This window comes from Actinophytocola sp. (assembly GCF_035634895.1).
GTDB lineage: Bacteria > Actinomycetota > Actinomycetes > Mycobacteriales > Pseudonocardiaceae > Actinophytocola.
This window is the reverse complement of the sequence record NZ_DASQCC010000188.1, coordinates 1-47,036: the sequence shown is the minus strand read 5'-3', so window position 1 is coordinate 47,036 and position 47,036 is coordinate 1. Positions and strand designations below refer to the sequence as shown.

The 47,036-nt window shown below is 70.8% G+C and carries 44 protein-coding genes and 1 pseudogene; 17 read left to right on the top strand and 28 right to left on the bottom strand.

The annotated features are described in order from the left end of the window. Together VET29_RS44155 and VET29_RS27580 are read right to left on the bottom strand one after the other, a co-directional pair. Positions 1 to 141: biotin carboxylase N-terminal domain-containing protein (locus tag VET29_RS44155; RefSeq protein ID WP_414636623.1), on the bottom strand; the 141-nt coding region annotated here is incomplete at its 3' end. A gap of 93 nt (positions 142 to 234) precedes the next feature. Then, positions 235 to 1,302 carry a hypothetical protein gene (locus tag VET29_RS27580; protein WP_324925641.1) on the bottom strand — a complete coding sequence of 356 codons (1,068 nt, stop codon included), beginning with the start codon at positions 1,300 to 1,302 and terminating at the stop codon, positions 235 to 237. 93 nt (positions 1,303 to 1,395) lie between these two features. Between VET29_RS27580 and VET29_RS27575 the strand changes: the two genes are divergently transcribed. After that, positions 1,396 to 2,958, top strand: a complete 1,563-nt coding sequence (locus VET29_RS27575; RefSeq protein WP_324925639.1) for a serine/threonine-protein kinase — start codon at positions 1,396 to 1,398, stop codon at positions 2,956 to 2,958. Here VET29_RS27575 and VET29_RS27570 read toward each other — a convergent pair. Beyond that, positions 2,955 to 4,058: a S8 family peptidase gene (locus VET29_RS27570; RefSeq protein WP_324925637.1), complete on the bottom strand. Its 1,104-nt coding sequence runs from the start codon at positions 4,056 to 4,058 to the stop codon at positions 2,955 to 2,957. The genes VET29_RS27575 and VET29_RS27570 overlap by 4 nt on opposite strands. A gap of 171 nt (positions 4,059 to 4,229) precedes the next feature. On the opposite strand from VET29_RS27570, the gene VET29_RS27565 reads away from it, so the two are divergent. Then, complete coding sequence (locus VET29_RS27565) at positions 4,230 to 6,434, top strand: MMPL family transporter (RefSeq protein ID WP_324925635.1); 2,205 nt, start codon at positions 4,230 to 4,232, stop codon at positions 6,432 to 6,434. A gap of 190 nt (positions 6,435 to 6,624) precedes the next feature. Then, positions 6,625 to 8,226, top strand: a complete 1,602-nt coding sequence (locus tag VET29_RS27560; RefSeq protein ID WP_324925633.1) for a hypothetical protein — start codon at positions 6,625 to 6,627, stop codon at positions 8,224 to 8,226. Positions 8,227 to 8,279: 53 nt separating this feature from the next. Here VET29_RS27560 and recG read toward each other — a convergent pair whose 3' ends face one another. From recG to VET29_RS27540, 4 genes are all read right to left on the bottom strand, one after another. Next, positions 8,280 to 10,451 carry an ATP-dependent DNA helicase RecG gene (recG, locus tag VET29_RS27555; RefSeq protein ID WP_324925631.1) on the bottom strand — a complete coding sequence of 724 codons (2,172 nt, stop codon included), beginning with the start codon at positions 10,449 to 10,451 and terminating at the stop codon, positions 8,280 to 8,282. A gap of 39 nt (positions 10,452 to 10,490) precedes the next feature. After that, positions 10,491 to 10,808: a thioredoxin gene (gene trxA, locus VET29_RS27550; RefSeq protein WP_324925629.1), complete on the bottom strand. Its 318-nt coding sequence runs from the start codon at positions 10,806 to 10,808 to the stop codon at positions 10,491 to 10,493. A 2-nt stretch (positions 10,809 to 10,810) separates the two neighbouring features. Then, positions 10,811 to 11,182 carry a MerR family transcriptional regulator gene (locus VET29_RS27545; protein WP_324925627.1) on the bottom strand — a complete coding sequence of 124 codons (372 nt, stop codon included), beginning with the start codon at positions 11,180 to 11,182 and terminating at the stop codon, positions 10,811 to 10,813. Between the two features lie 82 nt (positions 11,183 to 11,264). Then, on the bottom strand, positions 11,265 to 13,139 hold the full coding sequence (locus VET29_RS27540) for a DAK2 domain-containing protein (RefSeq protein ID WP_324925625.1): 1,875 nt from the start codon (positions 13,137 to 13,139) through the stop codon (positions 11,265 to 11,267). Positions 13,140 to 13,329: 190 nt separating this feature from the next. On the opposite strand from VET29_RS27540, the gene rpmB reads away from it, so the two are divergent. After that, on the top strand, positions 13,330 to 13,521 hold the full coding sequence (rpmB, locus tag VET29_RS27535) for a 50S ribosomal protein L28 (protein ID WP_324925623.1): 192 nt from the start codon (positions 13,330 to 13,332) through the stop codon (positions 13,519 to 13,521). Between the two features lie 475 nt (positions 13,522 to 13,996). Here the strand turns inward: rpmB and VET29_RS27530 are convergent, their stop codons facing one another. From VET29_RS27530 to VET29_RS27515, 4 genes are read right to left on the bottom strand one after another with little or no spacing between them, the layout of a single operon-like run. Further along, the gene (locus tag VET29_RS27530; RefSeq protein ID WP_324925621.1) at positions 13,997 to 14,674 is read right to left on the bottom strand and encodes a uracil-DNA glycosylase; all 678 of its coding nucleotides are present in this window, start codon (positions 14,672 to 14,674) and stop codon (positions 13,997 to 13,999) included. A 24-nt stretch (positions 14,675 to 14,698) separates the two neighbouring features. Beyond that, positions 14,699 to 15,220, bottom strand: a complete 522-nt coding sequence (locus tag VET29_RS27525; protein ID WP_324925619.1) for a gamma carbonic anhydrase family protein — start codon at positions 15,218 to 15,220, stop codon at positions 14,699 to 14,701. Then, the gene (locus VET29_RS27520; protein WP_324925647.1) at positions 15,202 to 15,666 is read right to left on the bottom strand and encodes a GNAT family N-acetyltransferase; all 465 of its coding nucleotides are present in this window, start codon (positions 15,664 to 15,666) and stop codon (positions 15,202 to 15,204) included. The genes VET29_RS27525 and VET29_RS27520 overlap by 19 nt, the downstream gene beginning before the upstream one ends. A gap of 28 nt (positions 15,667 to 15,694) precedes the next feature. After that, on the bottom strand, positions 15,695 to 16,672 hold the full coding sequence (locus tag VET29_RS27515; protein ID WP_324925617.1) for a thiamine-phosphate kinase: 978 nt from the start codon (positions 16,670 to 16,672) through the stop codon (positions 15,695 to 15,697). 102 nt (positions 16,673 to 16,774) lie between these two features. Here VET29_RS27515 and VET29_RS27510 point away from each other — a divergent pair, with 102 nt between their 5' ends. Next, a complete protein-coding gene (locus tag VET29_RS27510; RefSeq protein ID WP_324925615.1) occupies positions 16,775 to 17,020 on the top strand; it encodes an Lrp/AsnC ligand binding domain-containing protein in 246 nt (81 codons plus the stop codon). A gap of 7 nt (positions 17,021 to 17,027) precedes the next feature. Beyond that, a complete protein-coding gene (locus VET29_RS27505; RefSeq protein WP_324925613.1) occupies positions 17,028 to 17,579 on the top strand; it encodes a DUF3515 domain-containing protein in 552 nt (183 codons plus the stop codon). 175 nt (positions 17,580 to 17,754) lie between these two features. On the opposite strand, the gene VET29_RS27500 is transcribed toward VET29_RS27505, so the two are convergent. Together VET29_RS27500 and VET29_RS27495 are read right to left on the bottom strand one after the other, a co-directional pair. Beyond that, the gene (locus tag VET29_RS27500) at positions 17,755 to 18,852 is read right to left on the bottom strand and encodes a D-alanine--D-alanine ligase family protein (protein WP_324925611.1); all 1,098 of its coding nucleotides are present in this window, start codon (positions 18,850 to 18,852) and stop codon (positions 17,755 to 17,757) included. 11 nt (positions 18,853 to 18,863) lie between these two features. Continuing rightward, positions 18,864 to 20,222, bottom strand: coding sequence for a PLP-dependent aminotransferase family protein (locus VET29_RS27495; protein ID WP_324925609.1), 1,359 nt, complete (start codon positions 20,220 to 20,222; stop codon positions 18,864 to 18,866). A gap of 142 nt (positions 20,223 to 20,364) precedes the next feature. Between VET29_RS27495 and VET29_RS27490 the strand changes: the two genes are divergently transcribed. Continuing rightward, the gene (locus VET29_RS27490) at positions 20,365 to 20,985 is read left to right on the top strand and encodes a pyridoxamine 5'-phosphate oxidase family protein (protein WP_324925607.1); all 621 of its coding nucleotides are present in this window, start codon (positions 20,365 to 20,367) and stop codon (positions 20,983 to 20,985) included. Here VET29_RS27490 and VET29_RS27485 read toward each other — a convergent pair. Then, positions 20,951 to 21,424: a cysteine dioxygenase family protein gene (locus VET29_RS27485; protein WP_324925605.1), complete on the bottom strand. Its 474-nt coding sequence runs from the start codon at positions 21,422 to 21,424 to the stop codon at positions 20,951 to 20,953. The genes VET29_RS27490 and VET29_RS27485 overlap by 35 nt on opposite strands. 257 nt (positions 21,425 to 21,681) lie before the next feature. Between VET29_RS27485 and sigK the strand changes: the two genes are divergently transcribed. Next, positions 21,682 to 22,269, top strand: coding sequence for an ECF RNA polymerase sigma factor SigK (gene sigK / locus VET29_RS27480; protein ID WP_324925603.1), 588 nt, complete (start codon positions 21,682 to 21,684; stop codon positions 22,267 to 22,269). A gap of 1 nt (position 22,270) precedes the next feature. Next, positions 22,271 to 23,002 (top strand): anti-sigma factor, encoded by a 732-nt coding sequence (locus VET29_RS27475; protein WP_324925601.1) that lies wholly within the window; start codon positions 22,271 to 22,273, stop codon positions 23,000 to 23,002. 85 nt (positions 23,003 to 23,087) lie between these two features. Here VET29_RS27475 and VET29_RS27470 read toward each other — a convergent pair whose 3' ends face one another. Beyond that, positions 23,088 to 24,095, bottom strand: coding sequence for an NAD(P)H-dependent glycerol-3-phosphate dehydrogenase (locus VET29_RS27470; RefSeq protein ID WP_324925599.1), 1,008 nt, complete (start codon positions 24,093 to 24,095; stop codon positions 23,088 to 23,090). Continuing rightward, on the bottom strand, positions 24,088 to 24,780 hold the full coding sequence (locus tag VET29_RS27465; protein ID WP_324925645.1) for a lysophospholipid acyltransferase family protein: 693 nt from the start codon (positions 24,778 to 24,780) through the stop codon (positions 24,088 to 24,090). The genes VET29_RS27470 and VET29_RS27465 overlap by 8 nt, the downstream gene beginning before the upstream one ends. 208 nt (positions 24,781 to 24,988) lie before the next feature. On the opposite strand from VET29_RS27465, the gene cofC reads away from it, so the two are divergent. Genes cofC through VET29_RS27450 form a run of 3 tightly spaced genes read left to right on the top strand, consistent with a single transcriptional unit; the run spans position 24,989 to position 28,671 of the window. After that, complete coding sequence (cofC, locus tag VET29_RS27460) at positions 24,989 to 25,600, top strand: 2-phospho-L-lactate guanylyltransferase (protein ID WP_414636620.1); 612 nt, start codon at positions 24,989 to 24,991, stop codon at positions 25,598 to 25,600. A gap of 7 nt (positions 25,601 to 25,607) precedes the next feature. Continuing rightward, the gene (locus VET29_RS27455; RefSeq protein ID WP_324925595.1) at positions 25,608 to 27,797 is read left to right on the top strand and encodes an RNA degradosome polyphosphate kinase; all 2,190 of its coding nucleotides are present in this window, start codon (positions 25,608 to 25,610) and stop codon (positions 27,795 to 27,797) included. Next, positions 27,790 to 28,671: an NUDIX hydrolase gene (locus tag VET29_RS27450; RefSeq protein WP_324925593.1), complete on the top strand. Its 882-nt coding sequence runs from the start codon at positions 27,790 to 27,792 to the stop codon at positions 28,669 to 28,671. Before VET29_RS27455 ends, VET29_RS27450 begins: the two co-directional genes overlap by 8 nt. 682 nt (positions 28,672 to 29,353) lie before the next feature. On the opposite strand, the gene VET29_RS27445 is transcribed toward VET29_RS27450, so the two are convergent. From VET29_RS27445 to leuC, 3 genes are all read right to left on the bottom strand, one after another. After that, the gene (locus VET29_RS27445) at positions 29,354 to 30,004 is read right to left on the bottom strand and encodes an HU family DNA-binding protein (RefSeq protein ID WP_324925592.1); all 651 of its coding nucleotides are present in this window, start codon (positions 30,002 to 30,004) and stop codon (positions 29,354 to 29,356) included. Between the two features lie 188 nt (positions 30,005 to 30,192). After that, complete coding sequence (gene leuD / locus VET29_RS27440; RefSeq protein WP_324925591.1) at positions 30,193 to 30,792, bottom strand: 3-isopropylmalate dehydratase small subunit; 600 nt, start codon at positions 30,790 to 30,792, stop codon at positions 30,193 to 30,195. Between the two features lie 14 nt (positions 30,793 to 30,806). Then, positions 30,807 to 32,243, bottom strand: a complete 1,437-nt coding sequence (gene leuC, locus VET29_RS27435; RefSeq protein WP_414636619.1) for a 3-isopropylmalate dehydratase large subunit — start codon at positions 32,241 to 32,243, stop codon at positions 30,807 to 30,809. An 85-nt stretch (positions 32,244 to 32,328) separates the two neighbouring features. Here leuC and VET29_RS27430 point away from each other — a divergent pair, with 85 nt between their 5' ends. Both VET29_RS27430 and VET29_RS27425 read left to right on the top strand, forming a co-directional pair. After that, positions 32,329 to 33,030, top strand: coding sequence for an IclR family transcriptional regulator (locus tag VET29_RS27430; RefSeq protein ID WP_324925587.1), 702 nt, complete (start codon positions 32,329 to 32,331; stop codon positions 33,028 to 33,030). A 58-nt stretch (positions 33,031 to 33,088) separates the two neighbouring features. Continuing rightward, on the top strand, positions 33,089 to 34,342 hold the full coding sequence (locus tag VET29_RS27425) for a hypothetical protein (protein WP_324925585.1): 1,254 nt from the start codon (positions 33,089 to 33,091) through the stop codon (positions 34,340 to 34,342). 1 nt (position 34,343) lies between these two features. Here the strand turns inward: VET29_RS27425 and VET29_RS27420 are convergent, their stop codons facing one another. The 3 genes from VET29_RS27420 to VET29_RS27410 all read right to left on the bottom strand — a co-directional run bounded on the left by VET29_RS27420 (position 34,344) and on the right by VET29_RS27410 (position 38,949). Then, a complete protein-coding gene (locus tag VET29_RS27420) occupies positions 34,344 to 35,867 on the bottom strand; it encodes a hypothetical protein (RefSeq protein WP_324925583.1) in 1,524 nt (507 codons plus the stop codon). Next, positions 35,860 to 37,929, bottom strand: coding sequence for a hypothetical protein (locus tag VET29_RS27415; RefSeq protein WP_324925582.1), 2,070 nt, complete (start codon positions 37,927 to 37,929; stop codon positions 35,860 to 35,862). The genes VET29_RS27420 and VET29_RS27415 overlap by 8 nt, the downstream gene beginning before the upstream one ends. Positions 37,930 to 37,998: 69 nt before the next feature. Beyond that, positions 37,999 to 38,949, bottom strand: a complete 951-nt coding sequence (locus VET29_RS27410; RefSeq protein WP_324925643.1) for a sporulation protein — start codon at positions 38,947 to 38,949, stop codon at positions 37,999 to 38,001. Between the two features lie 116 nt (positions 38,950 to 39,065). Here VET29_RS27410 and VET29_RS27405 point away from each other — a divergent pair, with 116 nt between their 5' ends. After that, a complete protein-coding gene (locus VET29_RS27405; RefSeq protein ID WP_324925580.1) occupies positions 39,066 to 39,755 on the top strand; it encodes a rhomboid family intramembrane serine protease in 690 nt (229 codons plus the stop codon). On the opposite strand, the gene VET29_RS44150 is transcribed toward VET29_RS27405, so the two are convergent. The 4 genes and pseudogenes from VET29_RS44150 to VET29_RS27390 all read right to left on the bottom strand — a co-directional run bounded on the left by VET29_RS44150 (position 39,752) and on the right by VET29_RS27390 (position 43,545). Continuing rightward, on the bottom strand, positions 39,752 to 40,441 hold the full coding sequence (locus VET29_RS44150) for a GH12 family glycosyl hydrolase domain-containing protein (protein WP_414636622.1): 690 nt from the start codon (positions 40,439 to 40,441) through the stop codon (positions 39,752 to 39,754). The genes VET29_RS27405 and VET29_RS44150 overlap by 4 nt on opposite strands. 51 nt (positions 40,442 to 40,492) lie before the next feature. After that, positions 40,493 to 40,981: pseudogene (locus tag VET29_RS44145) on the bottom strand (SGNH/GDSL hydrolase family protein); the annotation flags it as partial. A gap of 371 nt (positions 40,982 to 41,352) precedes the next feature. After that, the gene (locus VET29_RS27395) at positions 41,353 to 42,291 is read right to left on the bottom strand and encodes an MBL fold metallo-hydrolase (RefSeq protein WP_324925576.1); all 939 of its coding nucleotides are present in this window, start codon (positions 42,289 to 42,291) and stop codon (positions 41,353 to 41,355) included. A gap of 66 nt (positions 42,292 to 42,357) precedes the next feature. Next, positions 42,358 to 43,545 carry a sensor histidine kinase gene (locus VET29_RS27390; protein WP_324925574.1) on the bottom strand — a complete coding sequence of 396 codons (1,188 nt, stop codon included), beginning with the start codon at positions 43,543 to 43,545 and terminating at the stop codon, positions 42,358 to 42,360. A 296-nt stretch (positions 43,546 to 43,841) separates the two neighbouring features. On the opposite strand from VET29_RS27390, the gene VET29_RS27385 reads away from it, so the two are divergent. Continuing rightward, positions 43,842 to 45,437, top strand: coding sequence for an alpha/beta hydrolase (locus tag VET29_RS27385; protein ID WP_324925572.1), 1,596 nt, complete (start codon positions 43,842 to 43,844; stop codon positions 45,435 to 45,437). Positions 45,438 to 45,495: 58 nt separating this feature from the next. Here the strand turns inward: VET29_RS27385 and VET29_RS27380 are convergent, their stop codons facing one another. Then, on the bottom strand, positions 45,496 to 46,032 hold the full coding sequence (locus tag VET29_RS27380; RefSeq protein WP_324925570.1) for a M15 family metallopeptidase: 537 nt from the start codon (positions 46,030 to 46,032) through the stop codon (positions 45,496 to 45,498). Positions 46,033 to 46,034: 2 nt separating this feature from the next. On the opposite strand from VET29_RS27380, the gene VET29_RS27375 reads away from it, so the two are divergent. Continuing rightward, positions 46,035 to 46,298, top strand: coding sequence for a hypothetical protein (locus VET29_RS27375; RefSeq protein WP_324925568.1), 264 nt, complete (start codon positions 46,035 to 46,037; stop codon positions 46,296 to 46,298). A 175-nt stretch (positions 46,299 to 46,473) separates the two neighbouring features. Here the strand turns inward: VET29_RS27375 and VET29_RS27370 are convergent. Continuing rightward, positions 46,474 to 47,036: DUF7507 domain-containing protein (locus VET29_RS27370; protein WP_422652966.1), on the bottom strand; the 563-nt coding region annotated here is incomplete at its 5' end.

Here is a 47,036-nt window from a genome sequence, read left to right as displayed (position 1 = left end):
CTCGTCGGCCTTCATGCGGTGCGCGGAGTTGCGGTCCTCATGGGGGAAGACGGCCACCGTGCCCGCGCCCAGCTCGTATCCGGCGCGAAACGCCCGGATGGCGATCTCGCCGCGGTTCGCGACGAGCACCTTGTGGAACATGCCGTACCTCCGAGTCAGGGGGTTCGGGGACTGCCGGAAACGTTACCCGGTGGTTCCCGCCTGTCGGGAGCGCCGTTCCGAGTGGTGGGCCTCTCAGTCCTGGGGGAGGGTCATGTCGACGGCCGCCTCGCCCACGGCCGTGAACGGCACCTCGTCGCCGGCGTTCGCGCAGTTGAAGCCGGGTGTCTTCATGATCAGCCTGGCCTTGGTCAGGTCCGCGGGGACCTCGAAGGCCAGTCGCTGCACGGAGGAGAACTCCTCCACCTTGGACTGCTTGTCGACCGCGGGATAGTCGTGCGTGCCGTCGTTGACGACGAACGCGTTGAACGGGGGCACGCAGCCGATGGCCGACGGGCTGTACTCCAGCGACCCCTCCCCGATGGGCTCGTAGTCGATGACCAACCATGCCTTGTCCGTGTCGGACGGCAGATCACCCAGTTGGGGGGCGAAGTAGGTCAGCTCGGCGCGGGTGACGCTGACGACGTAGGCGCCGGGCTCGCCCTCCGCGTTGGTCACGTCGAGCTTGGCCGGGGTGAGGTTCTCGACGTAGACGAAGGGGGCGTCGTCGGAGCGGTAGAGCAGGTCCGGCTGCTCACCGGTGCGCCTGCCTTCGAGCAGGTCGAAGGTCTGGGCGAGATCGGCGTACTTGAGCTCCAGCTCGACCGAGCGGCGGTCGGTGGGCACGGCGACGACGTACTGGAGGGTCGAGTCCGCCCCCGCACTGCCGATCGAGTACTCGAACTCGGGCAGGCTGCGTTGCCGCCCGTCGACGGAGACGGTGGCCTTGACCTTGTCACCGAGATCCGCGGCGAAGGCGGTGACCCGAAGCCGGAAGGCGATCAGCGTGGAGTCCTCGCGCGCGCCGTACTCCTGGTCCTGGCCCGTGTCGACGACGTCCGAGGACCCGAAGTCGACCACCTCGACGGCCACGCCGTTGCTGCGCAGGCGCCCGTCCTTGGGCGACTCGAGGCGGATGCCGTCGAGCTCCTCGACCTTGACCACCTGGCCGTCGCTGAGGCGCTCGCCGTGGAACGGGGCGTGGCTGGTGCTGGTCTTGGTGGTCCTGCCCTGCCTGGCCGGCGTGGGCGTGCCCTCGGTGCCGCTGCCGCAGGCCGAGGTGAGGAGTCCGGCCGCCGCCAGTAGTACGAGTGCCCTGCGCATGCTTCCCCCGTGTCCGATGATCCGTTCTTCCCCTCCGACGCATCCGGTCGCCGCGCGGTTGCGACATCGTGCCGGTTAGTAGCCTGTCGTGCCGTGGACGATCTGGACCGGTGGACACGGGTGCTGCCGCTTGGCGCCGGCGCCTTCGGCGAGGTGCACCTGGCGTGGGACCACGTGGACAGTCGCTGGGTGGCGTGCAAGCGTTTCACCGGTCAGGACGAGCTCGGGCTGTTGCGGATGGTGATCGAGTCACGCATCCGGGTGTCCCATCCACATCTGGTCCGCACGCTGGCGTTCCGGCTGGTGGACGACAGGGCGTGGCTGGTGACGGAACTGGCCCGAGGGGGCTCGCTGCGGGCGCTGATGACCCGAACGGGTGCGCTGCCGTGGGGTTGGGTGGCGGAGGCCGTGGACCAGGTGCTGGCGGCGCTGACGGCGTTGCATGCGAGCGGGGTGGTCCACCGTGATCTGAAACCGGCGAACCTGCTGCTGCGGTCGGTCGGCTCGGCGGCGCCCCACCTGCTGGTGGGCGACTTCGGCATAGCGACGTGGCGCACCGTGTCGATGACGGGCATCGGCGCGGCGATCGGCACGCCCGGGTACCTGGCTCCCGAGTACCTGGACGGCCACGCGCCCTCGCCCGCGACGGACCTGTTCGCGGTGGGGGTGCTCGCCGCGGAGATGCTGACGGGCCGGCGGCAGGTCCACTACAGCAACGCGTCGCCGTCGATGCCGTCGTCGTGGGGGGATGTGCTGCCGCTGCCGGCCGAGGTGCCGGCGGGGATGGCCGCCATGCTGCGGCGCATGGCCGCCCCGGACCCGAGCCGGCGGTACCAGGACTGCGCCCAGGCGCGGGAGGCGCTGTTGTCGGCCGTGCCGCCGTCGGCCCGCGGCGACCTGCGGACGGTGGAGGTGCCGGACCTGCTGGCGGCGGTGCCGCCGGGGTGGACGGCGGACGGCCCGGACGAGGCGACGAAGGCCGACGTCGGCCCCTCGGTCCCCGAAGCGACGGGCAGCGCGCCGAACCTGGTGGCACTCCCGATCGACGGCGGCCCCACGGCCCTGGTTCCCGAGAACGACGCCACCGTCGACCCGCCGGTCCCGCTCGCGACGGGAACGGGCCGATCCACCCAACCGGCCGCGCCACCGACCACCCCGCCGGGTGGCTCAGCCGTCCCACCCCCGGGTCCGGCTGCCCCGGCTCGTGCTCGACAAATGACCGCCCGGCGCCAGCGCATCAGGCGGAAGGTCAAGCAGGGCACCCTGCTCCTGACCTTGGTCGCTCTCCTCACGGGTGGCGGCACCCTCTGGTGGGCCGCCACCCATCGCGGCGTGACCGGACAGCCCTCGTCCGTCGGCCGTAGCGCAGGCGACTCCGACTCCGACTCCGACTGGGTGCCGGCCATCGTCGAGCCCTGTGCCGCCGTCGAACTGGACAGTCCACGCACCGGCAGGGACGGCGCCGAACGCTGCCAGCGCACCCCGGACCGCGACCCGCCCCAGTCCTGGGTCCGGGAGCCACCCGGCGGGTTCCCCAAGTCCAACGCCGCGGGCCCGTTCCCCGGCGAACAGTGCACCGTGGACGGGGACCGCGACTACTCCCCCGTCGGCGACCACGTCCAGTGCGACGGCAGGACCTGGCAGCTCATCGCCTAATCCACGTACAGCAGGCGGTTCGCCGTTCCCGGTGGCACGTTGCAGAGGCGGTCCTTCGTGGACGCCGCCACCAGCGCGCCGGACACCTCCGCCGCCGTCGCACCCGGGTGGTCCTCCAGGTAGATCCCTGCCGCGCCGGCCACGTGCGGGGCCGAGAACGACGAGCCGGACAACGTCACGAACGCGCTGTCGCCGGTCGTCCACGGGCCGACGATGTTCACTCCCGGCGCGAACATGTCCACCACCGCCCCCCGGTTCGTGCTCGACGACAGGCAGTCCCGCATGTCCGACGCCCCGATCGTCAGCGCCTCGGTCACCCGCGCGGGAGAGTAGTTCCCCGCGTCCGCCGCCGAACCACCCGCCGCCACCGTGTAGCTCACGCCCGACGCGATCGAGTTGCGGACCGCCGTGTCCAGTGCGGCGTTCGCCGAGCCGCCCAGGCTCATGTTCGCCACCGCAGGGCCCACCGCGTTCGCCGTCACCCAGTCGATGCCGGCTATCACGTCCGCGATCGTGCCGGAGCCGTTGTCGTCCAACACCTTCACCGGCACGATCTTGATCTGCTTCGCGACCCCGAACCGAACGCCGCCGATGATGCCCGCCACGAAGGTGCCGTGGCCGTTGCCATCCGTCGCGTCGGTGTCGTCGGACACGAAGTCGTAACCGGGCCGGACCCGCCCCCCGAAGTCCGCGTGCGTGGCCCGTACGCCGGTGTCGATCACGTACGCGGTCACGTCCGGCGCCTCGTTCGGGTACCGGTACACCCCGTCCAGCGGCAGGTCGCGCTGGTCGATCCTGTCCAGGCCCCACGACGGTGGGTTCAGCTGCTCCCCCAACGCGTGCACGGGGGTGTCGGGCACGACCATGTCCACACCGGAATCGGCGGCCAGCGACGCCGCCTCCTTCGCGGTCAGGCGTGCCGAGAAACCGTGCAGCACCGTCGAGTAGACGTGTTCCACCGACGCGAACCGGTGTGTGTAGGCGCGTGCATCGCCGGACAGCACCACGATGTACGCACGTTCGGACGCCGCCTCCGCCGGCACCGCCCAGGCCGCCGTGAGCAGGCACGCGACCACGACCCTCGCCACGAGTTGCTTCATACCCATTGTCGTTACGCGACTACGCAGAGGTGAGCAAGCTTCACCAGTTGCCACCTATGGCTAGCCCCACCCCCGATCCGGGGGCGCACACCCGTGTGCCGGGACACGAGTCCCGAGACCATAAAACCGTTGTACCACAGGGCTTTCATGGCTGGGGAAAGGACAGGAAACGTGCGCAGGCAACCAGTAACGGTGCGTGTCGCCAGGTGGAGTGCGACGCACCCGTGGCGCGCGATCGGCTTGTGGGTCGTGTTCGTCGCGGTGTGTTTCGCGGCGGGTGGGTGGGTCGGCACCAGGGACGCGACCGACAAGGACCTGGCCATCGGGGAGGCCGGTCGTGCCACGACCATCGTCGAGGACGGACACTTCGCCGAACACGCCAAGGAGAACGTGCTCATCACCGCCCGGAGCGGCCGGCTCGACCAGGCCGAGGCCCAGGCGGCCGCGAAGGACGCGGCACAGCGGATGCGCGGGCTCAAGGAGGTCAAGGAGGTCGGCGACCCGGTCCCGTCGCGGGACGGGAACGCCCTGCTTCTGCCGGTCACCATGGCGGGTGACGAGGAGACGGCGTCCGACAACGTCGGCAAGCTGCTCGACCAGACCGCCGCGGTCCAGCAGCAACACCCGGACGTCCGCGTCGAGGAGGTCGGCGGCCGCTCGATCAGCAAGGGCATCAACGACCAGGTCGCGGGCGACCTGACCAAGGCCGAGTTCATCAGCCTCCCGGTCACCCTCATCATCATGCTCGTCGCGTTCGGCGCGATCATCGCGGCCGGCGTGCCGGTGCTGCTCGCCATGTCGGCCGTCGGCGCCGCGTTCGGACTGTCCGCGCTCGCGTCGCACGTCGTCCCGTCGGTCGAGTCGATCGGCAGCGTGATCCTGTTGATGGGCATGGCGGTCGGCGTCGACTACTCCCTCTTCTACCTGAAGCGGGAACGTGAGGAACGCCAGAACGGCGCCTCGCACACCCGCGCGGTCGAGATCGCGGCCGCCACGTCCGGACACTCGGTCGTCGTCTCGGGTGTCGCGGTCATCGTCTCCATGGCGGGGCTGTACCTCGCCAACGACGGGGTGTTCGCCTCGCTCGCCACCGGCTCGATCATCGTCGTCGCGGTCGCCGTGCTCGGTTCGCTGACCGTGCTGCCGGCGCTGCTCGCGAAGCTCGGCAGGCGCGTCGACCGGCCGCGTGTCCCACTGCTGTGGCGGCTCACCCACCGCACCGGCCCGCCGCGGGTGTGGCCAAAGCTGCTGCGCCCCGCGCTCCGGTACCCGCTCGTCACCTTCCTGCTGTCGGTGATCGCGCTCGGCGCGCTCGCACTGCCCGCCCTGGACATGAAGCTGAAGTCGAGCGGCGCGGAGGACCTGCCCCGCACGATCCCGGTCATCCAGGCCTACGACCGGCTGACCGCAGCGTTCCCGAGCGAGGGCACCACTCACGTGGTCGCCGTCCGCGCGGAGCCCGGGGAGACCCGGCAGGTCGGCGCGAAGCTGACCGAACTGTCGAACCGGACACAGAACGACCCGCTGTTCGCGAAGGTCACCGCACCGGTTCTCAGGGTGTCCAAGGACCAGCGGATCACCACCCTCGAGATCCCGACGCCGTACGCCCCCGGCACCCCGGATGGCAAACGGTCCCTCGCGGAGCTGCGCGACACCCTGGTCCCCGCGACCGTCGGCACCGTCGGCGGCGCCGAGTACGCGGTCGGCGGCGACATCGCGCGCGACGAGGACTACGCGAACAACCTCGGGGACCGGATGCCGGTCGTGATCGGCTTCGTGCTGCTACTCACGTTCCTGATCATGGCGTGGACGTTCCGGTCGGTGGTCGTCGCGGCCACCGCGATGCTGCTGAACTCCCTGTCCGCGGCCGCGGCGTTCGGCACCATGGCCCTGGTGTTCCAGCACACCTGGGCGGAGGGCGTCCTCGACTTCCACTCCACCGGCGCGCTCGTGGCGTGGATCCCGCTGTTCGTGTTCGCGATCCTCTTCGGACTGTCGATGGACTACCACGTGTTCGTGGTGAGCCGGGTCCGCGAGGCGGTCAGGGCCGGGATGTCCACCCGGGACGCCGTCGCGCACGGCATCAGCCGCTCGGCGGGAGTGGTCACCTCGGCGGCGATCCTGATGGTGTCGGTCTTCGGGATCTTCGCGACGCTGTCGATGAACGAGATGAAACAGATGGGTGTCGGTCTCGCCGTCGCCGTGTTCATCGACGCGATGATCATCCGGGTGCTCGTGCTGCCGTCGCTGATGGCTCTGCTGGGGCGCGCGAACTGGTGGCCGGGTCGAATCCGGAATGACGCTCCGCAGCCGAAGTCCCCTATTGTTGATCACCCGACCGAGCAACTACCGGCGGTGATAGTGAACAGCCGCTGATTAGTCGGAACGTAGGCCGCCCTGCCGCTAAGTGACGGTGGGGCGGTCTTCATCTCCATATCACCCTCCTGCCGGAGTCACCTATCAGAGGGACCATCTAAAGTGTGGCGTCATGGCCGATGCCGAGTCCGACGCGAACCCTCGCGTTCCACGTTTTGACACTGTTCTGCGCGGTTACAACCCGCGTCAGGTGAACGAGCGCGTCACGCGCCTGTCGTTCGACCTGAGCCATGCGACGAAGAGCCGCGACGAGGCGGTCGCCAAGGTAGCTGATCTGACGAAGGCGCTCGGCAGCGCGCAGCAGCAGTTACAGGACTCCAGAGAGCAGCTCACCCGCATCACCGTGAACCCGACGTCCACCGAGGCGATGTCGGAACGGCAGCGGTTGATGTGGCAGCTCGCCGAGGAAGAGATCGCCGAGTTCAAGCACAACGCCGACGAGTACGACCGGTCGACGCGGGCCGACGCGGACGAGTACTCCCACTCGACGAGGGCCAAGGCCGACCAGCACGCGTCCGCGACCAGGGAGGACGCGGACAACTACGCCGCGCAGACCCGGCGCGAGGCCGACCAGCACGCGGCCGAGATCCGCAAGAACGCGGACGCGTACACGAACAAATCCAAGGCCGCGGCCGACGAGTACGCCGCGAGCACCAAGGCCGACGCGCAGGCGTACGCGAAGGACCAGAAGGCCAAGCAGGACGGCATCACGGCCGAGCTGACCGAGCGCCGCAAGGTCCTCGAGGCCGAGTACGCGAAGAACCACGCGACGCTCGAGAACGAGTACGAACAGCTGCGGGCCCGCAACGCGACCGAGCACGAGCACCTGATGGCCGAGGCACGCACGGAGATCGAGCGCGCGACCAAGGCCAACGAGACCCGCATCGCCCAGCTCGACGGCGAGGCCAAGCAGCGGCGTGACCGGCTGGACGCGGAGGGCCTCAAGCAGCGCGAGCTCCTCGACGCGAAGGCCGCGGAGAAGCGGTCGTCGCTGGAGCAGGAGACCGAGGCCGCCCTCAACCAGCGCCGGGCCGAGCTGGAGCGCGAGCTGAACGAGCGCGCGGCGGTCGCGAAGGACCGCGCCGGCAAGATCGTCGGCGACGCGGAGCGCGAGGCGGGGAAGATCCGCGAGACGGTGTCCGCGGAGCGCGCGGACGCCGACCAACAGATCGCCCAGCGCGAGGCGGCGGCGAAGGCCCGCGCGGCCAAGATCGTCGGCGACTCCGAGATCGAGGCAGGCCGCATCCGCGAGACGGTGTCGACCGAGCAGGCGGAGGCGGAGAAGCAGATCGCCGCCCGCCAGCAGTCGGCCCAGCAGCAGGCGGCGAGGATCATCGAGGAGGCCAAGAAGCGCACCGACGACGCGGAGCGCGCCCTGGCCGCGAAGAAGGCCTCGGTGGAGCAGAGCCTGACCGAGCTGGAGGCGATGGCGCAGCAGCAGGCGGACAAGACCATCGCCGACGCGGAGGCCCGCAGCCACGCGACCGACAAGGCGATCAGCGCCAAGCAGACCCAGGTCGAGCGGGAGCTGAACGAGCAGCAGGCCAACGCGAAGATCCGTGCCGCCAAGATCGTCGAGGACGCCGAGCAGCGCCTCGCCGAGGCGGCCGACCGCATCCGCCAGGCGGACGAGTTCGAGCGTCGCGTGTCCGACAACGTGAACACGACGTACTCGATCCTGGAGGACGCGAAGCGCCACTTCCAGGCGGTGGCCAAGGCGAGCGGAGCGGCCCAGCCCCGCCAGGCCCAGCAGCCGCACCAGGAGAAGGCACAGGCGAACGGCAGCAAGTAGGTTCTTCCAGAGCACGAGCCCCGCCGGTCGCGGCCGACCGGCGGGGCTTTTCTCTAGGCTTTTTCGAGATATTCGGCCTTCGTGTCATTGACCAACGAGGCGACCATGGTCGCCAGTCCGGGAAACTCCGCGAGATCGGGGGAACGGGCGACGAGCTCCTGGGCCTCCTCCCGCGCCTCCCCGATCACCTCCTCGTCCCGCAGCAAGGACAGCAGCCGCAGGGCGGACCTGTTGCCGGACTGCGTCGCCCCGAGAATGTCGCCTTCGCGGCGCATCTCCAGGTCGACCCTGGCCAGCTCGAACCCGTCCAGGGTCGACGCCACCGCGTCGAGCCGCTCCCGGGTGGCCGTGCCGCTGGGCATCTCGGTCACCAGCAGGCAGACCCCGGGTGCCGAGCCACGTCCGACCCGCCCGCGCAGCTGGTGCAGTTGGGAGACCCCGAACCGGTCGGCGTCCATGATGACCATCGCCGTCGCGTTCGGCACGTCCACGCCGACCTCCACGACGGTGGTCGCGACGAGCACGTCCACCTCGCCCGCCGCGAAGGCACGCATGACCGTGTCCTTGTCGTCGGCCGGCATCCGCCCGTGCAGCACCGCCAGCCGCAGCCCACGCAGCGGTCCCTCGGCCAGCCCCTCGGCGACCTCCAGCACCGCGAGCGGCGGGCGCCGGCCGTCGTCGGAGTCGCTCACGTCGTCCTGGTCGCCGATGCGCGGGCACACCACGTAGGCCTGGTGTCCGCCCGCGACCTCCTCGCGGACCCGCTGCCAGGCGCGCTCCAGCCACGCGGGCTTCTCGGCCGACGGGACCACCGCCGTGCTGATCGGCGAGCGTCCCTTCGGCAGCTCACGCAGCGCCGACGTCTCCAGGTCGCCGTAGACCGTCATGGCGACGGTGCGCGGGATGGGCGTCGCGGTCATGACCAGGACGTGCGGGCTCACGTTCGCACCCGCGCGCGTGCGCAGCGCGTCCCGCTGCTCGACCCCGAACCGGTGCTGCTCGTCGACGACGACGAAGCCCAGGTCGGCGAACTGCACCGTGTCCTGGATGAGCGCGTGCGTGCCCACGACGATGCCGGCCGCGCCACTCGCCGCGTCCAGCAACGCCTGCTTGCGCTGCTTGGCCGGCAGCGAGCCGGTCAGCAGCGTGATCCGAGTCGACTCCTCCGGCGCGCCCAGCTCACCCGCGATCGCCAGGTCGCCCAGCATGTTCGCGAGCGACCGGGCGTGCTGCGCGGCCAGGACCTCGGTCGGGGCGAGCAGCGCGGCCTGCCGGCCCGCGTCCACGACCTGCAGCATGGCCCGCAACGCGACGATCGTCTTGCCGCTGCCGACCTCGCCCTGCAGCAGGCGGTTCATCGGGTGCGCAAGTTCGAGGTCGGCCGCGACCGCCTCGCCGACCTCCTGCTGGCCGTCGGTGAGCGTGAACGGCAGACGCTTGTCGAACGCGGCACGCAGGCCGTCGTCCCGGCGCGCGCACTCCGGGGCCGGCCGGGCGATCGCCCGGTGCCGCCGCTGCGCGAGGGCGAGCTGGACAGCCATCGCCTCGTCCCACTTCAGCCGCTCCCGCGCGGCCTGCACCGGGGGCCACTCGGAGGCGGTGTGGATCTTGCGGATGGCGTCGTCGTAGTCCGCGAGGCCGCGGCGGGTCCGCAACTCCGCCGGCATCGGGTCCTCGATGGCCGCCAGCATGTCCAGCGCCTGCCGCACGCACTTGCCGATCTGCCAGGACTGGATCGTCGCGGCCGCCGGGTACACCGGGATGAGGCCGGTGAACTTCTCGACCTTCTCGACTGTCGCGTCCTCGTCGCCGCTCTCCTCGTCGAGCAGCTGGTAGTCGGGGTTGGTGAGCTGCAGCTTGTTGCGGTACCGCGACACCTTGCCGGCGAAGAGCGCGCTGATGCCCGGTTTCAGCGCGCGTTTGGCGCCGCGCTGGTTGAAGAAGGTGCAGTCCAGCGTGCGGCTGCCGTCGGTGATCGCGACCTCGGCGATCCAGCCCTGCCTGGTACGCATGCGCCGCTCGTTGAACGACTGCACGCGCGCCATGACGGTGACGTGCTCGCCGATCTCCAGCCCGGCGATGTCGGTGAGCTGGCCACGTTCGTCGTAGCGGCGGGGGAAGTACCTGACCAGGTCGCCGACGGTGTGCAGGTCGAAGGCGCCGGCCAGCGCCTTGGCCGACTTGGCACCCACCGCCGCCTCGAGTTTGCTGTCCATGGAGACCATCGGGGCCGATTATGTCGCGAGCCACCGACAATCGTGGGATCAGGCTTGGAGAGCGTCGTCCAGGTCCTTGGTCATCCGCGCCTTCGGCCTGGCGCCGACGAACGAGCGCACCGGCTCGCCGTCGCGGAACAGCAGCATCGTCGGCAGCCCCATCACGCCGTACCGCTGGCCGATGCCCGGTTCCTCGTCGTAGTTGATCTTCACGATCTCGATGTCGGTGCGCTCGCCGGCGATCTGCTCGAGCACCGGCGCGACCATGCGGCACGGGCCGCACCACGTCGCCCAGAACTCGACCAGCACCGGCTTGTCCCGGGCGAGCACGCGGGTCTCGAAGGTCTCCTCGGTGACGGACTCCATGCCTAGCTCTCCCCTGTTGTCCTGTGGTGTACGGCGGCGTCGAGCTTGGCCCGCAGCTCGTCGCGCACGACGGTCAGCTGCCGCAGGTAGGCCTCGACCTCGGCGATCTTGCGGCGGTACACGGCCACCGAGTCCGGGCAGGCGTCGCCCTCCTCGTTGCCGGCCCGCAGGCACTCGACGAACGGCCGGGTGTCCTCGAGCGCGAAGCCGATTTCCTGAAGCGTCTGTATTTCCCGGACCACCCGAAGGTGTGACTCGTCGTAGTCCCGATACCCATTCGTGCGACGCGGGGCGTCGAGAAGCCCTCGCTCCTCGTAGTAACGCAACGCTTTGGTGGTAATCCCCGCGTGGCTCGCGAGCTCGCCGATCCGCATATGACCGACTCTAAACTTTGCCCCTGGCTGGAACGCCAGCCGGAATTGTCGGTGGCCGGTGGCATCGTCCCCGCCATGACAGCTACTCCACGCCAAGCACCAGTACCGCGTCGCGCTGGCCGCCCTGGTAGACGACCAGGTCGACCTCGGGATGCTCACGGCGCAGGAAGTCCTCGAGCTCCATAGCCAGCTCGTCCGGCGCGTCGGCCCCCAGCAGGGCGGTGACCAACTCACCGCCCGCGGTCAGCATGCGCTTGACCACGCCGTACGCGGCGCGGTCGAGCGCGGCCAGGTCGGCCGGCCCGGGCTCGATCAAAATCACCTCACCGTCGGCGAACCCGAGCACGTCGCCGGCGTCGCAGGCGCCGATCCAGGTGATGGCGGCCTCGGTCGCCACGACGACCTCGCCCCGCCTGGTCGCGGCCGCCGCCTCGGCCATCGCGACCACGTCGTCCCCCGCCCGACGACGCGGGTCGTGCACCGCCACGGCGGCCAGCACCTGCACCGGTGAGGCACACGGCACCACGACGACGTCCTGCCCGGCGGCGACGGCGCGGATCGAGGCCTCGTCGGCGGCCTCGACCAGCCCGGGGTCCGCGGGCAGCACGGTGACGTGCGCGGCCGCGGTGCGCGTGATGGTCTCGAGCAACCGGTAGGCGACGTCGCCTTCAGCGTCGGCGTCCTCGCTGGTTCCGGTGCCGGTGGTGGTGCCGGGACCGGCGGTGGCGGTGGCGCCGGCGGTGGAGGTCGTCCAGGCGGTGGTGTCAGCGGTGGTGTCAGCGGTGGTGTCAGCGGTGGTGCCGATGTCGAGCTGGACGACGGTGACGCCTTCGCTGATCAGCAGATCGGCGAACTCACTGCTGCGCGATGGGACGACCACGGCACGGTCCCGGGAGAACCGGCTCGCCTCCGGCGAAGCCGCGTCCGCGAACCGGGCCACCCGGATCTGCCGAGGCCGCCCGGCATCGATGCCCGCCTCGATGGCGGCGCCGATGTCGTTGCAGTGCACATGCACCGTCCACAACCCCGCCCCGTCCCCGACGACGGAGACGGAGTCCCCAAGCCCGACGAGAACATCACGGAGGTGATCAACAACACGAGGATCCCCATGCCGAGAGCCGCCGGTAAGGCGTGGGCCGTCGGCGGCAGCCGAGTCATCGGCGACCGACGGGTCGCCGACGTCGGTGTCGGTGACCTGTTCCAGGAGGTACATGACCTCGTACGCGTAGGCGTCCGAGCCTGACTCACGGGAGGTGTAGAGGGAGCTTTCCTGCCCGTCGGCCGAGGGCCGTGTGGCCCGCTCAGCGTTGGCGCGCTGGGCGGCGGCCAACGCGGCCGGCTGGCCGGTGACAACCGCATACAGCGCGTCGAACAGCACGACGACCCCGCGGCCGCCGGCGTCCACCACGCCCGCGTCGGCCAGGGCGGCGAGCTGGCGGGGGGTCTCGTCGAGGGCGTCCGCCGCCGCGGTCGCGGCTGTCGCGGCGACGTCCTGGAGCGCGTCGGACGGCTCGTCTCGCGCGGCGCTGGCGGCTGCCTCGAAGACGGTCACCATCGTGCCCGGTACGGGGTCGGCCATGGCCGCCGCGGCCAGTTCGGCGCCACGGGCGAGCGCCGCGCGCAGGCCGGGGCCGAGCACGGCCTCGACGCCGGTCAGGGCCTCGGCCACGCCGCGGAGGAACTGGGACGCGATGACGCCCGAGTTCCCTCGGGCGCCGGTCAGGGCGCCGCGGGCAAGCACGGCCATCGCCGCGCCGGCGTCGGCTCGGGTCCTGGCCGGGGCCCTGAGCAAGGCGTCCAGGGCCGCGCGCATCGTGTGCAGGAGGTTCGACCCGGTGTCGCCGTCCGGCACGGGGTAGACGTTGATCCTGTCGATGGCCTCGCGATGCGCGTCCAGCGCCTGCACGCACGCCACGGCCCACCGCCGGACCTGGGTGGCGTCGAGCGCCTGCAGCATCGCGCCTCCATGCGCTCCTCACGGCTGGACATGCGGCACACTAGTGGGCCGGTGGCGAACGCCGTCGCGCGAGCCGTTACCCTGTATCTGCTTGCCCGGCGCGAGTCGGGTGTTGCTGCCCGGCTCATGCCGGGCCGTGAGCTTGCTGGCCGCTCGGCCAGTTTCCGTTTGTGAGAAAGGAGTGCCTGACGTGGCTGCCGTCTGCGACGTCTGTGGCAAGGGGCCAGGCTTCGGCAAGTCGGTCTCGCACTCCCACCGGCGCACCAGCCGCCGGTGGAACCCCAACATTCAGACCGTGCACGCGAAGATCGGTATCTCGCAGCGCAAGCGTCTGAACGTGTGCACCTCCTGCCTGAAGGCGGGCAAGGTCACCCGCGGGTAGGACCGAAGCCGGAACCGAACACCCGAGCCGGGCCCTGGTACGCCAGTGGCCCGGTTTGCTGTGCGCTCAGCCCGTGATACACGCCAGCTCCGCACGCAACATCTCCGGTGGGCGGGGTCGGATCTGCGTCCCCGGCGACGTACGACCACACCCGGGTTGGCACTGGCGCTGGCCAGGCCGAACCGGGTGTAGACGACGTTCTCGTTGACTACCGGCACGATTCCCAGCGCCAGCACGGCCTCCAGGGTGTGCCGAACACCACCGCCGCGCTCCGCGTCGACCAGGTCGGGCGGGGCGAGCAGGAACTGTCCGCGAGTGCCGTCAACGCCCGGTGAGGCACTCACCGGGCGTCACGGCCATCACGGCGGCTCCGGGCTGCTCGACCAGGCCACCGGTGGCCGGCCGCGCTCGCACTCCTCAGCACCGAGCGCCTGCTACGAGAAACCCCGACCGTCCGCCAACCCGCCGGCCGGTGCTAGGGCAGCTTCCAGTCGACCGGCTCGCCGCCCTGCTTCTCGAGCAGCTCGTTCGCGCGGCTGAACGGCCGGGAGCCGAAGAAGCCGTTGTGCGCGGACAGCGGGCTGGGGTGGGCGGACTCGATGCACGGCACCGGGTCCAGCAGCGGCTTGAGGTTCCGCGCGTTGCGGCCCCACAGGATGGCCACCAGCGGACCGCCCCGGGCGGCCAGTGCGCGGATCGCCTGCTCGGTGACCTCCTCCCAGCCCTTGCCCTGGTGGGAGTTCGGCCGGCCCGGCTGCACCGTCAGCGCCCTGTTGAGCAGCAGGACCCCGCGCTCGGTCCACGGGCCGAGGTCCCCGTTGGACGGCGCCGGGTGCCCCAGGTCGTCGCTGTACTCCTGGAAGATGTTCACCAGGCTCTTCGGCAGCGGGCGAACGTCCGGCGCCACCGAGAAGCACAGACCAATCGGGTGGCCGGGCGTGGGGTACGGGTCCTGACCGACGATCAGCACCCGGACGTCGGCGAACGGCTGCTGGAACGCACGCAGCACGTTGTCGCCCGACGGCAGGTACTGGCGGCCGGCGGCGATCTCGGCGCGGAGGAACTCCCCCATCGCGGCGATGCGCTCTTCGGCGGGCTTGAGGGCTTCCGCCCAGCCTGGTTCGACGATCTCATCCAGCGGTCGTGCTGTCACCCGGGCGACCCTATCGCCCCTGGCTCAGGACAGTTTCCGGAGCCCTGCCTTGTAAACGGCGATGCGCTGCACGTAGTTCGCCACGATCCCGGACACCATGTCCGGCGGGACCTCGTGCCCTTCGCGCACCCGCGCGGGCACGCCGAGCGCCATGCGGCCCGCGGGCAGGTGGCCGTTGAACGACATCACCGCGCCGGCGCCGAGCACCGCGCCGTCCTCGACCACGGATCCGTTGAGCAGCACGGAGCCCGACGCGATCATGCAGCGTGCGCCGACCGTCGCGCCCTCGATGTGCGCGTTGTGCCCGACCACCGACTCCGGGCCGATGACGGTGTCGTGCCATGCGGTGCAGTGCACGATCGTGCCGTCCTGGACCGACGTTCGCTCGCCGACCCGGATGGCGCCCTCCTCGCCACGCAGCACGGCCTGCGGCCACACCGAAGCGAACGCGCCGATCGTGACGTCGCCGATCACCGTGGCGTCCGGGTGCACGTAGGCGTCCGGGTGGATGTCCGGCGTGCGGTCGCCTAGCGCATAGACGGGCATTCGACCACCTTTCCCAGGTGTACGGCCTCCGGGGCCTCCGCGTAGTACCCGAAGCGTGGCACCGGCTCGTAGCCGGAGGACTCGTACAGGGCGATCGCCTCCGGCTGCCGCTGCCCCGTCTCCAGGATCACGCGCCGGTGACCGGCCTCGACCGCGGTCCGCTCCAGTGCCGCGAGCATGGCACGCGCGAGGCCCCGGCCACGGAACGCGGGCGTGACATACATGCGCTTCAGCTCCACGGCCGTCCCGTGCGCACGCCAGCCGCCGCATGCCGCCGGCGTGCCGTCCACGTACGCGACGAGGAACAGCCCGCGCGGCGGCGCGAACTCGGCGGGGTCGACCGGCGTGCCGTCCTCCTCGCCGTAGCGCACCACGTACTCCTGCTGCACCTCGGCGATCAACGCCACCGCGTCCGGGTGGTCGTAGGACGTCACCTCGATCTTCACCAGCGACAACGCAAGCTCCGCTCAACCCTCACCGAAAGTGTTGCCAACCACCGCCGCCCTCGTACGGGCCGCCGTCGACAGTAATGGCACTTCCCCTGGTCACCGTGCCGATTGTGTGCCAACCCTCAGGCACGGCGGCCTCCCCGGGGAACGTCGCGGCCAGCGCGTGGTCCTCGCCGCCGGTGAGCATCCAGTGCAGCGGGTCGGCGCCGAGCGCGGTGGCGACGTCGACGAGCCGCTGTGGCACCTCGATGAGGTCGGTCCGCACGTCGACGGCCACATTGGACGACTCGCAGATGTGCCCGAGGTCGGCGAGCAGCCCGTCGGACACGTCGATCATCGCGGTCGCGCCGGCCGCCGCGGCCTGCGGGCCGGCCGCGTACGGCGGCTCCGGCACCCGGTAGGCGCCGACGACCTGGACCGGCGAGCGGAAGCCGCGGCCGAGCACGGCGAGCCCGGCCGCCGACCAGCCGAGCCGGCCGGCCACCGCCACGACGTCGCCCGGCATGGCGCCGCCCCTGGTGACCGGCTCGCGTCCCGCTAGAGTCCCGAGCGCGGTGACGGAGATCACGATCTCCTTCGCGGTGACCACGTCGCCGCCGACGAGACCGGCCCCGACGCTGGTCGCCTCCTCCCACATGCCGGCGGCGAGCCCCTCGGCGACCTCGACCCGGGTCGAGGGCGGGCAGGCGATCCCGACGAGCAGCGCGGTCGGTACCGCGCCCATGGCCGCGATGTCCGCCATGTTGACCGCGATCGCTTTGCGCCCAACGTGTTCCGGCGTCGACCAGTCGAGTCTGAAGTGGACACCCTCGGTCAGCACGTCGGTGCTCGCGACCACCCGGCCGTCCGCCGCGGTCACGAGCGCGGCGTCGTCGCCGGGCCCGATGAGGGTGGTTGCCGGCTGTCGCCGGCCGGCGGTCACCCGGCGGATGAGACCGAACTCGCCGACATCCGCGACGGTCTGCGGTGGATCATGAGCTGGGCCTCCTCTATTGTCGGCCACGACACCTCCGATAGTCGGATCCCCAAACGATCCCAAACTGCGGTAGCTTTTGCTGCTCACGTTCCTACCTTTTGAGTCCTGCTAGACGCGAAGGGGCGCGCCGTGGTCTACGCATACATCCTTATCCAGACCGAGGTCGGTCAGGCGGCCGCGGTCGCCGGAAAGATCGCACAGATCGAGGGTGTGACCACCGCTGAGGACGTCACGGGCCCTTACGACGTGATCGTCCGAGCCGAGGCGGAGAACGTCGACCTGCTCGGTCAGCTGGTCGTGGCCCGTATCCAGAACGTGGACGGGATCACCCGAACCCTCACCTGCCCGGTGGTCCACCTCGCCGACATGGTCTAGTTGGGACGTGTCCGGAGAGCCCCTGTCCCGCGGGACGCTGTTCGTCGCCGCCGGCCTGGCCGCGGCGCTGCTGGTCGGCGTGATCATCGCGAGCCGGTTCGTGGGCGGCGACGCCGAGGCGGCGCCGACGCCCGAGCCGCCGCGACCGACGGGTCCGCTGGCGCTGGGCGCGGTCGACGCGCCGGACGCGAGCGCCCCGGCATGCGCCCAGCTGGTCGACGCGCTGCCGGCGTCACTGCCGAGCAACGGCAAGAAGCTGAAGCGGCTGGCCCTGGCCGAGCCGGCGCCGCCCGCAGCCGCGGCCTGGGCGGGCACCCGGGGCGAGCCGGTGGTGATGCGGTGCGGGCTGGGCAAGCCGGCCGAGCTGCAACCGACCGCGTCGCTGCGACTGATCTCGAAGGTCAACTGGCTGCCGGTGGAGGGCGACGGCGCGACGACCTGGTACGCCGTCGACCGCCCCGTCTACATCGCCGTGACCATCCCGGAGGACGCCGGCACGGGCGTGGTCCAGGAGATGTCGGAAACGATCGCGAAGGCCGTCCCGGCCGCGCCGAGCTAGTGTCCCGCGCCGGAAATGCGGTGATCAAGTCGGTGGATCCAGGTTTCTGCTGGCAAGACGCCGGTTCGCCCTCGTACTGGGTCGTACCTGGGCGAACCGGCAACGCCGCCAGCAGGAAGCTGGGCCGCCGAATCAGTTGCCTGATTTCCGGCGCGGGACACTAGTGTCGCCCCGGTCAGCGGAGGCCGGTGCCGCGGGCAATGGCCGTGTCGACCAGCGTGGAGAGCAGCGTTCGGTAGTCGATGCCCGTCACCGCCCACATCTTCGGGTAGGCCGACGTCGGGGTGAAGCCGGGCATCGTGTTCAGCTCGTTGATCGTCAGTGAGCCGTCGGCGCCCACGAAGAAGTCCACCCGTGCGAGGCCCTGGCAGTCGAGGGCCCTGAACGCCTGGATCGCCATCGCCCGCAGGCGGTCCGCCACGGCGTCGTCCAGTTTGGCCGGAATGTCCAGCTCCGCGGTGTGGTCCACGTACTTGGTCTCGAAGTCGTAGAACTCCAGCGAGTCGTCCAGGATGCGGATCTCCGCGGGCAGGGACGCCTCCACGCGTCCATCCGGGAACTCCAGCACTCCGCACTCGACCTCGCGGCCCACCACCATCGACTCGACCAGGACCTTCGGGTCGATCGAGCGCGCCAGCGCGACCGCCTCGGCCAGCTTCGCCCAGTCCGAGACCTTGCTGATGCCGGTCGACGAACCGGCACGCGCGGGCTTCACGAACACCGGCAGCCCGAGGCGCTCCTTCTGCTCCCCGGTCAGCGTCGCGTCGCCCCGGTACAGGACCTCGTAGGGACCCACCGGCAGGTTCTCGGCCCGCAGGAGCTTCTTGGTGAACACCTTGTCCATCGCCACCGCGCTCGCCAGCACCCCGGCACCCGCGTACGGCAGCCCGACCATCTCCAGCAGTCCCTGGATCGTGCCGTCCTCACCGAACGCGCCGTGCAGCACCGGGAACACCACGTCCACCCCGGACAGGATCTCGCCCTCACGGCCCCGCTCCAGCACCACCAGGCTCGCCGACGACGGGTCGGCGGGCAGGGTCAGCGCCGTGCCGGACGTGATGGTCGGCAGCGACCGGCCGGAGATCTCCAGGGTCGACGGGTCGGCCGGCCCCAGCACCCACGAGCCCTCCGGTGTGATGCCGACCGGCAGGACCTCGAAGCGCGCGGGGTCCAGGTTCGCGAGCACACTCGCCGCCGACACACAGGACACGGTGTGCTCCGTGCTCTGTCCCCCGAACACGACTGCCACGCGGACTCGCTCTTGGCTGGCCATGGCGTCCGACCCTACCCGGCTGGCTCGCGGACCAGCTCAACGAGCAGGGGTAACGCGCGTTTCAGCTGCTCCCGCGAACACGCCGCGTACCCGAGCGCGATGCCGAACCACCGCGCCCGGCCGATGTGGTGCCGGGCCAGGCCGTCCAGCAGCAGCCCGTGCCCGGCGGCCTCGCGGATCAGCGAGCGCTCGTCCTCGGCGGAGGAGACCGGGACCACCACGTGCGCGCCCGCGTCGTCGCCGAGCACGCGGACTCCCCCCGCCACCAACGTCTCGACGACCAGCGTCCGGCGCTCGGACAGCTCGCGCCGCAACCGCCGCAGGTGCCGGCCGAGGTCGCCGTTGCGGGCCAGCTCGACGACCACCAGCTGGCCGGCAGGCGCCGGGCCGCTGCCCGTCGCGTCGCGGTGGGCCAGCACGGCGGTCACCACCGGTGGCGGCGCGACGATCCACCCGACGCCGAGGGTCGGGGTGAGGATCTTGCTCGTCGTGCCGAGGTGCACGACCACGTCCGGCGCCAGCGCGGCCAGCAGCGGCAGCGGCGCCACGTCGTACCGCAACTCGCCGTCGTAGTCGTCCTCGATCACCAGCCAGCCCTGCTCACGGGCCCGCTCCACCAGCGCGACCCGCCGGCCCGCGGACATGCGGCCACCCAGCGGGTACTGGTGCGCCGGCGAGCAGTACACCGCCCGGACCGACGGCGGGATCGCGTCGACCAGCAGGCCGTCCGCGTCCACCGAGGCCGGGACCACCCGTAGGCCCGCGGCCCGCAGCGCGCCGACCGCACGCTGGTAGCCCGGCTCCTCGACCGCCACCATGTCCCCCGGCCGCAGCACGGCCCGGCCCAGCTCCGCCGCGGCCGTGCTCGTGCCGGCCGTCGCCAGCACGACCTCGGCGTCACCGACCCGCAGACCGCGGTGCCGCAGCAGGTGCTCGGCGATGAGCATTCGATACTCCGGCAGGCCCGCGCGGTTCGGGCGGACCATCGGCGCCGCGTAGGACGCCGCCCGCCACGCGCGCCGCCACGCCGCCTGCTCGATACCGCCCGCCCACGGCGAGCCCGGGGTCAGGTCGACGACCGTGTCCAGTGCGGTGTCGCGGTGGACCGGCGTGGACGTGGCCGGGAGCGAGCCGGGCGGCGCGGTCGTGATGTAGGTGCCGGAGCCGTGCCGGCCCGCGATCCAGCCCTCGGCGTGCAGCTGCTCGTAGGCCGCGGCGGTCACCGTGCGGCTCACGCCCAGCTCGCCGGCCAGCGCGCGCGTCGACGGGAGCCGGTCTCCGCTGCGCAGACGCCCGTCGCCCGCGGCGGCACGGAGCTGTTCGGCGAGCTGGACGGCCAGCGGGGTCACCGACTCGCGGTCCAACGTCACCGGTAACGCGGGCGTCTCCAAAGTGGCCTTCCAGAATCACGGGGTCTTGGCCCTTCAATGATGCCACTTAACCGGCGAAGGTGGATGCGTGACGCTTTCGCCAACACCTCGCAGCACCATCCGCCGTGGCAAGGACCGTGCCGTGACCGACCGGGCGGCCCTGACGCGGGTGCTCGACGCGGGAATCATCTGCCACCTCGCCTACGTCGCCGACGACGGCACGCCCCGGATCGTCCCCACCGGCTACGGCCACGAGGACGACACCCTCTACGTGCACGGCTCGACCGGCGCGGCCAGCCTGCGGGCCGGCGCGGACGCCGAGGTGTGCGTGAACATCACCCTGCTGGACGGCGTGATCTACAGCCGCGCGGTCTTCCACCACTCCGTGAACTACCGCTCCGCCACCATCCACGGCGCGGCCCGGCAGGTCACCGACCCGGACGCGAAGCTGCACGGCCTGCACGTGATCACCGAGCACATCGCGCCGGGCGCCTGGGACCACGCACGCGGCCCGGCACCGCAGGAGTTCGCGAAGACCGCGGTGCTGGCGCTCGACCTCACCGAGGCGGCCGTGAAGATCCGCACCGGCGGGCCCGGCGAGGAGCCCGACGACCTGACCCCCGACCGGGTCGGCGCGAACTGGGCGGGTGTGCTGCCGCTGGTACGGGGTTGGGGCACTCCGGAACCGTGCGCGCACCTGCCGGCGGAGGTGGCGGTGCCGGACTACGTCAGCCGGCGAGCTCCGCAGGCTGGTCCGCAGTGAACGGAGCACGCCAACCGGACACCGCCCGCATGGTGCGGACGGACCGGTACACGTGCAGGCTGACCGCCGGGTCGGGCCCGAGGTTGCGGACCTGGTGGGTGTAGCCCGGGCCGAACACCCTGGTCTGGCCCGGTGACAGCGCGAGCGATGTCCCCCTGGAGAGGACGTGCTCGGTGAGCGTGCCCTGCACGACCGTGAACGCGCCGGTCGCGCCGCCGTGGTCGTGGCGGTCGGTCTCCTGGCCGGGAAGCCAACTCATGAGCCAGACCTCCTGGTCCTCGGTCGAGTCCACGAGCGTGGCGAACCGCTCGTCGGGGTCGTAACGAAGGTGGTGGGCCCAGCGGGACCGGTCGGCCGCGAACGCGCTGGCGATCAGGGCGGGATGCACGGTCGGGGCGACGGAAGCGGACGCGATGGTGTTGGCCGGCACGGCGAACATGGCTGAATGCTGTCTTTCCGGGAGTTCTGGCTGGTGACGGGCTTGGACGATCACCGGCACAGACACAGCGCGCTGGCCACCCGGCGGAGCTGGAGATAGCCCCGCCGACGGTTCAGCACGCGAATCAGCACCCGCCAAGAAAACCAAAGGCCGCCAGTCGCCGCAATCCCGTCCAGCCCGTGGGATCGTGTACGCGCAAATCGCCGGCAATCCGGAATGGCGTCGGCTCCGAACCCCGGTTCATGGGAGATGTGGTCATGGGCGATCGTGCGAGACGGCTGCGGTCCGCACGTACCGATCCGGCGAACGACGCCGGTGAGCTGTTGCAACGCGTGGCACTCGGCGACGAGGCGGCCTTCGCGCAGCTGTACGACCTGCTGATCGGCTCCGTCTTCGGGATGGTCCGGCGGATCGTGCGCGACCCGGCGCAGTCCGAGGAGGTCGTGCAGGAGGTGATGGTCGAGCTGTGGCGCTCGGCCGCGAAGTTCTCGCCGGAACGCGGCAGTGCGACGACGTGGGCCATGACGCTCGCGCACCGCAGGGCCGTCGACCGCGTGCGGTCCGCGCAGGCCGCCGCCGACCGGGACGACATGGTCGGCCGCCGCGACGCCAGCCGGCCGTTCGACGAGGTCTCCGAGCAGGTCACCGCCCGGCTCGAGCAGGAACAGGTACGCCGCTGCCTGAGCACCCTCACCGATCTCCAGCGCGAGTCCGTGCTGCTGGCCTACTACGGCGGCCGGACCTACCGTGAGGTCGGCGAGCTGCTGAGCACGCCGCTGGGGACCATCAAGACTCGACTGCGGGACGGGCTCATCCGGCTGCGCGACTGCCTGGGGGTGGCCTGAGATGACAAGTCCCGACATTCACGCGCTGACCGGCGCCTACGCCCTCGACGCCGTGGCCGGTGTCGAACGGGCGGACTTCGAGCAGCACCTCGCCGAGTGCGAGTCGTGCGCGCAGGAGGTCCAGGAGCTCCAGGAGACCGCGGCCAGACTCGCGCTGGCCGCCGCCGAGGTGCCGCCACCGGACCTGAAGGACCGGGTGCTGGCCCAGATCCGGGAGGTTCGCCAGCTGTCGCCGGACACGACCGTGGTGCCACTGCGCCGGCGGTCGCTCGCACAGCGGCTGACGACGGTCGCCGCGGCCGTGTTCTTCGTCGCGGCCGCCGGGCTGGGTGTCGTCGTGGTGCGGCAGGACAACCAGCTCGACGCGGCCAGGGCCCAGGCCACACAGCTGGAGCAGATCCTGAAGGCACCCGACGCCGAGCTGCTGACACTCGACGGCTCCGGGGGTGCGACCGGCTCGATGAAGGTGGCGGTGTCCCGACAGCAGGACAAGATGCTCCTGCTGAGCGGCAACCTGGCGACCGCGCCGGACGGCAGGGACTACCAGCTGTGGACCCTCGCCGACGGCAGGCCGAGCTCGCGAGGACTGCTCGAACCGGCCGGCGGGAACCTCACCTACGAGGTGGGCGACCTCGGGGACGCGGACGTCGTCGCGATCACCGTGGAACCGGCCGGCGGCTCCCGGCAGCCGACGGAGCAACCCGCCATGTTCGCGGAACTGCCCTCCGACTGACCCGCTCTCCGGCCCAACCGCCATGAAGGGCGCGTTCGAGACACCGAACGCCCCGAAAGCGCCTTTCATGGCACCGGGAGCCGGGTCAGCGTTCCGGTCTGGTCTTGCGGCCGATGAGCTCACCGGCCATCTCGCGGGGGTCGAAGCCGTCGTGGCACACGCGGTGCACGACCTCCGTGATGGGCATCTCCACCCCGTGGCGCATGGCCAGCTCGCGGATCGAGGAGCACGACTTCACGCCCTCCGCGACCTGGCCGTGCGCCGCGGCCAGTGCCTGCGCGACGGTCTCCCCGCGACCGAGCCGGGCGCCGAAGGAACGGTTGCGGGACAGCGGCGACGAGCACGTCGCCACGAGGTCCCCGAGCCCGGCGAGCCCGGCGAACGTCATGGGGTCCGCGCCGAGCGCCTCCCCCAGCCGGGCCGTCTCCGCGAGCCCTCGGGTGATCAGCGTCGCGAGCGTGTTGTCGCCGAATCCCAGCCCGGCGGCCATCCCGCAGGACAGGGCGATCACGTTCTTGCACGCCCCACCCAGCTCGCAGCCGACGACGTCGGTGTTGGTGTACGGCCGGAAGTACCCGGTCGTGCAGGCCTGCTGCACCGCCACCGCGCGGTCGTGGTCGACGCACGCGACAACCGACGCGGTCGGCTGCTCCGCCGCGATCTCCTTGGCCAGGTTGGGGCCGGTCACGACCGCCACCTGCGCCGCGGGCACGCCCATCACCTCGACGACGACCTCGCTCATCCGCTTGAGCGTGCCCAGCTCCACGCCCTTGGCGAGGCTGATCAGCGTCGCGGACGGGTCGATGAGGCGGCGCCACGCGGTGAGGTTGTGCCGCAGGCTCTGGCTCGGCACGGCCAGCACCACGTCGGTGGCGCCGTCGAGCGCGACCCGGGGGTCCGAAGTGGACTCCAGGCCCCGCGGCAGGGTCACCCCGGGCAGGTAGTCCGGGTTCTCCCGGTGCTCGGCGATCGCGTCGGCGACCTCGCGCCGCCGCGACCACAGGACCACGTCCGTGCCGGCGTCGGCGAGCACCTTCGCGAACGTCGTGCCCCACGAGCCGGCGCCGAAGACGGCGACCCGCATCTCACCCATCGGTCTTCTTGGCCCTGGCGGGCACGTAGAACCCGGCGGGCGCCGGCTCGCCACGCAGCTCGGCCAGCTGGTCGCGCACCCGGCCCATCAGCAGGTCGGTCACCTCGCGCAGCAGCTCGTTGTCGACCTCGCGGCCCCTGAACCCGCTCAGGTCCACCGGCTCCGACACGTCGATCTGGACCTTCTTGCGCGGGAACGGCCGGAACTTACGGGTGTAGCCGTTGAGGATGTCCCGCGTGCCCCAACGGGCGGCGGTGAGCACGGGCAGGTCGTTCTCCATGCAGTCCATGGCGAGCCGCGCGACGCCGGTCCGCGACCGCATCGGCCAGCCGTCGGGGTCCCTGGTGATCGTGCCCTCCGGGTAGATCACCACGAGCTTGCCCTTCAGCAGCGCGTCCTTGGCCGCGACCAGGCTGTCACCGGCGCTCACGGTCGACCGGTACACCGGGATGCTGCCCGCGCCACGGATCAGGTACTTGAACACCGGCGCGCGGAACAGGCTGTCCTTGGCGAGGAACCGCGGCACCCGGCTGTTGCGGTGCACGAACACCGCGTCGACCGGCGGGTCGACGTGGGAGACATGGTTCATCACCAGCAGGATCCCGCCCTCCCGCCGGATGTTCTCCGCCCCCTTGGTCCGCATCTTCGCGAGCCACGCGATCGGGTAGAAGATCAGGCACGTCATCAGCACCCAGAACCCGCTCTTCTCAATTCGCCTCGGCACCCGTCCTCCTCAACGGCGATCACTCACTCCGCAAGCTCCACCGATCACGATGCTCGCTCCGCAAGCTCCACCCATCACGATGCTCGCTACGCAAGCTCCACTCGGTCACGTTGCCGTGAGTATGCCCCGCCCACGACAGGCCGCTTCGAAGTCCTGCACGATGGAGTCCGTGGAGCGTGGTGTGGACCTGGTGGTCCCGATCAAGAACCTGGACCGGGCGAAGTCGCGCCTTCGTGGCGCGGTGCCCGACGAGCGGCACGCGGACCTCGTGCTCGCGCTGCTGCTGGACACCGTGACGGCGGCGGCGCTGGCACCGGGCGTGCGGCGTGTGCTGGTGGTCTGCGAGGACAAGCGGGTGCCGGACGCGCTGGCGGGCACCGGCGTCGAGTGCCTCGACGAGCGTGGCCTGCCCGGTCTGAACGCGGCACTGACGTTCGGCGCGGAGTACCTGCGCACCCCGACGAGCACGGTCGGCGCCCTGCAGGCCGACCTTCCCGCGCTGCGGTCGGCCGACCTGGCGGCGGCCGTCGCGGCGGCCGGCGGGCGGCGGGCCTACTGCGCGGACCGGCCGGGCAGCGGCACCACGCTGCTGCTGGCCGCTCCTGGCGAGCCGCTGAACCCCCGTTTCGGCCCGGGATCGGCGGACGCCCACACGGCCACCGGGGCGGTCCGGGTCGGCGCCTCACTGCCGTCGCTGCGATGCGATGTGGACACCGAGGACGATCTAGCCGTGGCCGCTGAGCTCGGCATCGGAAAGTTCACTCGTCAGTTCGCCCGCTAGCCGATAAATGCTGGACAATGAGGCTGTGAGCACCGAGACGAGCCCAGAGACCAGCGCCGACCAAGAGCTGTCCGAGCACGCGCCGGAACCGCGTGCGGTGCCGTCCGCTCCGCCCGCGGTCACGCCGGCGGAGACGGTGACCGACCTGCCCGACGACCGGTTCTTCAACCGCGAGCTGTCCTGGTTGGACTTCAACGCGCGGGTGCTCGCACTCGCCGAGGACGAGTCCCAGCCGCTGCTGGAGCGCGCCAAGTTCCTCGCGATCTTCGCGTCCAACCTCGACGAGTTCTACATGGTCCGGGTCGCCGGGCTGAAGCGCCGTGCCGAGACCGGCCTCTCGGTCCGCAGCGCCGACGGGCTGACCCCGCGCGAGCAGTTGCAGTACATCAACAAGCGAACCCAGGAGCTGGTCGAGCTGCACTCGGCCACCTGGGAGCGGCGGCTGCGCCCCGCACTCGTCGACCAGGAGATCTGCCTGGTGCGCTGGACCGACCTCGACGACGAGCAGCGGGAGCGGCTCTCCAAGTACTTCCAGGACTGGATCTTCCCGGTGCTCACCCCGCTCGCGGTCGACCAGGCGCACCCGTTCCCCTACATCTCGGGCCTGTCCCTGAACCTCGCGGTGACCGTGCGCGACCCCGGCGGCGGCGGGGAGAAGTTCGCCAGGGTCAAGGTGCCGGACAACGTGCCGCGGCTGGTGCCGCTCGACCGCGACCGCGACAGCCGGCGGGCGTTGTTCCTGCCGCTGGAGTCACTGATCGCGGCGCACCTGGACGACCTCTTCGCGGGCATGCAGGTGACCGAGGTGCACGCGTTCCGCGTCACCCGCAACGCCGACCTCGAGGTCGAGGAGGACCAGGACGAGGACCTGCTGCAGGCCCTGGAAAGGGAGCTGGCGCAGCGCCGGTTCGGCCCACCCGTGCGGCTCGAGGTCTCCGACGACATGACCGACCACATGATGGAGCGCCTCCTGCGCGAGCTGGAGGTCGATCCTCACGACGTGGTCGTGGTGCCGGGCCTGCTGGACCTGTCGTGCCTGTGGCAGGTGCACGGTGTGGACCGTGCCGACCTGAAGGACGCGCCGTTCGTGCCGGCGACGCATCCTGCGTTCGGCGAGCGGGAGACGCCCAAGAGCGTCTTCTCGACGCTGCGCGAGGGTGACGTCCTGGTGCACCACCCGTACGACTCGTTCTCCACGAGCGTGCAGCGGTTCATCGAGCAGGCGGCCGCGGACCCGAAGGTGCTCGCGATCAAGCAGACGCTGTACCGGACCTCCGGCGACTCCCCCATCGTCGAGGCGCTGATCGACGCGGCCGAGGCCGGCAAGCAGGTCGTGGCGCTGGTGGAGATCAAGGCGCGCTTCGACGAGCAGGCGAACATCAAGTGGGCGCGGAAGCTGGAGAAGTCGGGCGTGCACGTGGTGTACGGCATGGTGGGGCTGAAGACCCACTGCAAGACCGCGCTCGTGGTGCGCCAGGAGGGTTCGGTCATCCGGCGCTACTGCCACATCGGCACCGGCAACTACAACCCGAAGACCGCGCGGCTGTACGAGGACGTGGGCCTGCTGACCGCGGAGCCGTCGATCGGCGCGGACCTGACGGACCTCTTCAACGTGCTGACCGGCTACGCGCGCCAGGACACGTACCGCTCGCTGCTGGTGGCCCCGTACGGGATCCGCCGCGGCATCGTGGAGCTGATCGAGCGGGAGGTCGAGCACCTGCGCGCCGGCCGGCCGGCCGGGATCCGCATGAAGCTCAACAGCCTCGTGGACGAGCAGGTGATCGACGCGCTCTACCGGGCCTCGCAGGCCGGGGTCGGCGTCGACATCGTCGTGCGTGGGATCTGCGCGCTGAAGCCCGGCACCAAGGGACTGTCGGAGAACATCCGCGTGCGGTCGATCATCGGGCGGTTCCTGGAGCACTCGCGGGTGTTCCACTTCGTCGGTTCGGACGAGCACTGGATCGGCAGCGCGGACATGATGCACCGCAACCTCGACCGGCGGGTGGAGGTCCAGGTCCGGATCACCGACCCGGGGCTGACGGCACAGCTGGACGCGATGTTCGGCTCCGCGCTGGATCCCCAGACGCGGTGCTGGGTGCTGGAGCAGACCGGCAACTGGGCGGCCTCGCCGACGGGCGACGGGCCGGTGCGGGACCACCAGGCACAGATGCTGCTCGCGCACCGTGCCGGTGGCTAGCCGGGAGATCCTCGCGGGCGGCGCCGTGGTGTGGCGGCCGGCCGGCGAAGCCGTCGAGGTGGCGCTGGTGCACCGCCCGCGCTACCGGGACTGGACCCTGCCGAAGGGAAAGCTGGAACCCCGGGAGTCCACGCGGGTCGCCGCGTGGCGGGAGGTCCGCGAGGAGACGGGAGCGCGGGTGGCGCTCGGCCGTCTGCTGGGCGGGACGCGGTACCGGGTCGGGCCGGACCGCAAGGTGGTGGAGTACTTCGCCGCCCGGTACCTGTCCGGTTCGTTCGAGCCGTCGGACGAGGTGGACGAGCTGCGGTGGCTGCCGCTCGCCGGCGCCTTCGAGCTGCTTTCCTACGACCGCGACCGGACGGTGCTCCGTGCGTTCACGGCCCTGCCGGCCGATCTGACGAGCCTGTTGCTGGTCCGGCACGCGAAGGCCGGCAGCCGGTCGGAGTGGCCGGAGGCGGACGAGCTGAGGCCGCTGTCCCGCAACGGGGAGAAGCAGGTCGAGCCGATCCGCCTGCTGGGCACGGTTTACGGGGCGGACCGGGTGTACGCGGCGCCGCTGGTGCGGTGCGTGCGGACGGTCGAGCCGGTGGCGGACGACCTCGGGGTGAAGGTCCGCGAGGAGGAGTTGCTGTCGGAGAAGGCGTACGAGGGGATGGCGGAGGCCGCCGCGCGCCGCGTTCTGGAGATCGTCGCCGACGGCGGGGTGCCCGTGATAGGCAGCCAGGGCGGGGTGATCCCGGACCTGGTGACCCGGCTGGCGGCCGCGTCCGGGTTGTCCGTCGACAGACGCCTCAGGGCGAAGAAGGGCAGCGTGTGGGCCCTGTTCTTCGACGGTTCGCGGCTGTTGGCGGCGGACTATCTGGAGGTCCCGTGAACCGGTTGTCCCCCAGTGGATTCGCACGTGTGTCCGATGTGGGCGGCGCCAAGATCGCTATCGCGTAAGGGATGGCGCTGAGAGCCACGGAACGGCTGTGATCGCCGCGGGCTCTCGGGCAGTGTCTCGTCGCGGCCAAAGACGCTCAGCGAGCGACTCAGGGCCGGAAACGGGTGCGGTGGCGGTTCACGCCCGAGGTCGGCGTGCGAGCCGAACCGCCGTCCAGGCCCCCGAAACGGTCACCGGCCGGTTCGACGGGAAGTCGCGACCCTCGCCCCTGCCGGCGACCGAATCCGCCCGGCCTTTCGAGCCGTGTCCCGAAAGGCATGCCGGGGAGGTCCGGAAAGGGCGCGGGCCGGCCCGAAAGCGATCTCCGGACCCGAGAGATCGAATTCCCCCCGCGGTTACCGGTAACACCGGCGGGCTCGGGAGCGACTATGCGCCGTCGCGAGGTCTTCCGGGACCCACTGGATCGGCCGGTGCCCGCGCAAGGCACAGCGGCAAGATCCCAGCGTAGGGACCAGATCCGGGCCGGACCAGCCAAGACAGTCGCCCGCCCAACCGTTTGCGCACCATGCGCGGTGACCAACTCGCGGGCTTAGAAGTCCTGTGTGTCCGGTGGCAACATGGCCGAAGGCCGCCACCCGGGTGGGTAGCGGCCTTCGGGCCTGACTCGGTCGAGCTACTTCTTCTTGGCGGCCGTCGCACGCTTCGCGGCGGGCGTGGCGCGCTTCGCGGCGGGCGTCGCCTTCTTCGCGGGCGTCGCCTTGGCGGCGGTGGTGGCCTTGGCCGTGGTCTTGCGGGCCGTGGTCGCCTTGGCGGCCGTGGTGGCCGGCTTCCTGGCGGTGGTGGCCTTGGCCGGGGCCTTGGCAGCCGTCGTCTTGGTGGCGGCGGCGCGCGTGGTGGCCGGCTTGGCGGCGGCGGCACGCGTACGCGTGGTGGTTGCCGCCGCGGCGCGGGACGCCGGGCGAGCAGCGGCGGTCCGCGTGGTCGCGGCCGTGCTGCGCGAGGCCGTCGCCGTCGCGGTCTTCTTCGGCGCGACCACCTTCGGCAGCTTCTTCGCGCCGCTCACCACGTCCTTGAAGGTCGTGCCGGCGCGGAAGGCTGGCACGTTGGTCTTCTTGACCTTCACCGTCTCACCCGTGCGCGGGTTGCGCGCGGTACGAGCGGCACGAGCACGCTTCTCGAACACCCCGAACCCGGTGATGTTCACCTTCTCGCCCTTGTTGACCGTGCGGACGATCACATCGACGAGACCGTCGACCGCAGCGCCTGCGGCCTTCTTGTCGCCGAGCTTGTCAGAGAGCGCCTCGATGAGTTGGGCCTTGTTCACCCTTCAGTCCTCCGTTGACCATACTTCGTTCTCGGCCAAACCGGCCGACTTCTGGGGCCACCGTATGCCTAACTCGGCACTTTTTCCACGCGACTCGCCCAAATTCCCCTCAAGGGGGGTCTGATTTCGTTGCGTGGAAGCCCTATTCGCGGAGCTTGCGGAGCGAACATCGGACTCAGTCGACGGCCTCAGGACGAGAGTGTAGTAGTAGTTGGCTTCCAGGGTTCCCTTGACTCCTCGAAAGACCCGATCTCGGCCTCGTGCCGCAGCGTGAGAGCGATGTCGTCGAGCCCTTCGAGCAGCCGCCAGCGGGTGTAGTCGTCGATCTGGAACGGCGCGGAGAAGTCCTTGGCACGCACCGTCTTGTCCTGCAGGTCGACGGTCACCTCGGTGCCCGGCTCGGCTTCCAGGAGCTTCCACAGCAGCTCCACGTCCGACTGCTCGCACTGGGCCGCGAGCAGCCCCTGCTTGCCCGCGTTGCCACGGAAGATGTCCGCGAACCGGGCCGAGATGACCACCCGGAACCCGTAGTCGGACAAGGCCCACACGGCGTGCTCCCGGGACGACCCGGTGCCGAAGTCCGGCCCCGCCACGAGCACGCTGCCCGCACGGAAGGGTGCCGTGTTCAGCACGAACTGGTCGTCGGCCCGCCAGGCCGCGAACAGTCCGTCCTCGAAACCGGTCCGGCTCACCCGCTTGAGGTACACGGCCGGGATGATCTGGTCGGTGTCCACGTTGGACCGGCGCAGCGGCACCCCGACCCCGGTGTGTGTGGTGAACGGTTCCATCGCTTATGCCCCTTTCAGGCGAGGTCGCCCGCGTCGGTGCTCGACCCCGCGAGCAGGTCTTCTGGAGAGGACAGGGTGCCGCGGACGGCCGTCGCGGCGGCGACGAGCGGCGAGACCAGGTGCGTCCGGCCGCCCTTGCCCTGCCTGCCCTCGAAGTTGCGGTTCGATGTGGACGCGCTGCGCTCCCCCGGCTTGAGCTGGTCCGGGTTCATGCCGAGGCACATGGAGCAGCCCGCCTGCCGCCACTCCGCGCCGGCGTCGAGGAAGACCTGGTGCAGCCCCTCGGACTCGGCCGCCGCGCGGACCCGCATCGAGCCGGGCACCACGAGCATCCGCACCCCGTCGGCCACCTTGCGGCCCTTCAGCACGGCCGCCGCGGCCCGCAGGTCCTCGATCCGGCCGTTGGTGCACGAGCCGAGGAACACCGTGTCCACGTGGATCTCACGCAGCGGCATGCCCGGTTCCAGGTCCATGTAGGCGAGTGCCTTCTCGGCCGCGGTCCGCTCGTTCTCGTCGCCGATCGCCTCGGGGTCGGGAACCCGTTCGGACAGCGGCAAACCCTGGCCGGGGTTCGTGCCCCACGTCACGTACGGGGTCAGCGCGGCGGCGTCGAGGTGAACCTCGGTGTCGAACTCCGCGTCTTCATCGGTACGGAGAGCCAGCCACGCGTCGACCGCCTTGTCCCACGACTCACCCGACGGCGCGTGCGGGCGGCCCTTCAGGTAGGCGAACGTGGTCTCGTCCGGCGCGATCATCCCGGCGCGGGCGCCCGCCTCGATGGACATGTTGCACACGGTCATCCGTGCCTCCATCGAGAGCTTCTCGATGGCCGCCCCGCGGTACTCGAGCACGTACCCCTGCCCGCCACCGGTGCCGATCTTCGCGATGACCGCGAGGATGACGTCCTTCGCCGTCACGCCGGGGGCGAGCTCCCCGTCGACGTTGATCGCCATCGTCTTGAAGGGACGCAACGGCAGTGTCTGGGTCGCCAGGACGTGCTCGACCTCGGAGGTGCCGATGCCGAACGCGAGCGCGCCGAACGCGCCGTGCGTGGACGTGTGGCTGTCGCCGCACACCACGGTCGTGCCGGGCTGGGTGAGGCCGAGCTGTGGCCCGACCACGTGCACGATGCCCTGTTCCGCGTCGCCCATCGGGTGCAGGCGGACGCCGAACTCCGCGCAGTTCTTGCGGAGCGTCTCCACCTGTGTGCGGGACACGGGGTCGGCGATCGGCAGGTCGATGTCGACCGTGGGGACGTTGTGGTCCTCCGTCGCGATGGTGAGGTCGGGACGACGGACCGGACGCCCCGACAGCCGCAGGCCGTCGAACGCCTGCGGGCTCGTCACCTCGTGGATGAGGTGGAGGTCGATGTAGAGGAGATCCGGCTCAGCGCCAGTGCCTCGCCGGACGACGTGTTGGTCCCATACCTTCTCGGCAAGTGTCTTTCCCATTGCCTTCTCACCCATCGACAGCAGTTCGGGTTCCCACGATCTGAAATACTGGACATCCCATATAGCGGGAACATAATATCGAGACGTGGGACAGCATAGCGGCATCGGCGTACTGGACAAGGCAATGGCCGTGCTTCAGGCGGTGGCCAAGGAGCCCTGTGGGCTGGCCGAGCTGTGCACTCGGACCGGGCTCCCCCGGGCGACCGCGCACCGGCTCGCCGTGGGCCTGGAGGTGCATCGCTTGCTGCGCAGGGGAAGCGACGGACGGTGGCGGCCGGGCGCCGCACTGGCCGAGCTGGCCGGCGGCGCGGTCGATCCGCTGCTCGACGCGGCGAGCTCGGTGCTGCCAAGGCTCCGCGACCGCACCGGGGAGAGCGTGCAGCTCTACCGGCGCGACGGCGTGCACCGCGTCTGCATCTCCACGGCCGAGCCGCCGAGTGGCCTGCGCGACACCGTCCCCGTCGGCGCGAGGCTGCCCATGACCGCGGGCTCCGGCGCGAAGGTCCTTGCGGCGTGGACCGATCCGGCCACTCAGCGTGCACTGCTCGCCGACGCGGTGTTCGGCGAGCGGGCGCTGCTCGAGGTCCGGCGGCGCGGTTGGGCGCAGAGCGTGGCCGAGCGGGAACCAGGTGTAGCAAGTGTTTCCGCGCCCGTCCGGGACGCGGCGGGTCAGGTCGTGGCGGCGGTTTCCGTGTCAGGGCCCATCGACCGCATGGGCAGGCGTCCGGGCGCCCGCTGGGCCGCGGACCTGCTCGCGGCCGCGGACGCTCTACAGACCCGCCTCTGAGTCCCAATTAGACACAGATCAAGGAGCGCACGTCATGGGGGACGGGCCGGTCAGGCGCGTGTTGACTCGATTGGTCAACGACGACAACCTGGACCTCTACCTGCTCGGCACCGTCGCGCTGGTGTTCACGGTGCTCGGCATCACAGGCATCTCGGACGTGAAGACGACCTCCGCCGTCGTCGTGGCCCTCCTGGCCTTGCTGGCCTTCTCCCAGATCCGCTCGAGGAGGCTGCTGGAGCAGATCCGCGACGAGTCCCGTGGTGGCGCGGCCACCCTGTTCCTGTCGGACCTTCCGGCCGAGCTGGTGTCGCGCCGGGCGCAGGCACGCGACCTGCTCCTGGTCGGCGACTCGATGTCGCGGACCGTCCACGGCATGCGGGCCGACATGATCGCGATGCTGGAGGCAGGCGGGCGAGTTCGGGTGCTCCTCCTCGATCCGACCAACGACGCGCTGATCGAGACCGCGGACAGCCGCATCGAGCACACACTGGGGCCGGAACACATGCGGAGGCGCATCACGTCGACGCTCGACGATCTGGTCTCCCTGCGGGACCGCACGGGCGGGCGGCTGGAGGTCCGCGTGTCGTCGAGCATCCCGTCGGCCGGGTTCAACTGCATCGACACCGCGGATCTTCGTGGGCTCGTCTGTGTGCGGCATCACGAGTTCCACCCCGGCCGTGAGGCGGCTCCGATCTTCACGCTGGAGCCGTCGGACGGCGTGTGGTTCCGGCACTTCGTCGATGAGGCGGAGCGGCTTTGGGAAGCCGGCACGGAGTGGCCGCTGTCGGCGGAGGCAGCGGTGGCACGGGCCGGCCGGCCGGTGTTCAGGAACGAGTTCGGCCCCGAGCTCGACGCGACCATCGAGTCCGCGAAGGACCTCCTCGTCACCGGGATCGCGCGGAACTCGATGGTGAACTCGAGGTACCGCTGGCTGGAGCGCAGGCTCCAGGCCGGCCACCGGTTCCGCTTCCTCCTCATCGACCCGGAGAGCACCGCGGTCGACATCGCCGCCGGCAGGTACCACATTCCCCGCACCGCGGAGAGTGTTCGCGACAGGGTGACGCAAACGCTGCGCCTCCTGTCGGAGCTGAAGGCCGCCACCGACGGCGACCTGGTGGTGCGCCTGACCCCGTACCCCCTCACCATGGGCGTGTACGTCACCGACACCGCGCTCTTCGCCGAGTACTTCACCTACCGGGGCGCCGGCAACCCGAAGCTGGTGCTGCGACCCGGTGACGACGACTCGGACTACACGCTCCTGCGTGACGAGGCGGAGAAGCTGTGGGACAACGCCCGGCCCCACCAGCTGTGAGTCAGACCGTCCCCGTGTGCCCCAGCCACCGTTCCCGCCACGCCAGCCGCAGCCGGATCGCGGTCAGCGGCAGGTCGTCCCCCAGCAGGCGGGCTATCGCCTCCCGCTGGGCCCACGGGCACAGCTCGCTGAGCAGCCCCGGGATGTCCGCCTCCGGCACCCCGTCCACAAGGGACACCGCGATCTTCGCGCGCCCGATGACGTGCCCGTCCGGCAGCACGCGGGCCCGGTAGTAGTCGATCCGCGCGATGGCCACGCGGTCCGTCGCCTCCCGCAGCTGGGCGACCACCAGCTCCGCCACGTCCGTGCGCCGCAACGCCTCCGACGGCACGCCCCACGACAGCCACAGCGGGTGGTCGACCGTCGCCAGCGTCTCCTTGATGGGCGGGCGCATCGGGCCGGTGCGCAGCAGCCGGTAGTCCGTCGCCGCGGAGTCGGTGATGCGGCTCTTGCTCCGCACGGCCTGCCTTCTGGTCAGACCGCACTCGCTGGCCGTCTCGCCGAGCCCGTCGGCGATCGGCAGCGTGGCGCTCGACAGCCGGGCCCGCCCGATCCTCGCCGGCGCCAGCGGCACCACCATGTTGATGAACGCGATCTCCTGCATCGACGACTCGGACACCGCGAGCAGCCCGACGTTGCGCGACAGCAGGTCCGACGCGATCGCCGCGGACGAGCCCGGCCGTGCCGGGCCGACGAACGTCAGCAGCTGCACCGCGGAGGGCCGCACGTCCGGCGCCCAGCCGAACAGCTCCGCCTTCCTCGCCTCGTAACGGTCCCGGTCCGGCGGCAGCACCGACCACCACTCGCCACGCACCCGCCCGAACCGCCGGTCGGCGACCTGCAGGCCGAACCCGCTCACCGTGGCCAGCTTGGCGAGCGCGCACATCAGCGAGATCCGCTTGCCGTGGTTGTCCTGCTCCAGGCCGACGAGCATGCGCAGCGCCATCCCGTTGGCCACCCTCGGCGCCTCGCCGGAACCGTCCACCCGGAACTGCCGCCCGGGATCGCGGAACGGCGCGACCGGGGACTGCAGGAACAGCACCGGCGCGCCGTGGCCGGCCGCGGCGGCCGCGGTCATCCCCTGGTAGGCCAGGGTGATCATCAGCGAGTCGGCGTAGGTGGGCCGCCACGGCTCGTGGTCGAGGGTGACGAGGATCTCGACGCTGTGGTCGGTGTCGTACAGGAAGTCCGGGTTGATGACCACGCTGCCGGCGAACAACCCGCGTGCGTGCCCGTTGGTCTCCTGGCGGCGCACGGCGATCCGGCTGGTCGTGACCCCGTCCTGCTGCTTGCTCGGCGTCGCTGGCGTCCACGTGTGCACCTGGAAGCCCACGCCGGCGACGTGGAACGCCAGCGTGTCGGTCGCGGTCCGGTCCCGCGCGGTCGGCGGCCTCACCTCGACGGTGGGCAGGCCGGTCTCCGGTCCGTCGTGGGTGATGTCGAACAGCACCGACGGGCTGCCGGCGGTGGCCGCACGGGCGGCGACCGCCGCCAGCGCGGGATGACGCAGTCCCGGGCTAACCATCGTCCTCGATGCCGATCGTGGAGAACTCGGCGCGGCAGCGTTTCCAGCGCCGCGGTGGGCGTTTCCTGATCTCCTGGACGAGCCAGACCGGGGTGACCTTGTTGACCGGCACGCGGCGCCGCCGCTTCATCGCCTTGCCGGCGCCGTCCAGCCCGACGAGCAGGAACAGGCCGAGCAGCGCGATCATCCCGGCCAGGAACGGCCGGTCCAGCGCGCCGGCCCGGCCGGACGCGACCAGCAGCGCGAGCGCGCCCGCGATGATCACCGACGCGTACGCGACATAGCGCGGGAACAGCCGGAGCTGGCCGAGCACCGTCTTGTTCGACGGGATCTCCAGCCGGGACAGCAGAAGGCCGGGCACGAGCAGCAGCATGGTGACCACGGCGTCGGCGGAGGAGATCGGGCCGCCGCCGGAGATGTTCGGCTGGAACCAGTTGCCGAGCGGGCCCAGCACGGGGATCCCGCTGAAGTAGTCCGGTTCCATCACCACACCGAAGCACACGACCAGCAGGAGCACGGCGAGCAGCAGCTTCGCCACGTTGGACGCCAGCGAGGGCGGGTCGTCGACCAGTGCCATGTAGACGGTCGAGGTGACCGGCTCCACCGAGCCGGGGTCGGCGCCGAACGGCCGCCGCTGCCACTGCGCGTGGCCGGCGTTCTCGCGGGGGTCGTTGTCCACGTGGATGTCCTGGTCCACCTGGGTGTCCTCGAGCTCCTTCGCCAGGCGGAGGAGGGTGTCCCCGGGCAGCAGGCCCTCCGCGAGCTTGCGGAAGTAGTCCGCCTCGTACAGGTTCGCGAACCGCTCCAGCCGCGCGACCATGGGCTCGTCGAGCACGAGACCGGTGTCGGCGGTGGGGACCGTGGTGTCGGGCCGGGGCGGGAAACGCACCGGCCGGCTGGAGAACGTCGCGTACCGTTCCTCGACGTACTCCCGGAACGTCTCGAGGTCACGCTGGCGCCGCCGGCCGAACTCGGCGAGCCTGCTGGCGATGCCCTGCAGCTCCAGTTCCAGCAGTTTCGGTGCGACCAGGCGGAGCGTGTCGTAGTTGTCCGCGACCGCACGCATGTCCGCGACGAGTGACTGGAGTGCCGGCGAGTCCACGTCCGTGGTGAGGAAGAACCGGCGGACCTGGATCTCCGACGGCACCTCGGCGGTCACGTGGTAGGAGTTCACGGCACGCGGGATGAGCGTCGCGTACCGCACGGTGAACTCGTGGCGGATGCTCATCCAGCGCACGAGCGCGTTGCGGGGCCGCAGGTGCTTCGAGCGGGACGGGATGACCGGGGCCTCGTACTGGACGAACACCTGCGCCTTGCTCGTCGGCATGGCCACCACGAGCAGGTACTCGGTCGAGGCGATGTCGAGCAGGCGCAGGAAGGGACTGTCCGGCTCGAACAGCTGCGTGACGGCCGCGGCGGCCTTGTCGCGGATGATGTCGGAGTCGGTCGCGCGGCCGCTGTCCGCCGGCGGTGGCGGCAGCGCGCCGAAGCTGGGCCGCCCACGGGTCACCATGGCGGCGATGGTGGCCTCGACGAGCCAGCGGGACCGGTTGAAGCTGTGGCGGATGCCGTGCAGGAGCTCCCTGGGGTCCTCGGTGCGCGGGTCCGAGGTGAGGAACATGCGGAAGGCACGGCACAGCCCGTGGGTCAGCGCGCGGCCGTTCTCGACCTGCGTGGTGCGCGGGACGACGTTGCCGGCGCCGTCCCGCACCACGAAGGAGGCCTGGTCGCTGCGCGACTGACGGGTGACCGGCAGCCAGACCGCCGCCGGCTCGTCGGCCCCGGGATCCGTGCGCAGCGCCCACTTCTGCTCGGCGGTGAGCACGTTCATGTTGATGTCGACGCTGACCGTGCGCGCCATGTGGGTGGAGTCGGCGAGCGTGAGCGCCTCGCTCATGCGGTCGACGTGCTCCAGCCGCAACCCGAGCGCGAGGAGGTTGAGCCCGAGGGCCTCCTGGTAACCGTCGTGTGGTGGCGGCGCGGTCGGGATGGGCGTTCTGCGCAGCGCGTTGAGGAAACGCTGCAGCCGATCGGCCTCCCCGGCGCCAGAATTGTCGGCCACCACGCGCTCCCAACCCCCGTTTGTCCACCAACATAACCGAGTGTGTCGGGGAAACACACTCGGCTTCGGCTATTCCTCGGAATCCTCGCCGCCGCCGTCGAACAGTTCGCCGTCCATCATGTCACCGATGATCATGCCGCCGACCAGGCCGGCGGCCGCGCCGCCGACGATCGCGCCCATGCCGGGACCACGATTTCCGTGGTGCTGGCGATTTCCGTGATGTCCCCCGAACGCGGGATTGCCGTGCGGTACCCGCTCGGCCGCCCGAGTCAGCCATTCCCCGATCAACGAGGTCCAGTCGGCCTCCTCCGCTTCGGCGTGGGGCAGCTGGAAACGGCCGAACGTGTCCCCGCCGGGACGGAACAGCCCGCCACGCTTGTCGGCCTCCAGCACGACCCACAGGTCGCGAGGGTTGGCGACGAAGGTCAGCTCGACCTGGTTGAGCCGCCCGGCGAACTGTGGCGGCGGAAAGAACTCGATTTCCTGGTAGAAGCCGATTTCCTGCGGCACGCCGACGATCCGGCCGGCCTCGACGTCGGCGGTGCGGAACGTGGCGCCCAGCTCGCCGAACGCCTCGAGCACCTGGTTCTGCGACGGCAGCGGCCGGACAGCGACGGGGTCCAGGTCGCCCTTGTCCGGCGCGCCCTTGATCTCCAGCTCGGTGCGCACGCCGACGGTGACGCCGGGCAGGTGCACGTCGCCCACCATGGTGACCGGGGTCTCCCACGGTATGGCGAGCTGGAAAGGAATGTCGAGGCGCTGGTTGGCGGTCACGCGCACGGCCCGCTGGACCACGAGCCGGTGGAACTCGCCGACGCCGCCGTGCTCGCCGCCGCCGTGCTCGACCTCGACCCGCGTGACGAGCGACAGCACCACGGCGTCGATGACGACGTCGTTGGCACCGCCCTGGATGCTCACCCGTCCACGCAGCACCTCACCGGGGCAGACGGCGGTCGAGTCGAGCACGGTGTCGACGGACGGCCCACCGACGCCGAAGGCGGACAGCATTCTCTTGAACACGGACATCCCTTCCAGACAACAAGATCACGGACGGGACGAATCCTGGCACGAATCCCACGACTCGGACAAATCAGGCGCCGACGCAACCCCGCCGGGCGTCGGCCATCTTGAGAGACATGCGACGCCTGCCGATCATCAGCGCGACCGCGGCCGGCGTGGCCGTGGTCGCGGCCGTGGTCCAGTACACGGTCCCGGCCGCGGCGCCGACACTGCAGCGCGGCGACTTCACGCTCGTGACGTCCGGCGAGTGGTGGCGGCTGGTCACCCCGCTGCTGGTGCAAACCCTTGGCTGGTACCAGGTGGTCACGAACCTGGTCACGCTGGCGCTGGTGGGTGCGGTCGCGGAGCGGTCGGTCGGCGGTGCGCGCTGGGCGGTCCTGTTCGCGGCGGGGACGATCGGCGGTCAGGTGGCCGCGTACGCCTGGGGGTTGCCCGGCGGCGGCGACTCGATCGCGATCTGCGGTCTCGCGGGGGGAATGGTCGTGCGGCTACTGGCCGGCCCGGCGGCGAACCGGTGGCCCGCGGCGGTGGTGGTCTGTTACGTCGCGGCGCTGACCGGCTGGGGTTTCGGCGGAATCCCCGCCGCGGGCGTGGCGGGGATCGTCGCGGCCGTCGCGGTGTTCGCTCTACCGTCGCCGCGGTTCGCGCTGCTCGCCGCGGTGGGAGGTGCCGTGGCGTTGGCGGCACACGCCGATCTGCACGGCGTTTCGCTGCTGTCGGGAATGGTGGCCGGGATCTTCTGCCTCGGGGGCGCCCTCTCGGGACGTCGAGCGTCCCGAGAGGGCGTTGCGGGGTATGCGGTCTAGGAGAACGAGACGGAGTAGCCGTTGCTCACGAAGTCCATCCCGCCGCTCGACGAGGTGATCTCGAAACCGAACTGGACCTCGCCGAGGGTCACGTCGCCGAACCACCCGCGGCTCCTGATCCAGTTCATGACGGCCAGGATGTCCACCGACCCGGAGTTCGTGTTTCCGGTGCGCACGAACGAGAACACGGCGTTCGCCCCGTTGCTGCCGCGGTAGACGTCCCACGTGTGACCGCCGACCGACGCCGTGGTCTGCTTCGAGCCGAGCGGGCCGACGGCGCCCTGCTTGTTCATCCACAGCATCACTTCGTACGCGTTGTTGTTCGCCCAGATGTCGTACGCGGTCGCGTACGCGCCGCCGCCCGGCCTGGTCACGTCGAAGCTGCTGGAGAGACTGCGCAACCCGCTCAGGTTCCGGCCGATGTTCCGCGCCGAGTGCGGGTAGGCCTTCACGCCGCCGGTGTTCGGGTGGTTCGCCCACACGCCCCAGTTGCTGAACGAGTTCGCCCAGATGGTCTGCGGGCCGGCACCGCTGCCCCACACGTCGTTGCGAACGGTGTACCCGCCGTTGGACCACGTCCCCCACTTGTCCGTGGAGGACCAGACGGCCTCGGTCGAGAACTCACCGCCGGAGTCGCCGATCGTGCCAGGCACCGAACGCACCGCGTTGAACCACGTGGCGGCCATCTTGTCGTACCCGTTGGCGGTGGGGTGGATGCCGTCGATCAGGTCGGCGGCGGTGAGCGCGGCATGCATGTCCACGAGGTGCACGTGCCTGCCGGCGTTCGCCTTGGCTCGCACGATGCCCGGCACGGCCGTGTTGAACCTGCGGACGCCTGCCTCCTGGCTCGCGTTGCTCAACGGGATGATCGTCGCGACGAACACGTCCGCGGCCGGCGCCGCGGCCGTGATGTGGTCGACCAGAGTGGACAGCCGGTTCGGCGCGGTGGCCAGGCTGAAGTTCTGCAGGACGTCGTTCGTGCCGATGTGCAGGAGGACGGTGCGGGGGCTGGTGTTGCGCACCCAGTTGGTGATGTTGGCGTCGATCTGGTCGATCCGCCAGCCGGGGTGGCCCTCGTGGTCGTGGTCGCCCAGGTTGTTCGGCCCGTTGAACTGCGACCCGACGAGGTCCACCCGGTATCGGCCGCCGGTGAACCGCTGCCAGAGCCCGATCCGGTAACCGCCGGGCACCTGCGTGCCCTCGGTGATCGAGTCGCCGAGCGGCATCACCCGCACGCCGCCGTTGGACTCGGCCTGTGCCGAGCCCGCGGTGAGCAGACCGCCGGCGGCGAGTACCGCGGCCAGCAGGAGATGGAGCCACCGTGGGAGGTGCCCGCGCGTGGCCAGTGTCGTTCGCATCGAAGTCCCCATCGTCGTCGTTGACATGTGGGTCGCGACCGTAGGTAGCCCAGGCTGAACTCAATGTAGCCATGCGGCTCGGCGGCCGTCAACGAAAGAAGAGGCGAAAGTTGTGAACGTTCTCGTAAGGCTCGACCACGGGATCCATGAACTGAACTGTTAACGCGAACATCGTCTGGGGACGGCTTCGCCGACCAGCCGCTCCGGCCCATACCGATGGCGGCCGCCCGCACCTGATGTCAGGCGAGTCCGTAGTCCGCCATACGGGTTCGCAGCCTGCTCCAGAAGGCCCGCAAGCGATAGCGGAGCACCTCTCGCCGGCTCGGGGCGTGGAAGACGATGAAGTCGTCGAACACGTGCACGCCCGGCCGGGTGATCCGCTCGGTGGCGTCTCGGATGTTCACGAGCTGCGCCACGGTCATCTGCAACGGGGGTTCTTCCGGCTGGTAGGTGGCGCCGATGGGATAGTCACGACCGCGGCGGCGGCTCATCTCGATATGACAGCCCATGACGTGGGTGACCGGCCGGGCATGGGCGAACGCGACCAGCCTGTGCAGGCTTTCGCGGAGCATGGCGAGGTCCTGCACGTACAGCCGTCCGGGTAGGACGGTGTCGCCGGTGAGGAGAAAGCCGGTCCACGGGTCGTAGATCGCGATGGACGCCTCGTGGTGGCCCGGACAGCCGGTGACCTCCAGCACCCTGCCACCGAGATCGAGCCGCGCGACGCCGGTCGGCCAGTCGGTGATCCCGAAGTACGCCTGGACCGAGGCCAGGGCGGCCGGCACCACGGTGGTGTGCGGGCGGCCGTCGAACTGCCCGTCGCCTGCGATGTGGTCGCCGTGTCCGTGCGTGTGGGCGACGACCAGCTCGTACGCGACCCGGGGATGCTCGGCCAGCCAGCCGTCGAGCAGGGCGTCGACGGTGGCGCGCAGGGGAAACCGCGCCGGATCCTCGGTCGCACCCGTGTCGAGGAGAAACGCCCGGTCGTTGCCGCAGAACAGAAAGAGGAACGGTGCCTCGTAGTGCACGGCCTTGTTCTGGCGGAGCACGAAGGTGTGGTCGTCGTAGGCGTGCACCTGAATCGGCGGATCACTGTTGCGCCGCACCGACCGCGACCCGTGGTTCCACCGCACGTCCAGATCACCGGCGACGGGCGCGCCGGTCAGGAAGTCAACCACGGCAACCCAACCCCCACCTCGGCGGTCACGTTCGTGCCGCGCAGTCTAGTGCGGTGTCCGCCGAGGTTACGCGTCGCTCCCGGACGGGATCAGGGCCCAGACGCGGAAGCCGCCGTCGGGCCGGCTCGCGGCCTCCATCTCCCCTTCGAGCATCCGCACCCGTTCCCGCAACCCGGTCAGCCCGCGGCCACCCGACAGTGACATGGAGGACGGACTCGCGGCGGCGCCGCCCGCGGTGGTCACCTCGATCTCGAGGTGTTCCTCGCCGTGGCGGACCTGGACCGTGGTGGGCCGGCCGGTCGCGTACTTCATCGCGTTGGTGAGGGTCTCCTGCACCACGCGGTACGCGGCCAGCTCGACCTCGACCGACCGCGCCCGCCCGACGCCCTGCTCGGTCCACTCGACGGGCTGGCCGGACATCCGGGCCTGCTCGACCAGGTCGCCCACCCGGCCGATGGTCGGCGTCCGGTCCGCGGTCGTCGCGGCGCCGGTCGTCCCGAGCACGCCGAGCAGTGCCCGCAGTTCGGCCAGCGCGCGGCGTCCGGTCTCGCTGATCGCGGAGAGTCCCTCGCCGGCGCGGGCCGGCGCGCTGTCGAGCAGGTACTGTGCCGCGTCGGCCTGGACGACCATCGCGGTCACGTGGTGGGTGACCACGTCGTGCAGGTCGCGGGCGATACGCGCCCGCTCGGCGGACGCCGCCACCTCGGCGGCCAGCCGCGTGCGTTCGGTCGACTGCGCACGCCATCTGCGCACACCCGAACCGCTCAACCAGATCACCGCCATTATCAGGTAGAACGCGAGAAAATCCAGGAAGTCCTGGGGAGACCCCAGGTCGTGCAGCACGACCGCGAGCACGGCATAGCCCGCGGTCATCACCACGGCGATCCCCCGGCGGAACCGCTCCAGATGTGCCCCGGCGGCGTACAGCGACAGCAGGAAGCCGACCTTGCTGAAGGTGTCCGGGTAGCCGAGCACCTGGTCGATCGCGAACGCGGTGCCGATGAGCAACACGCACGCCTCGGGCAGCCAGCTCCGTAACGCCAGGGGCACGCACAGCGCCAGGGTCAGGGCCAACCCGGCAGCCGCACCGGCCGGTCGGGCCGGGAGGTCGCCGATCTCCGGTCCGATGTGTGACACCGTTGGCACGAAGGCGAACACGGTGACGACCAGCGCCAATGCCGTGTCCTTGATCGGCCCCGGGTAGTCGGGCCAGCGACGGAGTACCACGCGCAGGGGTGCCGTGTCAGCAAACACCCTGCGTAGCTTAGTGACGCGCCCACTGATGACCTCCGGTTGGACCTGGTGCCGCCCAGGTTATGAGCGCGACGCGGCCATGGAATCCCCAGTGAGGCGACGTTTCCGCTAGCTCTCTCGGGGGACTCCGGCCAGCTCACCGCCGACGGCCACTCGGCGGGGGGCCGGGGTCCCCCGTGAGGACTACACAGACTGTCCACACCGAGGGGACCCGCACCCCGACGGTCTGTCAATAGGTTTCGCCGTCGTTAGCGCAAACGGCCGAGTCAGCACGGAAAACTGGAGGGCACAGGGCGATGAAGACGATGCGCGCGTCGACGGGAACGCGGCGCCGGAGACTCGCCGCGCTGGTGGCCGTGGGGCTCGCGGTCGCGGTGGTGGCGGCCTGCGACCCGGACGGCGACGACGCGTGGGACGACGACGCACCACCACCCGCGACCGCCCCCGCGGCGGCGGCCAAGCCCCGCATCACCTGGGGCGACTGCCCGCCGGTGGCGCAGGGCGCCAGCCGCGACCCCCGGCTGACCTGCGGCACGGTGAAGGTCCCACTCGACTACGGGAACCCGAACGGCACGAAGATCGACGTGGCGGTCTCGAAGCTCGCGACCGCACAGCAAGGAAAACGCCGTGGCGTCCTGCTGCTGAACCCGGGCGGACCGGCGCTGCCGGGCCTGGACACCCCCGGCACGATGGCGCCGACGCTGCCGGCGCCGGTGCTGGAGACCTACGACCTGATCGGCTTCGACCCACGCGGGGTCGAGCACAGCACGCCGCAGAGCTGCGGCCTTCAGGACCCGTCCGTGGCCGGACTCTTCCCCTACCCGGCCGCGGACGGCTCCATCGACGGCAACGTGGACCTCGCTCGCGCGAATGCCAAGCAGTGCGCGTCGAAGGCGGGCAAGAACCTGCGGTACTACACCACCGCCAACACGGCACGCGACCTCGACGGCATCCGAGAGGCGTTGGGCGAGAAGAAGATCTCGTACTGGGGCCAGTCGTACGGCACGTACCTCGGCGCGGTGTACGAGTCGCTGTTCCCGCAGAACGCCGACCGGGTGATCCTGGAGGGCAACGTCGACCCGACGAAGGTCTGGGCGAAGGCGGCGGCCAGCTGGGGCAAGGGCATGTCGGAACGCTTCCCCGACGCGGCGGCCATCGCCGCGGCACAGAACGGTGCGCTCGGGCTGGGCAGCACCGTCGAGGAGGTCACCAAGAACTACGTCGAACTGGCCGACCGCCTCGACCGCACACCCGCGACCATCCCCGGCGCACCACAGCAGCTGACCGGTGGCCTGCTCCGCAACGTGACCTACAGCCTGCTGCTGCACAACGAGACCCTTCCGGTGCTGGTCGGCTTCTGGAAGGCCGTCGCCGACCTGGCGGCGGGCACCCCGACGCCGGCCGACGGCGAGATACTCCAGCAGGTGTTCTCCGGTCCCCCAATGCCTCCTGGCGTCCCGGCGGACAACCAGGCCACGATGTTCCTGGCCCTGACGTGCGGCGACACGACGTGGTCCCATGACGTCGACGCCTACGCCAAGAGCGTCGCCGCGGACCGGAAGGCATGGCCGATCACCGCGGGAATGCCCGCCAACATCTGGGCCTGCTCGTTCTGGCCGAAGCCGGTCGAGCAGCCCGTCAAGGTGACCGACAAGGGCCCGCGCAACACCCTGATCCTGCAGAACCGCCGGGACAACGCCACCCCGTGGGACGACGGTGTCGGCCTGCACAAGGTCCTCGGCAAGCGCTCGGGCTTCGTGGGTGCCGACAACGGCGGCCACTACGTCTACGGCCAGGGCTCCACCTGCGTCGACGAGGCGACGGTGAAGTTCCTGACCACCGGCGAGCTGCCGGCCAAGGACGTCTACTGCACGGACGTCAAGCAGGGCTGACCCCACGACAATGGCCGTGGAGCCGCGCGCATCGCGCGGCTCCACGGCCATTTCTCGTTCAGAGCTGGGCCGGGTTCAGCGTGGCCGGGCCGTAGCGGGCGTGGGTGGGGCCGGTGACGAACGTCCAGTACCGGTCTCCGTAGGACCAGTGCCACCATTCGCTCGGGTAGTTGACGAAGCCGGTGGCGGTCATCGCGTCGATCAGTGTCTGCCGGTTGGCGCGGGACCTGGCGTCGATCAGGCCGGATGCCGTGAAGCACGCCGTGTCGCACTCGGGTGGGGTGGCGTTCACCTCGGTGCCCATCGGCAGTTCCGCGCCGTCGACCGCGCACACGGTGAGGTCCACGGCGCCGCCCGCGACGTGTGGTGCCACTGACGGCGGTGACACGTACGTGGCGGCCTCCGTGTGTACCCGTTCGGTCGGCCAGTCCGGGTTCGCGCGGGCGATCCGGGTCATGCTGCTCGCGAAGTACCGCTCCTGCAGGGCATGCGGCCGGTAGCCCTCGATGACCAGCAACCGCAGACCGCGTGGGAGTTGGACTCCGCGCCGCCACCAGCCGGTCCGCGACGCTGAGGCGTACGTGCGCGTAGGCACGGGTGACATCTTCTCCGCCGCCACCGGCACCCTCACCATCCGGAACGGCCGGGGCAGCAACAAACTTCGCCGACGCCGACGCCGACGCCGTCGGCCCGGGCTGGAGCAACTTCAGCCGACCGGTCGCCGGCGACTTCAACGGTGACGGCATCACCGACCTCGCCGCCGTCGAGGACGGCAGCACCCTCAACATCTGGAACGGCCGCGGTGGCAACAGGTTCACCGCCGCCGACGCCATCGGCCCAGGCTGGACCCCCTACTTCTGATCGGCGAGTCACGTGTGCCCGAGCGTCCGCGGTGCCACCGCGGACGCTCGGGCCTCGCCACGCGTGAGGCGGCCTGGCCAACCCGTAGGGAGCCTGGGCGCTCCGGACCACGGCCGCGTGCCCTGTCTCCCGCACGAGTACGGGAGACAGGGCACGCGGCTGTTCGAAGACCCCCTCAGCGTTGCCGGCCCATGCGCCGGTTCAGGACGAGTAGCGCGGTCCCGGAGGCGATCAGGAGCAGCATGATCCCGAAGGCCGATTCGAAGGGTCCGCCCGTGTAGGCGAGGTCGCCGGCGTGGGGGCCGCGGCCACCCCTGCCGAAGAACTCCACCGTGCCGCCGGCCTCGGAGGCACCGCCGCCGCTACCGAACCCGCCTTCGTCGGTCGGGATGACGACCCTCGACGGTCCCGACTGGATCGAACCGCCGCCGCCCTCCAGGTCACCGGTCGCGACCGCGACGTTGATGACCGCGCCCGAGTCGACGTCCTGCTCCGTGACGGTGTACGGCGCGGCCGAGCAGGTCATCTGCTCGCCGGGCTGCAACGTCGTCCTTGGGCAGGTGACCGGGCCGACGACCAGGTCAAGCACCACGACGTTGTTCAGGGTCGTGTCGCCGGTGTTGGTGACCAGGAAGGTGTAGGTGACGACCTCACCCTCGTCGGCCAGTCCGTCGCCGTCCGAGTCGGCCAGGGAGGCCTTCTTGAGCACGCTGATGGACGGTGCCTGACCGATCGCGC

Coding starts and splice junctions, on each gene's coding strand:
- VET29_RS27385 (WP_324925572.1), top strand. CDS start 43,842: ATGAAGACGATGCGCGCGTCGACGGGAACGCGGCGCCGGAGACTCGCC.
- trxA (WP_324925629.1), bottom strand. CDS start 10,808: ATGGAGTCCGTCACCGAGGAGACCTTCGAGACCCGCGTGCTCGCCCGG.
- VET29_RS27500 (WP_324925611.1), bottom strand. CDS start 18,852: ATGGCCAGCCAAGAGCGAGTCCGCGTGGCAGTCGTGTTCGGGGGACAG.
- VET29_RS27540 (WP_324925625.1), bottom strand. CDS start 13,139: ATGCTGCAGGCGCTCGACGCCACCCAGGTCCGGCGGTGGGCCGTGGCG.
- VET29_RS27525 (WP_324925619.1), bottom strand. CDS start 15,220: ATGCCCGTCTATGCGCTAGGCGACCGCACGCCGGACATCCACCCGGAC.
- VET29_RS44150 (WP_414636622.1), bottom strand. CDS start 40,441: ATGGCCGCCACGTGGTTCAACGCGGTGCGTTCGGTGCCTGGCACGATC.
- leuD (WP_324925591.1), bottom strand. CDS start 30,792: ATGGAACCGTTCACCACACACACCGGGGTCGGGGTGCCGCTGCGCCGG.
- VET29_RS27580 (WP_324925641.1), bottom strand. CDS start 1,302: ATGCGCAGGGCACTCGTACTACTGGCGGCGGCCGGACTCCTCACCTCG.
- VET29_RS27570 (WP_324925637.1), bottom strand. CDS start 4,058: ATGAAGCAACTCGTGGCGAGGGTCGTGGTCGCGTGCCTGCTCACGGCG.
- VET29_RS27470 (WP_324925599.1), bottom strand. CDS start 24,095: ATGGGTGAGATGCGGGTCGCCGTCTTCGGCGCCGGCTCGTGGGGCACG.
- VET29_RS27475 (WP_324925601.1), top strand. CDS start 22,271: ATGACAAGTCCCGACATTCACGCGCTGACCGGCGCCTACGCCCTCGAC.
- leuC (WP_414636619.1), bottom strand. CDS start 32,243: ATGGGAAAGACACTTGCCGAGAAGGTATGGGACCAACACGTCGTCCGG.
- VET29_RS27485 (WP_324925605.1), bottom strand. CDS start 21,424: ATGTTCGCCGTGCCGGCCAACACCATCGCGTCCGCTTCCGTCGCCCCG.
- sigK (WP_324925603.1), top strand. CDS start 21,682: ATGGGCGATCGTGCGAGACGGCTGCGGTCCGCACGTACCGATCCGGCG.
- VET29_RS27455 (WP_324925595.1), top strand. CDS start 25,608: ATGCTGGACAATGAGGCTGTGAGCACCGAGACGAGCCCAGAGACCAGC.
- VET29_RS27420 (WP_324925583.1), bottom strand. CDS start 35,867: ATGGTTAGCCCGGGACTGCGTCATCCCGCGCTGGCGGCGGTCGCCGCC.
- VET29_RS27545 (WP_324925627.1), bottom strand. CDS start 11,182: ATGCGGATCGGCGAGCTCGCGAGCCACGCGGGGATTACCACCAAAGCG.
- recG (WP_324925631.1), bottom strand. CDS start 10,451: ATGGTCTCCATGGACAGCAAACTCGAGGCGGCGGTGGGTGCCAAGTCG.
- VET29_RS27405 (WP_324925580.1), top strand. CDS start 39,066: ATGCGACGCCTGCCGATCATCAGCGCGACCGCGGCCGGCGTGGCCGTG.
- VET29_RS27465 (WP_324925645.1), bottom strand. CDS start 24,780: ATGACGTGCCTGATCTTCTACCCGATCGCGTGGCTCGCGAAGATGCGG.